Genomic DNA, 53,245 nt, shown 5'->3' on the forward strand with positions numbered 1-53,245 from the left:
CGGGTTGGCGCCCCGCGGCCCGCGGGGGGGGCCGCCGGGGGCCCCCCGGGGCGGCCGCCCCCCCCCCCCGCCCGCCGCCCCCCCCCCCCCCGGGGGGGGGGGGGGGGCCCCCCCCGGCCGGAGCCGGACGCGGTCAGGAGCCGCTGAGCGTTTGGATGGTGCCGGCCGTGCGCAGGGACTCGTACCGGCTGCCGCCGGGGCGATGGGTGGCGGTGACCGTGCCGCTCACGTCGTCCGCGGCCCAAACGGTTGCGAACTCCTGGAGGACGGCGACGTTTGCGGCCTGGGGAGCGCCGTTGGGCAGGCTGCAGAGCGTGTCGGTGCTGGCGCCCTCGGCGTCGCAGTGCGAGCCGGTGCTGAGCCGGATGCCGAGGAAGTCCCGGTGGACGTCGGTGGTCAGCTCCTTGGTGCCGGAGGCCTGGCCGTTGGCGAGGTAGGGAGGCGAGGAGATGGCGTGCATGGGCAGGTTCGTGGTGTTCAGTCCGTTGAGGGCGTTGGCCATGTTGAGGCCGGTGAAGGAGTTGACGGGGTCGAGGAGGACGAGCCCGGACAGGCGGGCGAAGGCCGCCGGGTACTGGGTGCGCAGCCGGTTGGCGACGTAGCTGACGGCCTCTCCGCCGGCGGAGTGGCCGGAGAAGACGAACTTGGCGGGCAGCTGGAGGCCGGGCCGGCCGGCCTTGGCCGCGGCGTCGGCGAAGCTGCGACCCAGCTTGTCGTTCGGGTCGGCGGCCTTGCCGAACAGGTCGGCCACGTTGTTGAGGAAGGCCGTGTTGTTGCCGAGGTTCGAGACCGTGCAGCCGAACATGTCGGAGGACGGCAGGGTGGGGGCGAAGACGACGAAGCCGGCGGCGGCGTAGCGGCGGGCGATGTCCTCCAGGTGGTCGTTGGCCCGGCTGAAGCCGTGCTGGAGCCAGACGGTGCCCTTGGGGGCGCCGGCCGGGAAGTACCAGTCGCCGGCGCGCTTGTAGACCAGGAAGGCGCAGCGGACGTCGACCGTGTTGGATACCTTCACCACGTCGGCGGGGGCCTGCTCCGCGGCCGTGGCGGGCGAGAGGGCGGTGAGCATCGCGACGGCGGCCAGGGCCGTGGCGAAGAGGGTGCGCGGGAGGGGGGTTCGTCTGTGCGAGGTGGCGCGCATGGGGACTCCCAAGGGGGAATGGCCGCGTGGCGTCGCGGCGTCGCCTGACCTGCCCGAAGAGGGCGGGCGTTTCCACTGTCGTAACGTTGTTTCTCCAGCGATCCCATTGGGCCCGAGCGGGGTCACGGCGTCAAGCAGTGCGGCGCTGATTGTTTCGGCGCGCTCCGCATGGGCTCAGGGCATGGCGAAAGCCCCGGCGCGCGTGACGCGGTGACGGGGTGACAGGGCGGATCCGCGCTGATCAGCCGGGTGCGTTTGCGGGCCGGAAGCCGGCGAGGACGGGGCGCACGAGCCGCCCGATCGCGGTGATGCGGGCGGCCCGGTCGCCCCGCGGCAGGGCGACGGGGCCGGCGACGGCGGGGAAGAAGGGAGCGAGGGCGGTGTGGGGCAGCAGCAGGAGCAGGAGGGAGAGCAGCGCGTCGACGTCGGCGTCGGCGCGCAACTCGCCCGCGGCGAGCGCCTTCTCGACGAGCGGGCGCAGCCCCGCGAGGTAGAGGTGCAGGACGGGTTCGAGGACGGCCTGGCGGACGACGGGGTCGATCTCCATGTTGGTGGCCGCGGTCACGCCCCGCTCCAGGGGGTGCGTCTCGAAGTAGGAGACCCAGGCGTCGATGGCGTCGACCAGGTACGCGGGGAAGTCCTGGGCGGCGGCGGCCCCGTCGGCGCGCGGTCCGCCGCCGGGGTAGCCGTCGAGCCAGGGGCTCATGGCCTCGAAGATGCGCAGGGAGGTCTGCTCGGCGACGTAGGTGAACAGGTCCAGCTTCCCCGCGAAGTACTGGAAGAGGGATCCCTTGGCGACGCCGGCCTGCCGGGCGATGACGTTGAGGCTGCCGGTGGAGTAGCCGTGGGTGCCGAACTCGTCCATCGCGGCGACCAGGATCCGCTCGCGCCGGTCGGGCGGCAGGTGGATCCAGGTGGTGGTGGGCATGTGCGCTCCCCGACAGCGTGACCGGGCGGCCTGGTGACCGCCCGGTCATGGTCGGGGGCGCACGGCCGCCCTGTCAACGCGAGCGGGCCGCCGAGCGCTGCCCGTTCAGCGGGCCAGGTAGCGACCCGCGGGGGCGGCGGTGACGGCCCCGTCCCGGTAGGCGACGCGACCGCCGACGACGGTGACCGTGGGCCAACCGCGCAGCTCCTGGCCCTCGAAGGGGCAGTGGTCCTGCCCGGACAGCAGCAGCTCGGCGGTGACCGTGCGCACGGCGTCCAGGTCGGCTATGACCAGGTCGGCGTCGGCTCCCACCATCAGCGAGCCCTTGCCGGCGAGGCCGTACGCGGCGGCCGGATTGGCGGAGAGCAGCTCCGCGACGCGGCGCAGCGGCAGGCCGCGCTTGTGGTGGCCTTCGGAGAGGAGGATCGGGTAGAGCAGGGCGGTGCCGCCGAAGCCGGGCAGGGCGGGCCACAGGGCGTCGCCCTTCGACTCCTCCATGCAGCAGGCGTGATCGGAGGCGATCCAGTCCACCGTCCCGTCGAGCACGCCTTCCCACAGTGCGTCGTTGTCCGCGCGGGTACGGATCGGCGGGTTGACCTTGGCGCCGAGGCCGCGGCCGGCGGCGTCCAGGCTCTCGTGGTCCAGGCACAGGTGATGCAGGGTCACCTCGGTCCGCAGGTCCAGGCCGGGCGAGGCGGCACGCGCCGCCCGGGCGCCGGCGAGGGCGGCGGCGCTGGAGAGGTGCAGCAGGTTGACCGGGCAGCCGGTGGCCCGGGCCAGGGTGGCCGCTTCCCCGATGGCGACCTCTTCGGTCAGCGGCGGGCGGCCGTCGTGGTAGGCGCGCAGGGTCTGGGGGTCGCCCGCGCGGCGCACCCGGTCGATGAACAGCCGCATCAGCTCGGACTGTTCGCAGTGCAGGGACAGCGAGACGCGGCTGGCGGGGCGGGCGGCTCCGGCGGCGGCGACCGCCTCCATCAGCTGGTAGAGGTGGCCGAGGTCGTACTCCTCGCCGTCCGCGGCCATGCGGAAGCCCTTGGCGTCCCGGGAGTCCGCAGCGAGGTTGAACCCCTTGTAGAACATGTAGTACTTGAAGGAGCTGACCCCGTGTTTCGCGACGAGGTCGGGTATCTCGCGCACCTGGGCGGTGTCCATCGGGGCGAGGTGGAAGCCGTAGTCGGTGTGGCTGCGGCCGTCGACCGCCGCGAGGACCTCCGGGAAGATGTCGCCGTAGGCGCCGGTCCGGTTGAGGTAGTGCTCACCCGTACGGAAGTAGGACAGCACGCTCGTCGCGCCGCCGACCAGGGAGGAGCGGGTCTCCTCCGCCGCGTCCTGCTCCAGGGAGCGGTAGATGCCGAGGTGGAAGTGGGCGTCGACCGCGCCGGGGAGGACCACCCGCCCCGCGGCGTCGATGACCTCGGCCGCCTCGGCGGCGTCGATGCGGTCGGCCAGGGCCGCCACCTTGCCGTCGCGCACGGCGAGGTCCGCGGTGATCTCGCCGAGGTGGGGCTGGACGAGCGTGCCGTTCTTGATGAGCAGGTCGTAACGAGACATGACAGGCCGGGCAGGCCGCCCTCAGGCGCCGCCGCCCGTACCTCCCTTCCGCTTCCATGGGCTCAGGGGAAACACCGTTTCTCTTCTGCGTGACGGAGAGTCATGCTAGCTTTTCGAAACAGCGTTCCACAAGGAGAAACAGCGAGGCGTACAGCGCGACCCCCTGCATCCGTGCATCCCCGAAGGTGTGTGAGCCCCGATGGAGACCCCCCTTCCCCCCGCAGCCCCGCCCGCCGCCGCAGCGCCGCTGTGCGGCGTCACCGTGCTGGACTGCGCCACCCTGTTCGCAGGGCCGCTCGCCGCGACGGTCCTCGGCGACTTCGGCGCCGACGTAGTCAAGGTGGAGCACCCCACCCGCCCCGACCCGGCCCGCACCCACGGCCCGTCCAAGGACGGCGAGGGGCTGTGGTGGAAGATGCTGGGCCGCAACAAGCACACCGTCACCCTGGACCTGAGCCGTCCCGCCGGCGCCGAACTGCTGCTGCGGCTCGCCGGGCAGGCGGACGTACTGATCGAGAACTTCCGGCCGGGGACCCTGGAGCGCTGGGGGCTGGGCCCTGAGGAGCTGCACCGCGCCAACCCCCGGCTGGTGATAGCCCGGGTGACCGGCTTCGGCCAGTACGGCCCCTACGCCCGCAGGCCGGGCTTCGGTACGCTCGCCGAGTCCATGAGCGGCTTCGCGGCGCTGACCGGCGAGCCGGACGGCCCGCCGACGCTGCCGCCCTTCGGGCTGGCCGACGGGGTGGCCGCGCTGGTCGCCGCCTCGGCCGTGCAGACCGCCCTCTACCACCGCGACGTGCACGGCGGGCCGGGCCAGGTGGTCGACCTCGCGATCATCGAGCCGCTGCTGACGCTGCTGGGCCCGCAGCCCACCGCCTACGACCAGCTCGGCACCGTGCCGCCGCGCACGGGCAACCGGTCGGTGAACAACGCCCCTCGCAACATCTACCCCACACGGGACGGAGCCTGGGTGGCCGTCAGCACCTCGGCGCAGTCCGTCGCCGAGCGGGTCATGAAGCTGGTCGGGCACCCGGAGGTGACCGCCGAGCCCTGGTTCGCCGGGGGCGCCGGCCGCGCCGCGCACGCGGACCTGCTCGACGCCCACGTCGGGTCGTGGATCGCGGCCCGTGACCGGGACGCGGTGATCGCCGCCTTCGAGGAGGCCGAAGCCGCCGTCTCCCCGGTGTACGGCATCGCGGACATCTTCGAGGACCCGCAATACCGGGCCCTGGACTCGCTGACGACGGTGGAGGATCCGGTGCTGGGTCCGCTCCGGATGCAGAACGTCCTGTTCCGACTGTCCGCCACGCCCGGAGCCATCCGCTGGACCGGCCGTGCGCACGGCCACGACACGCGCGCCGTCCTCGCCGAGCGGCTCAGCCTGTCGCCGCGCGAGCTGGACGGACTCGCCGCGGACCGCACCATCTGACCGTCCGACCGCACCGTCCCTTCCGGCCGCGTGGCCGCCTTCCTCCTGGAGGTTCCATGAACAGCGTCCACGGGTACCGCGGCGGCCTGGTGCCCCTGGCCGGCGCTCCGGTGCTCGACCTCGCCCAGCCGATGCGCCGGGGCATGCCGCAGTCGCCCAACCACCCGCCCTTCCGGATGCTGCTGGAGCGCCGCCACGGCGACCACGTACGCGCCGACGGCGGATCCGCGGCCAACGAACTCATCGTCACCGGGGGCCACGTCGGAACCCACGTCGACGCCCTCGCCCACGTCTCGCAGGACGGGCTGCTGCACGGGGACGTCCCGGCCGGCTCGGTCCAGAGCCACGAGGGCTTCTCCCGGCTCGGCATCGAGGAGTTCCCCCCGTACGTGGGCCGGGCGGTCCTGCTGGACGTCGCCGCCGCCCACGGCGTCCCGGTCCTGCCCGCCGGGTACGAGATCACCGTCGCCGACCTGGAGAAGGCCCGGGACGCGGCCGGCGTGGACGTCGGGCCGGGCGAGGCGCTGCTGCTGGGGACGGGCTGGTCCCGGCACTGGGCGGACCCGGGGGTCTTCACCGGCCAGGAGGGTGGGGCGCCGGGCCCCGGGCCCGCCGCCGGGGCCTGGATCGCGGAGCGGGGGGTGCGGGTGACCGGCGGCGAGACCATCGCCTACGAGCACATCCCGGCGGGGCGCGGACACGCCGAACTTCCCGTGCACCGGCAGCTGCTGGTCGAGGCGGGCATCCACATCGTCGAAACGATGCGGCTCACCGGGCTCGCCGAGGCCGCCGCGCACCGGCGGCGGGCGGACTTCCTGCTGGTGCTGGCGCCGCTGCCGGTGGTCGGCGCCACCGGCTCCCCCGTCCGGCCGCTCGCCGTCCTGCTCGACCACGCCGGGGAGGGCCGGGCATGAGCGGGGAGGGCGAAAGGTACGCGGCGCGGCTGGCGGCCTTCGCGGCGGCCTGCCGGGACGGCGGGATACCGCGGGAGATCACGGCGGACGCGGCCGCGCGGACGCTGGACTGCCTCGGCAACAGCCTGGGGGCGCTCGGCCCGCACACCGGGGAGGCCGCGGGCGCCTCACCCCAGGCGGCGGCGCTGGCCATGGCGCGCGCCTCCGGCGGGGCCGGGGAGGCCACCGCCGTGGGCAGCGGTGTGCGGTTGCCGGCCGATCGGGCCGCCCTGGTCAACGGCACCCTCGCACACGCGCTCGACTTCGACGACACCCACCTGCCGTCCGTCCTGCACCCCACCGCCGCAGTGCTGCCCGCGGCGCTCGCCGCCGCCGAGGCCACCGGGGCCACCGGCGCGGCGCTGCTGGCGGCGCTCGCAGCGGGCGGTGAGGTGTGCTGCCGCCTCGGGATGGCCTCGTACGACCCGCAGCTGCGCAACTCGGTGTTCTTCGAGAAGGGCCTGCACGCCACCTCGATCTGCGGGACCGTGGGCGCCGCCGTCGCCGCGGGACTGCTGTACGGGCTGACCGCGGCCGAGCTGGCGCACGCCATCGGCATCGCCTGCTCGATGGGCGCCGGGGTGATCGAGGCGAACCGGACCGGCGGCAGCGTCAAGCGCCTGCACTGCGGATGGGCCGCCCACTCCGGGGTGTGCGCCGCCCAGTTCGCGGCGGGCGGAGTAACCGGGCCGCCCACCGTGCTCGAAGGCCGCTTCGGCTTCCTGACGGCGTTCCTGGACGAGCGGTGGACGGCCGGGCCGCTGCTGGCCGGCCTGGAGGAGATGGGCGCGGCCGGGAACTGGCAGTACGCGCGGACCGTGTTCAAGCCGTACCCCTCCAACCACTTCACCCACCCCGGGATCGACTGCGCACTGGCCCTGCGCCGGGCGGGGCTGCGGGCCGAGGACGTGCTGAGCGCGCAGCTCGGGGTGGCCGCCGCGCCCCGGCGCACGATCGGCGAGCCGCACGCCGACAAGGTGCGCCCCCGTACGCCGTACCACGCCAAGTTCTCCGGCCCGTACACGGTCGCAGCGGCGCTGCTGTCGGAGGCCGGCGACGCCGCCGGGCCGGGTCTGGGGCACGCGGACTTCTCGCCGGCGGCGTTCACCGAGCCGCGCCGGCTCGCGCTGGCGCAGCGGGTGGAGGTCGTGGCGGACGCGCAGTGCGACGCGGAGTTCCCGCACGCCTTCAGCGCGGTGCTGCAGGTGCGCACGCGCGGCGGGCAGGTGCTGCAGGAGCGGGTCGACGGCTCGCTGGGCGGGCCCGGTGCGCCGCTGTCGCGGGAGCAGCTGGCGGGGAAGTTCCGGCTGAACGCGGAGCCCGTGCTGGGGCCGCCCCGGGCGGCCGAGGTGGTGGCGGCGGTACGGGCACTGGAGACGGCGCCGCGTGGCGCGGTCGGGGCGCTGCTGGCGCTGACGCGGATCGGGTGACGGATCGGGGGCCGGGCCGGGCGGCGGGTCGGGCGGCTTCGGGGCGCGGCCGGCCCGGCCGGTCAGCGGCGGGTGGCGAGCACCCGGCGGGCGGCCCGTACGACGGCCTCGTCCACCATGCGGCCGTCGGGTCCGGTGATGACGCCGGAGCCGTCCCGCGCCGCCTCCGCGAAGCGGTCCAACAGGGCCCGGGCGGCGGCGACCTCCTCCGGGCCGGGGGTGAATGCGGCGTGCACGGTGGCCAGTTGGCGGGGGTGGACACAGGCCCGGGAGCGGTAGCCGAGCCCGCGCAGGGCCCGGGTGCTGCGGGCGAGCGCGTCGAGGTCGGTGAAGTCGGTGCTGACCGGTCCGACCGGCGGCAGCAGTCCGGCGGCGGCGGAGGCGAGGAGGACCTGGGTGCGGATGGCGGTGAGGGCCGCGCCGCCCGGCCCATCGGGTGCGTCGGGTGCGGCCGGTGCGTCCGGTGCGGTGATGCCCAGCTCGGCGCACAGGTCGGCCTCGCCGAGGTGCAGATGGCGTACCCGGGGGGCCTGCGCGATCGGCCGTACGTCGAGCACGGCCGAGGCGGTCTCCAGCAGCGGCGCGAGGGCGATGGCGCCCGGGGCGAGCCCGTGGCGTTCCTCGGCGGCGGTCAGGATAGCGTCCTGGGCGGCGATCCCGTCGGCGCCGGAGCACTTGGCGAGGCAGAAACCGGTCACCGCGGGCCCGGCGAGCACGGCGCTCTCCATGCACCCCTGCTCCCCCGGGTTGACGCGGATCCAGACCTCCGGCGGCGTGCGGCCCGGGGCGGCCGCCTCGGCCAGCCAGGCGCGGACGAGTGCCAGGGCCCGGTCCTTGCACGAGGCGGGCACGGCGTCCTCCAGGTCGACGATCAGGGCGTCGGCGCCCCGGGCGGCGGCCTTGGCCAGCGTCTCGGGGCGGTCGCCCGGGACATAGAGGTAGGAGCGAGGCACGGGGGCGGTCCGGTCGGCGGTCATGGCGCGGCGCTCCGATTCGCTGGGGGACACGGCACCGGCCGCAGGGACCGCCCGCAGACGGTAAGCGCGTGCCGGGAAGGGGAGTTGGGCGGCCGCCCCACCCTAGGAGCGCGGACGGCCCCGGTCAATGGACGCGTTTCCCTGAGGGATCCGCCGTTTCGCACCGGACGTACGTCTCGGAAACGCAGCTTTTACCCGAGCGGGCGTCCGGACCCTTGACACGCCGAGCGCACGGCGGGCTGTATGGGAACCAAAGCGAAACAAAGTTCCGTACAGGGAAACTCATGGCTCCCTCCGAGAGGAACCCACGGCTCATGCACCCACGACCCACCAGATCCGCCCGGACCCGGGGCGGTGCCTCGCTCGCCGCCCTGGTGGTGACGGCGGCCGGCTCGCTGGTCCTCGCCGGATCGCCCGCCCACGCCGGCAGCGCCTCCGTGACCTACGACTGCGTCTTCAGCTCCTCCCACTCGCTCTTCACCGCCACCGCCACCCTCACCGCCCCGGCCACCGCGGCCGCCGGCGAGAGCGTGGACGTCAAGCTCAGCCTCGCCAACAAGGGCCCGGCCAACGGCCCCGTCGCGCTGCCCGCGGCCAGCGTCGTCCCCTCGGCGAAGATCCTCGTCTCCGGGCAGGCGCCGCTCACGCTCACCGCCCCGGCCTCGAACCCGCCAGTACCAGCAAAGGGCGAGATCCCGATTCCCGACCTGACCGGCAAGCTCACCGTGGCGCAGCCCGGCACGGTGACGCTGACCCCGGACCAGCTGACCCTGGACATCCCGAGCTACGGACTGTCCCTCGGCTGCACCCTCCAGGGCGCGCCTCCCGTCCTGCACACCCTGACCGTCACCCCGGCGGCCGGCAGCACCACCGCGGCCGTCACCGGCATCTCGGGCCGCCCGGCCTCGAACACCACCGGGGCCCGCCCCGGGGACGTCCTGACCCTGGCCGGGATGGGCTGGCAGGCCGGCGCCCCGGTCGGCGCGGTCGAGCTGTGCTCGCTGGCCGGAACGGGCTGTTCGGGCGCCGACCTCATACCCGACCTGCGGGTCGGCGCCGACGGGAAGCTGGCCGGTACGGTGACCGTCGGCGCGGGCGCCGCCCCCGGGCCGCACCGCCTGAAGATCACCCAGGGTTCCGCCTCCGTCTCCCTGGTCCTCGGCGTCCTGGGCACCCGTACGCTCCAGGTCGCGCCCGGCGGCGGCGGACCGGGTACGAGCGCCACCGTCAGCGGCGCCAGTTTCGACCCCGGCGACGAGGTCACCGTCACCACCCTCGACAAGGACGGCAAGCCGGTCGGCGGGATGGGCCTCACCGCGCCCGTCGACGCCCGGGGCAACTTCACCGCGACGCTCGTCCCGGCCGTGGGGGCCGTGAAGATCGCGGCGAAGGAGAAGGACGGCGGGGACACCGCCGAGACCCCGTGGTCCGGCAGCGCCAACGGCGGCGGCTCCGACCAGACGCTGAAGGTGGTCGTCAGTGGCGGCGCGCTCACCATGTCGGCCGAGCCGGGCGAAGTGGTCCTCTCCCCCGTCACTGTGGACGGCACCGCGCACGACTCCACCGGCAGCCTGCGCGCCCTGGAGGTCAAGGACTTCCGTGGCACCACGGAGGGCTGGTCGCTGGTCGGCACGGTCACCGACTTCCGCAACGCCGCCGGGGCCTCGATCCCCGCGAACCGGCTGTCCTGGACCCCGCAGTGCGCGGTGCACCCGGGGTCGGCCGCGGCCTCCGCCGTCGTCCCGGGCAGCGCCGGGCCGCTCAGCCCGACCACCGCGGCCGCGCTGTGCACCCAGGCGGCGAGCGCCGACCCGGCCTCCGTCACGGGTGGCCACTTCGACGCGGGCGCGGCCCTGAACCTGCGCGTCCCGGAGATCGTGCAGAGCGGCGAGTACGCGGCCGTCCTGCGGCTGACCCTGTCCTGACCCCTCCCCACGGCAGCGTGCCGGCGGCGGGCCCCCCGGTCAGCCGCCCGGCCCGCCGCCGGGCACCGGCAAGAGCGGAACCATGAAACCTGTGCGCAGTGACCGCCCGCCCGGACGGGCCCCGGGAACAGCCCGCGCCGTAGCGGCCGCGCTGCTCGCCGTCGTGATGACCGCCCTGCTCGCGGGCGCACCGCCCGCCGCCGGGGCGGCGCGGACCGCCGTCGGCGCCGACGGCGGCAGTTCCTGGTCGGTACGGCCGGCCGGGACCGCCGACCGGGCCGCCTTCGTCATGGACTCCGCGCCCGGCACGGTCGTCAAGGACGCGGTCCGGATCAGCAACCTGTCCGACGCCCCGCTCTCCTTCCAGGTCTACGGCTCGGACGCCTACAACACCCCGCGTGACGGGGCCCTCGCCTACCGGCAGGCCGGCGAGGCGCAGAGCGGGCTGGGCGGTTGGCTCTCCCTCGACACGAACGCCCTGGTCATCCCGCCCGGCCGGGCCGCCGACATCCCCTTCACGCTGAACGTGCCCGCCGACGCCACCCCGGGCAGCCACGTCGGCGGGATCGTCGCCCTCAACAACGCCGTCGAGCAGGCGGGCGAAGCCGCCGGGGTCGACGTGGGCATCCAGCGGGCCATCGCGGTCCGGATCCAGCTCACCGTGGAGGGGCCGCTGACCCCCGGGCTCGCCGTCCGCTCGGTGCGCGTGCACCACCTCCCGGCGGGCGCGCCCTTCGCCGGGGCCCGCGCCACCCTCACGTACACGGTCGTCAACACGGGCAACGCCGCCCTGCGGCCCACCGTCTCGCCGCGCGTCAGCGGGCTGTTCGGGCTGCGGCACAGCGCCTTCGCCGACCGCACGCTCCCGCTGCTGCTGCCCGGGCAGAGCGCCGACCTCAGCGCCGACTGGCCGGACGCCCCCGGCGTGGACTACCTCACCGCCACCGTGCGCGTCACCGCGCCCGGCCTGCCCGCGACCACCGCGCAGAGCAGCCGGGTCGCCGTGTCCTGGCCCACCCTCGGCGCCGTGGCCGGGCTGCTCGCCGTCCTCGCGGTCGCGCTGGGCCGGCTCCGCCGCGACCGGTCCGGCGCTACCTCCCGTACCGGGGCGGTCTCATGACGCTCCGCCGGGCGCTCGCCGCCCTCCTGCTTCCCGCCCTCCTGCCGCCGGCCGCGGCGGCCCTGTCCCTCACCGGCGCCGGCCCGGCCCTCGCCGCGGCCGGGCCGGACGTCAGCGTGGACGACGCCCGGGCCACCCCCGGCCGGCCGGTCAAGGCCGCCGGTGCGGGCTGGCAGCCGGGCGCGACCGTCCAGGTCGAGATCTGCGGGGGCGGGGCACTGCGCGGCAGCGCGGACTGCGACACGCTGCGCGGCGCGGTCGCACTGGTCGCCGCGGACGGCACCTTCCGCCTGACGCTCATCGCGGGTGCGCCGTCCGCCGCCTGTCCCTGCGTCCTGCGGGCGGTGGCCGCGCAGGGCGGGGCCCGGGCCCAGACCCCCCTGTCCGTCGCCGGCGCGGCCGACGCGCCGACGGCGGCCGCCCCGGCGCCGGCCGTACGGGTCGACGTGGCCGCGGCCACCCTGTCCGGCGGGCCGCGGTTCGCCGAGCTGTTCGGCGCCCCCGCGCACCGGACCCTGACGGTGACCCTGCGCAACCCCGGTGACCGACCGCTGGGGCGGGCGCCGCTGATCGTGGCCTGGGGGCCGGGGGGGAGCGCCGACCTTCCCGTGGGCAACCCGGTGACGGCGGAGCTGCCCGCGCGGGCGGAGCGGACGTACCGGATCCCCGTGCGACTGCCGGCCGCCGCGTTCGGCCGCTACTCGGTGGGCGGGCGCTACGCCTCGGCCGAGTTCGCCGTCACCACCGACCTCTACCCGTGGGGGCTGCTGGGGCTCTCCTTCGTCGCCGTCCTGCTGACCCTCTTCACGGCCTCGGTCGCCGTGCGCCGGGGCGCCGAGCGGCGCCGGGCGGGGCCAGCGATGCGGTCGGGGCGGGCGGCAGCGACGGCCGTGGCGGAGCTGCCCGCCTTCGTCGCGGCGGACCGGCTGGCCGGCGTCCTCGCCGCCGGGGCGGCGGACGGGGCGCGGCCCGGACTGGTCAGTACCCGTGCGGTGGTCCGCGCGCTGGCGGGCGAGGCCCCGCTCGTGGACGCGGGCGGGCTGCGGGCACTGACCGACGCCTTGCGGACGGCACCTCTGGAGAAGGAGCGGTGATGGCCTCCCTCACCTCCGTACTGACCCGTCCGCGCTCCGACCTGGCCGCGGGCGCGGCCGCCGGGCTGGCTGGCGGGGTGTACCTCACCTCGGCCCCGCTGCTGGGCGGGCCCGTCGGGATGCCCGGCGAGGCCGTCCGCTACCTGCTGCTGACGGGCCTGCTGCTCGCCGGGGCGGTCGGAGCGGTGCTGCGGCGGCGGAGCCGGGACCGCACCCCGGCCGGGGTGGCGGCGGCCGCCCGGCGGGCGGTGGCGGTGTGCGTGCTGGCCGGCGCCGCACCGCTGCTCGCGCCGCTGTTCGGTTCGCCGATGGTGTTCGCGGTCCTGCTGGTCGCGACCGCGGCCCTCGCGGGCGGCTCGCTCGGCCTCTACCGGCCGGAGCACTCCTGGCACGCGGCCTGCCTCGCGGGGGCGGCCGCGGCGGGGGGCACGACGGTGCTGCTCGCGCAGCGGCCGCAGGTCGCGTGCGCGCTCGCGTGCGGGCTCGCCGCGCTGTTGCTGCTGCCGGCCTGCCTACGGGCCGACCCGGACTGCGGGCGCGGAGGGCACGCGGCCTGGTCCCGGTGGACGGCGGCCGCGGTGGGGGCGGCGGTGTTCGGCGCGGTGTTCGCCGGGCAGAGCCTGGCCGTCTTCCGCTGGGAGCTGCTCGGCGGCGCGGGCGCCCGGCCCTTCGCCTACGCGGCCCTGCTGGCCGCGGCGCTGACGGGCGGGCTCGGCGTGGCCGCCCGGCGCCGGTCGGGGGCGGACGCCGGTCCGCGCGGGGCGCTGTTCGCGGCCGGGCTCACGGCAGCGGTGGCGGCGTGCGCGAGCGCCGCCCGGCCCTGGCAGCTCACCCTGGCCCTGGCGGCCGCCCTCACCTGCGGGGCCGCGGCGGCGGCGCGCCCCGAGTCGCCCGGACCGCGGGACTCCGGCCACGCGGTGGCCGGACTCCTGGGCGGGGCGGCCGCCATGACCGCGGTGGCCCTGTCGGGCCACCTGCTGGGCGGCCCGGACACCCTGACCGCGCTGGGCCTGGCCCCCACGCTGGCGGCCTCCGCCACCCTGGCCCGGCGCAGCCACGCCCGGGCCCCGGACCCCCACCCCACCGCCGCCGACGCCGTGGGCTCCGCCGGTGCGGCCGGTGGTGCCGGCGGCCCCGGCGGCGGGACCGCTCCGCTGTCCGTGCGGGGGCTCGGGGTACGGGAGGGCGGGGGGCCGGCCGTGCGGCGGTTCGCGGTGACGGTCGAGGCCGGGGAGATCGCGTACCTGACCGACACGCTGCCCGGCCGCCGGGCCGGAGCCGTCCTCGCCGTCCTCGGCGGGCTGCGCCGGGCCGACGCCGGGACCTGGTGGCTGCGCGGCCACGACGTGTCGCGTGTCGGTGAGCAGGGCCGGTGGGACCTGCGGATGTCGGCCCTGGTCGACCCCGCGGACGCGGCCCGGGCGGGCGCCCTGTACCGGGGTCATCCGGCGGTGTCGGTGGCGGACGCGGTCGCGTCCGCCACCGCGCACCTGGGCCCCGGGCGGGCGGCCGAGCTGACGGCGGGCACCCTCGCGGCCTTCCCGTTCCTCGGGGCCAAGGGCGCGGACGCCTGCGCCCGGCTCGGCCCCGACGAGCGGTGCGTCCTCGGGCTGGCCCAGACGCTCGTCGCGCAGCCGGCGCTGCTGCTGCTGGACCTGACCGGGCCCGGCTGCGGACCGCTCGCGGCCGATCCCGCCGTCACGGCCGTCCTGCGCCACATCGCCGACCGGGGGACGGCCGTGCTCGTGGCCGCCCCCGCGGGGCAGGCCGTACCCGGGCCGCTCCCGATCGTGCTTCCCGCGCCCGGCGGCTCCCGGGCAGCCCTCCTGCGACGGAACGGAAAGGCCATGCCGTGAGGACCTCCAGGAAGAACCGGACCGGCCGGGGGGCCCTCGCGGCGGCCGCGGTGCTCGCCTTCACCGGGGCGGGCCCGGCCGCGGACGAGGCGACCGTCCGGGTGTCGGCCGCGACCGGCCTGACGGAGGGCCAGGAGATCACCGTCGACGGCGCGGGCTTCCGCGCCGGCCTGACCTCCGTCGCGGTCGGCCTGTGCAAGAAGGGCTACACCGGCAACAAGGACTGCGACCTGGGCGGCGGCGCCCGCCTCGTCACCATCGGCCCCGACGGGGTGCTCCCCCGGGTCACCCTCACCGTGCACGCACGCGTCGCGGACGTCGACTGCCGTACGACGCCGTGCGTGATCGGTGTCGCGCCCCTGCCCACCGGAACCCCGCCTTCGCTGATCGCCGCCAACAGCGTGCAGGTCGCCGTCGGGTTCGAGGGCGGCACGGTCCCCGGCGAGGCGTCCGGCACCGGCCGGGCCGCTCCGGCCGGCGCCGCCGCCCCGGGCGCCGTACGCGGCGACGACTGGAGCGGGCCGTCCACCCCGATGTGGGCGCTGTCCCTCGGCGTGGCCGGCGCCGGTCTCCTGCTCGGCGCCCGCGCGCTCGTCCGGGGCCGCCCGGAGGCGGCGCCCGTGAGGCCCCCGCTGTCCCCTTCTGACTCTGGAGGAAACCCATGACATCGCTTCGTAGAAGCCGCTGCGCGGGCGTGCTCGCCGCGGCATCGGTCCTGGCGGCGGTGGCGGCCGGGCCGGCCGCCGCCGCCGGGACACTGACGGTCAGCAAATCGACCGGACTCGCGGTCGGGGACAAGGTGACGGTGTCCGCGAAGGGACTGAGCCCCAATCAGGGCTTCGTACCGATCGGACTGTGCAAGCCCAAACCGGCCGGTCCGGCGGACTGCGAGACCTCGCCCGACGCCGCGGTCATCGGCAAGACCGACGCCTCCGGGGTGTGGCACTCCGCGGCGAACGGCGCGACCAGCGCCCAGATCACCGTCAAGGCCAAGGCGGGCGGGGCGGACTGCGCGGCCAAGGCGGGGAACTGCGTCATCGCCGTGTCGATCTCCGCGACGAAGGAACTGGTGGAGGTGGCGCTGGCGGTGGGGGCGGGCGGCCCCGGCGCGAGCAGCCCACCGCCCTCGGGCACGGCCACGACCCCGGCTCCGGCCACCGGCGGCGGAGGCACGGCCGCGGCCGGCGGCGGGAGCAGTGCGGGGTCGCTGCCGCAGACCGGTACCACCGACGGCCTGCCGGTGGCCGCCCTGCTGGGCGGCACGCTGTTCCTGCTCGGCGGCTGCACGCTGGTGCTGCTGCGGCGCGGCCGTCGGACCTGAGCGGCGGCGGCGCGGCGCGGCCGACCCGGCATGTCCCGACGCGCAACGGACCGGCCCGCTAGGGCCCGGCCCGGCGCCGGGTCAGGTCCGGGCGAACCGGTCCGTGTGGTCGGCGAACTGCGCCGCCATCGCCTGGTCACCGTGGGACGGGTGACGCTGACCGCCCGCAGGTAGTCGTCCGTACGCGGGTGGCAGCGGCGTCCCGCGGAGCAGCGGCGGAGGCGGCCGTCAGGCCCGCTCGGGGCGGGGGTGCTGCGGCTCTCCGAGGCGGCGGCAGGCGGCGGCGAGGCCGACGACGTCGGCGTACTTGGAGTCGAGGTCGAAGAGGTTGCCCTCGTGGGGGCCGGCGTCCCGGTCGGCGACGGCGTCGCGGACGACAATGGGGCGCAGCCCGTACTGGAGCGCGTCCAGGGTGGTGGCCCGGACGCAGCCGCTGGTGGAGAAGCCGCCGATGACGACGGTGTCCACGCCGAGGACGGTCAGGACGTCGCGCAGCCGCGTCTTGAAGAAGGCGCTCGGGTAGTGCTTGTGGATGACGATCTCGCCCGGTTCCGGAGCGCAGAGCGGGGTGAAGGCGGCGTGCGGGTTGCCCGCACGGAAGGCGTCGAGGCCGGGCACCTTGCGGGCGAAGTGGGGTGCGTCGGCGCTCGGTTCGGCGTCGTAGTGGACGGCGGTGAACAGGACGGGGAACTGGGAGCGCCGGGCGGCGCGGGCCAGGCGGGCCATGGCCTGCAGGGCGGCTTCGGCGGTGGCGAGGTGGAGGCGGCTGTCGGGTGCGGCATAGGCCAGGACGGGGTCGACGAGCAGGACAGCGGGGTGTTCGCCCCAGCCGATGCGGCGGCCGAATCCGGCCGCCTCGTAGTCATCGGCCAGGGGCGTGCCGGTCATGTCAGATCACTCCGTCCGCGGTGAGTTTCTCTCGCTCTTCCCGGGTGAGGCCGAGGAGGTCGCCGTAGATGTCGTCGTTGTGCGCGCCGAGTTCGGGGCCGGCCCAGCGGACGGCGCCGGGGGTGGCGGAGAGCTTGGGGACGACGTTCTGCATGGGGATCTCGCCGAAGTCGGGGTGCGGGAGGCGGACGATCGCGTCGCGGGCGGCGAAGTGCGGGTCGGTGAGCATGTCGGCGGCGGTGAAGGTCTTGCCGGCCGGGACTCCGGCGGCGTGCAGGGCGCCGAGCAGGGTGTGCGCGTCGTGGCCGGCGGTCCAGGTGGTGATGAGGTCGTCGAGTTCGCCCTGGTGGGCGCCGCGCGCGGTGTGCGTGGCGTACTTGGGGTCCTCGGCGAGGTCGGTGCGGTCCATGACCTCGGTGAGGCGGCGGAAGACGGTGTCCTGGTTGGCGGCGATGAGCACGACGGCGCCGTCGGCGGTCGGGTAGACGTTGCTGGGGGCGACGTTGGGCAGCACGGGGCCGGTGCGTTCGCGCTGGTAGCCGCCCACTTCCCACTCGGGCAGCAGCGATTCCATGTACGCGAGGACGGCTTCGTAGAGGGCGGAGTCGACGATCTGGCCGGCGCCGGTACGGGTCCGCGCGTGCAGGGCCATGACGGCGCCGTAGGCGGCCATGGTGCCGGCGAGGGCGTCGCCCAGGGAGATGCCGGTCCGGGACGGGGGCCGGTCGGGCTCGCCGGTGATGTGGCGGATGCCGCCCATGGCCTCGCCGATGGAGCCGAAGCCGGCGCGGGGCGCGTAGGGGCCGTTCTGCCCGTAGCCGGTGACGCGGACCATGACGAGCCCGGGGTTGACGGCGCGCAGCTCCTCGTAGCCGAGGCCCCAGCGCTCCAGGGTGCCGGGGCGGAAGTTCTCGACGAGGACGTCGGCGCGGGCGACGAGGCGGCGGACCAGCTCCTGGCCCTCCGCGTGGCGCAGGTTGCAGGTGACGGACTTCTTGTTGCGGGCGACGACGGGCCACCACAGGGACTTCCCGTAGGGGCGCTCGCGTCCCCACTGGCGCATGGGGTCGCCGCGTCCGGGGTCTTCGAGCTTGATGACCTCGGCGCCGTGGTCGCCGAGGAGCTGGCCGCAGAAGGGACCGGCAAGCAGGGTGCCGGTCTCGATGACACGGATGTCGGAGAGGGGTCCACTCATGCCGCGAGTGTAAGTTCGGGAAACACCGTTTCGCTAGAGGAATCGACGCGGCAGAATGTGGCGCATGGACGATTCCCTGGACGACTCCCTGGACGGTTCCCCGGCGGCCGGGCCGCCCACCGGCCCCGGCGTGGTGGAAGTGGCCCCGCGCGACGGGCTGCAGAACGAGGCACGCGCCCTGTCGCCGGCGCAGCGCGCGGACCTGATCGAGCGGGCCGTGGCCGCCGGCGCGCGGCGGGTGGAGGCGGTGGCGTTCGTCCACCCCGGCCGGGTGCCGCAGATGGCGGGGGCGGAGGAGGTGATGGGACTGGTCAAGCGCGGGGGCGGCGTGCGCTACAGCGGCCTGGTGCTCAACGCCCGCGGTATGGAGCGGGCGAGCGCGAGCGGCGTGGACGAGGTCAACTACGTGGTGGTGGCGAGCGATTCGTTCTCACGCCGCAACCAGGGCGTGGGCACGCGCGAGGCGCTGGCCGCCTGGGAGGCGATCGCCGCCCGGGCCCGCGCGGAGGGGACCGGGCGCTCGCTGACCATCGCGGCGGCGTTCGGCTGCCCCTTCGAGGGGGAGACCCCGGAGGCGACGGTGGCCGAACTGGCTCGGATCGGAGCGGAGTCGGGTGCCGAGGAGATCGTGCTGGCCGACACCATCGGCGTGGCCACGCCCGACGCGGTCACCCGGCTCCTCGGGGCGGTACGGGAGCAGGCGCCCGAGGTGGTCCTGCGCTGCCACTTCCACAACACGCGCAACACCGGCTACGCGAACGCGGTCGCGGCGGCAGCGGCGGGCGCGGCGTGGCTGGACTCCTCCCTCGGCGGCATCGGCGGCTGCCCCTTCGCCCCGGCCGCCACCGGCAACATCGCCACCGAGGACCTGGTCTACCTGCTGCGCCGGATGGGCCTGGAGCCGGGCATCGACCTGGAGTCGGCGGCCGCGGCCGGGACGTGGCTGGGCACCGTGCTCGGCATCGAGGTGCCGGCCCTGCTGGGCCGGGCGGGCCCCTTCCCCGGGGCCGGGGCGCCTGCTGCGCGGCGGGAGGAGGGATAACCATGGGAGCGCATCCGCACGGCGCGTGGATCCTGCTCCACCTGCTGCTGTTCGTCTTCTGGCTGGGCGGCGACCTGGGCGTCTACGTCTCCAGCCGGTACGTCCTGAAACCGGACCTGCCCTTCGCCGCCCGCTCGACGGCCCTGTCGATCATGAGCGTGCTGGACCTCGGGCCGAAGATCTGCCTGGTGCTGATCCTGCCGAGCGGCATCACGCTCATGGCGCTGGAGCCGCACGGGGCGGAGCACCTGCTGAACGGCTGGTCCGCCGGGGCGACCTGGCTGTTCGCGGCGTTCTGGCTGTGGCTGACCGTGCGGGAGCACCACCACCCGGGCCGCCACCCCTGGATACGCCGGGCGGACTGGACGCTGCGGGTGGCGGTGACGGCCGCGCTGTGGGGCGTCGGGCTCTACACCCTGCTGGCCGCGGAGCCGTTCGGGGTGGACACCGATCCGCGCTGGCTGGGCGGCAAGGTGCTGCTGTACGCGACGGCGATCGCCTGCGGGCTGGGGATCCGGCTGACGCTGCGGCCGTTCGGGGCCGCGTTCGTTACGCTGGCGGGCTCGGGGAGCAGCCCGGGCGTCGAGCGGGCGCTGCGGCGGGCGGTCGACGGCTGCGTCCCGTACGTGCTGGGGATCTGGACGTGCGTCCTGGCCGCGGCGGCGCTCGGGGTGTTCAAGCCCGGCGCCGACCTCTGAGCCGGGGCCCGCCTTTGAGCCCGAGCCGGCCTTTGAGCCCGGGACGGCTTTTCAGCCCGGGACGGCCGGCCTCCGGGCCCGGGTCAGCCGGCGCCGGGCCGGTATCCGAACTCCGCCGAGAGCCGTTCCGTACTGGCCATCAGCAGCGGGGCGCACTCGGCCAGGCGCGGCTTGAAGCGGGTCTGGGGGCCGGCCAGGCTCACCACGGCGATGACGTGCCCGTCGTACCCGAAGACCGGCGCGGCGAGGGAGGCCGAGCCGCTCTGGCGCTCCCCGACCGACATGGCGTAGCCGCGCCGCCTGACGGCCGCCAGCTCCTTGCGCATGCGCTCGGGGTCGGTGATGGTCCGGTCGGTGATCGCGTCGAGCCCGTGACGTTCGAGATAGGTGTCAACCTCGGCGTCGGGCAGGAAGGCGAGGAACGCCTTGGAGGAGCTGCCCGCGTGCAGGGGCAGCGGGATCCCGAGGGCCACCTCCATGCGCAGTTCCTGCTCGGGGACGACCTGGTCCACGTAGAGCCGGGTGTCGCCGCGGCGGATGGAGAGGGTGGCGGTCTCGCCGCACTGGGCGGCGAGCCGGCGCAGTTCGGGGGCGGCGAGCACCCGCAGGTCGGTGCGGGCCAGGTAGGCGCGGCCGAGCGAGATGGCGGCGGGGCCGAGGGCGTAGCGGCGGGTCACGGAGTCCGCGATGATCAGGTCGCGGTTGCGCAGGGCCGTCAGGATGCGGTGCACGGCGGCCTTGGTGATGCCCAGTTCCTGGGCGATCTCGGTGACGCCGAGATCGGGGCGGCCGCTGCGGCCGAACATCAACAGTACGTCCATGGCCCGCTCGACGGCTGCGACGGACCGGCTACTGCTCGTCTCCTCGGTCACGGCTGTCCTTCTGCACGATGGTCTCGGGGGTGCGGCGGCAGCCGTCCTCCCCGACGTGCCGACAGCATAACGTCGATTTCCCCATGGGAAACAGCGGGGTTCGCGGGCGTCCGTTTCGTTGACACCACAACGGGCCCGTCGTTACGCTGGGGGATACAGCGTTTCACTAGAGGAAACAACGACCAGCGGGGGTGCGATGACCACCGTCATCGACGAAACGACCTTCCGTCAGGTGCTGTCCCGGTGGCCCAGCGGCGTGGGGATCGTCACCACGGCCGGGGCGGACGGGTGGCACGGAATGACGGCGAGTTCGTTCAGCAGCGTGAGCCTGGAACCACCTCTCGTCCTGGTCTGCCTGGACCGGGCGATCCGCTCCCACGATCTGCTCATACGCAACGGCGTCTTCGCCGTCAACGTCCTGGGCCGCGACCACCTCGCCCTGGGGCGCCGGTTCGCGGGCATGGAGGCCGGCGTCACCGACCGCTTCGCGGCGGGCGACTGGCTGCCCGGCGCCACGGGCAGCCCCGTCCTGACGGACTCGGCCGCCTGGGTGGACTGCCGGGTCCTGCACCGGTATCCCGGCGGGGACCACACCATCTTCCTGGGAGAGGTGGTCGCCGCGGGAGTACCGCGCATCACCTCCCCGCTGCTCTTCCACTCCCGCTCCTGGGGGCAGTTGGCCGATCCGCTCCCCGACTGGGTGGACCTGGCCGACACCGGCCTGTCCGGCGCGGCCGCGGCCGCGCCGCACACCGCGCGGCTGGCCCGCGCCCTGCGGCTGGCCGGCGTGCGCGTGCGCACGGCGACTCCCTCAGGCACGGCCGGTGGCGCGGACGGGGCCGGGCCCGACGGCCTGGGCTGCTCCTCGGTCCACGTCGTCGACAGCGCGGCCGCCGTCGCCGCGGCCGCGGCCGGCTCCGCCGCCGTCGAGTTCACCGTCGCGCCGGACGGCGACGGCGCGCGGGCCGCGGCGACGGTCCGGGCGGTGCGCGGCGCCGGACACCCGGACACGCTCGTGGTGGCCCGGATACGCGACGCGCTGCGCCCGGGGCTGGCCCGGGCCTGCCTGCTGACCGTGCAGCGGCTGACCGCCGCAGGCTGCGGGGAGATCGTGCTGGAGGAGCCCGCGGAAGGACTCGACGACGCGGACGGCGCCTCGCCGCTGGCGCTGCGCCGGCTGCTCCAGGACGCGGTCCCCGAGGCCGGGGCCGTGCCGCTGCGCCTCGCCCTGCGCGACCACCACGGCCTCGGCCTGGTCAACGCCCTGACCGGCATGAAGAGCGGGGTCCGCTGCTTCGAGACCGCCCTCGGCGGCCACGGCGGCGCGCTGGCCACCGAGCGGCTCGTCCTGCTCTGCTCCCGCATGGGCGTCGCCGCCCCCCTGGACGGCGCCGCGCTGCGGGCCCTGCGCGCCGAGGCACGTGTCCTGCGCCCGCAGCCGCCCGCCGCACCCGCACCCTGCTCCCCCACGCCGGCCGCTGCCTCCCGCGCCCCGGAGCCCCAGTAACCAGGAATCCCAGTAAGGAGACACCGCTGATGACCACGCTCCAGCTCACGGGCGCGCACCTGCTCGACCGCATGACGCCGACCGAGCGGGCCCGCGCCGAGCGCGTCGAATCCGTCCTGCCCGCCCTGCGGGAGGCGGCCGCCGACGCCGACGCGCAGGCCGCCTTCCCGGCGGGCCACACCGGGCTGCTGCGGGAGGCGGGGCTGCTCGGACTCGTCGTGCCCGAGGAGTACGGAGGCCTGGGCGGCGGTCTGCGCGACCTCGCGGCCGCCACCTACGCCATGGGCACGGCCTGCCCCTCCACGGCGCTCGCCTTCTTCTTCCACAACACCAGCGCCTCGCGCGGTCTGCTGCCCCTGGAGGCCATCCGCGCGGGCCTGTTCACGCCGGAGGAGATCCCGGTGGTCACCGCCTTCGCCGAGCGGGTGCTGACCACGATGGCGGCCGGCTCGTGGCTCGCCAACTTCGCCAGCGAGTCGGCCAAGAGCTCCGCCGCGAACATCTCCATCGCCACCACCGCCTCGCGCGCCGAGGGCGGCTGGGTCATCTCCGGGGAGAAGTCCTTCGGCTGTGCGACCGGGGTCGCCGACGTCTACCTCGTCACCGCCCGGCTGGAGAAGACCGACTCCGCCGAGGGCCTGGCCATGTTCCTCGTACCGCGCGACGCCGCCGGAGTGTCCTCCCGCCCGCCCTGGAACGGGCTCGGGATGCGCGGCAGCGCCAACCACGGCATCCGGCTCGCCGAGGTCTTCGTCGCCGACCGGGACGCGCTCGCCGTGCCCGGCGCCTTCACCCGCATGCTCCAGGTCAGCCGCGGCAGCTTCGTCGGCAACCAGCTCGCCATCGCCGCCGTCTACACGGGCGCCGCGCAGGCCGCGTACGACTACACGCTGGAGCTGCTGACCCGCAAGACCTTCGCCGACACCGGACGGCCGATCGCCTCCTCCCCCATGCACCAGGTCCTCATCGGGGACATGACGCAGAACCTGGAGACCGCCTACCAGTGGCTGCGGCGCCAGCTCGAACTGGAGACCTCCGAGCCGCCGATCAGGCCCAAGCCGGAGGTGTTCAGCCAGTGGCGGCTGGGCAAGGGCGCGGTCACCGAGGCCTGCTTCGCCGTCGCCCTGGGCGCCCTCAAGGCGTCCGGGACGTCCGAGGCGCGGCTGGACGGCGTGATCGGCCGCACTCTGCGCGACCTGGCGATGGGGCTGGTGATGACGTTCCCCGCCGAGCGGGGCCGCCTGGAGGCCGCGAAGATCGCCACCGAGGCGCAGGAGAACGCACTGTTCGCGACGCTGGGGGAAAGCCGGTGACCCCGCCGCCGCCCGAAGCCGGCGCGGCCGTCTCCCCCGGTCCGCCCGCCGCCCCACTTACCGGGCTGCCCGGTACGGCCGACCTCGTCGGCGGTGCGTGGGAGCCCTGCACGGTACCCCTCGGGTTCGACCTGGAGGATCCGGACACCGGCGAGCCCGTCCGCCCGGCCCTCAGCAGCTCCGCCGAGCGGGTCGAGGCGGCGCTGGCGGCGGCCGCCGCGCTGCACGCCTCGGGGGCCTGGTCCGGCCTGCCGGACGAGGACCGCGCCCGCGCCCTTGAGAGCGCGGCCGCGGCGGCCGAAGCGGCCGCGGAGCACATCGTGGCGGCGGAGGCCTTCGCCACCGGGGTGCCGCTCGGCCAGACCGCCGCCCTCGGCGTCATCCTCTCCGGCGCATTCCACATCGCGGCGGCCCAGTTGCGCTCCGGACTGCTGCGGCGCACGGTCACCGGCCACGGCGGCCACCCGGTGCTGGTGCGGCGCGCGCCGCTCGGGCCCGCCCTGTGCGTGGTGCCGTACAACGCCCCGGCGCCGATGGCCGCCCACAAGGCGGCCAGTGCGCTGGCCGCGGGCTGCCCGGTCATCGTCAAGGCACCGGAACTGGTCCCGTATGGAACCCAGTTGCTGGTGGAGGGCGCCGCCCGGGGGCTGGCGGCGGCGGGGGCGCCGCCGACCGTGCTGCAACTGGTGCACGGGGACGCCGCGACCGGGGCCCTGCTGGTGGCCGACGAGCGGACCCGCGTGGTCTCCTTCACCGGCGGCACGGAGGCGGGCCGCCGGATCGGCGCCGTGTGCGGCCTGGCCCTCAAGCCGGTCCAGCTCGAACTGGGCGGCAACAACCCGCTGCTCGTGCTGCCGGGCGCCGACCCGGAGGCCGCCGGCCGGATGGCGGCCGGGCTGCTGACGACGCTGAACGGCCAGTGGTGCCGGGCCCTGGGCCGGCTGATCGTGCCCGCCGCCCTGGCGCCGGAGGTCCTGGAGGCCGCCGGCCGCGCACTGGCCGCGCTGCGGGCGGGCGCCCCGCTGGCCCCCGGCACCGGCTTCGGCCCACTCGCGCACTCCCGCCACCACACCGCCCTGACGGCGGCCGTGCGCGAGCTGACCTCGGCCGGGGCCGAGGCCCACACATGGACCGAGATACCGGCGCGCGGCAACCACTTCGCCCCGCACCTGATCACCGGGGCTCCCGAGGAGGGCACCCGCCGGGAGCTGTTCGGCCCGGTGGCCGCCGTCCACACGTACGAGCGGGAGGAGGAGGCCCTGTACCTGGCCAACTCCACCGGCTACGGCCTGGAGGGGTACGTGTGCGCCGCGGACCCCGAGCACGGGCTGCGCGTGGCCGCCCGCATCGCCGCCGGGGAGGTCAAGGTGAACGGCTCCTCGGTGATGAGCCTCCACCTCGACACCCCCCGCCCGGCCTGGGGGGCCTCCGGCCTGGTCGACGAGGGCAGCGCCGAGACGCTGCTGCACTTCACCGGCGCCCGGGTCACGGGCGTGGAGGCGGCCCGGTGAGCGCGGCCGAGCCGGTCCTGGTGGCCGGGGCGGGGCCGGTGGGCCTGACCGCCGCACTGGTCCTGGCCCGCCGGGGCGTGCCCGTGACCGTCCTGGAGGCCGGCGAGGAGCTGGCGGCGGAGTCCCGCGCCTCCACCTTCCACCCGCCCACCCTGGAGATGCTGGCCGCACTGGGCGTCGTGGACGCGCTGCTGGCGCGGGGCCTGGTCGCGGACGCCTTCCAGTTCCGCGACCGGCGCACCGGGCCCGTCGCCACCCTGGACCTGTCGCTGCTGGCCGGGGACACCCCGTACCCGTACCGGCTCCAGTGCGAGCAGAACAAGCTGACGCCGCTGCTCCTGGAGGCCCTCGGCCGCCTGCCGCGCACCGAGGTGCGCTTCGGGACGCCCGTGGCCGGGGTGGAGCGGACCTCGCGGGGCGTCCACGCGGTCCTGGCCGACGGCAGCCGGGTGCCCGGCGCCTGGCTGGTCGGCGCGGACGGGGCGCATTCGGCCGTGCGGCGCGCGGTGGGGGCCGAGTTCCACGGGATGACCTATCCGGAGCGGTTCTTGGTCGCCTCGCTCGACGAGGATCCCCGGGCCGTCCTGCCGGACCTGGCGCCCATCGCCTACGTCCTGGACCCTGACGAGTGGATGGTGCTGCTGCGGACCCCCGACCACTGGCGGGTGCTGCTGCCCACCCCGGACGGCACCTGCGACCGGAGCGAGCTGGCCCGGCTGCCCGGCCGGCTGCGGGAGGTCACGGCGCGTGCGGACGGGCCGGCCCTGGCCCACGCCAGCCTGTACCGGGTCCACCAGCGGGTGGCCGGCACCTTCCGCAGCGGCCGGGTGCTGCTGTGCGGGGACGCCGCGCACGTGAACAACCCTCTGGGCGGCATGGGCATGAACAGCGGCATCCACGACGCCGTGCTGATCGGCGGCGCGCTGGCGGACCTCCTCACCGGGGAGGGGACCGAGGAGGACCTGACGGACCGCACCGAGGAGCGCCGCGCCTGCGCGCTGCACTACGTAGGGGCCGACACGCACGCCAACTGGGAGCGGCTGCGCGCCCGGGACCCGGCACAGCAGGCCGCGCTGGTTGCGGAGTTGCGGGCGACCGCCGCGGATCCGGTGGCGGCGCGGCGCTCCCTGCTGCGCAGCTCGATGATCGACTCGCTGCGCGGGGTCGGGTGGTCGCGGTGACGCCGACGCCGCGGGAGGCCGCCACGATCACGGTGGAGAATCCGGCCCGCACGGACCGGCCGGTGGGGAGCGTACGGGCGCACACCGGCGCGGAGGTGGACGCCGCGGCGGTGGCCGCAGCCGCCGCGGCGCCCGGCTGGGCCCGCACTCCGGAGGCGGACCGGGCGGCGGCGCTGCTGCGGATCGCCGCCGGGCTGGAGGCGGCCGCGGAGGACCTCGCGGTGCTGCTGGCCCGGGAGTCGGGCAAGCCGCTCGGCGACTGCCGGGGCGAGGTGGGCTACGCCTGCGCGGTACTGCGCTGGTATGCCGAGCAGGCCCCGGCGCTGCTGTCGCGGCGCACGATCGACGACGCGGGGGGCCGGCTGGAGCGGCGGCTGCGGCCGTACGGGGTGGTCGCCGCGCTGACCCCGTGGAACGCACCGGTGATCCTGACCGCCGTCAAGCTGGCCCCCGCGCTGGCCGCGGGCAACGCGGTGGTCGTCAAGCCGTCGCCGCTGGCGCCGCTGGCCGTCTCGGCGTTCCTGGCGGGGGCGGCGCGTGAACTCCCGCCGGACGTGGTGCGGGTGTGCCACGGGCACGCGCCGACCGCGCTGCGTCTGGCGGGCCATCCGGGGGTGGGGAAGCTGTCCTTCACCGGCGGGGCGGTGGCGGGCCGGGCGCTCGGCGCGGCCGCCGCGGCGGCGCTGACGCCGACCACGATGGAACTGGGCGGCAACGACGCGGCCGTGCTGCTGGACGACGCCGCGCTGACGGAGGCGGACCTGGACCGGCTGGTCCTGGCGAGCTTCGCGACGGCCGGGCAGGTGTGCATGGCCGCCAAGCGGCTCTACGTGCCGCAGGCCCGGCTGGAGTCCTTCGCCGAGCGGTACGCGGCGGCGGCCGCGCGGGTGCTGCGGCTCGGGGACCCGCTGGACCCGGGGACCACCGTGGGGCCGGTGATCTCGGCGGAGGCCACGGACCGGATCCGCGCGCTGGTCGCCGACGCCCGGTCGCGCGGCGCCACCGCCGTCGAGCTGGGCACCGTACGGCCCGGGACGGACCTGGACGCCGGGCACTTCGTGCGGCCCGCGCTGGTGCTGGGGCTGCGGGAGGACGCGCCGCTGGTGTGCGAGGAGCAGTTCGGGCCGGCGCTGCCCGTGCTGGGCTACGCGGACGAGGACGACCTCGTGGAGCGGGTCAACGCCGGGCCCTACGGTCTGGCGGCGTCGGTGTGGAGCGCCGACGAGCAGCGGGCCTTCGCCCTGGCGGCCCGGCTGGACGCGGGCTTCCGCTTCGTCAACACCCACAACCGGACGGGAATGGCGCTGCGGGCCGCCTTCGGCGGGGTCAAGCGCAGCGGGCACGGCCGGGAGTACGGGGCCGAGGGGCTGCTGGAGTACGTCCAGCCGGTGCTCACGCACGCGCCCGGCGCCTTCCGGGCGGGGGGCGGGGGCATGGCGCCGGGGGCCTACCCGGTGGGCGGCCCGGCGCGCGCCTCTGCGAGCTACTCCGCAAACGGCCCCGCAGGCGCTCCCGCCGGCGGTCCCGCGGCCTGAGGGCGTCAGGGCTCCAGGTGGTCGACGACGGCGCGGTGGGCGAGCCGGGGGCCCAGCCAGGCGGCCAGCGCCAGGTGGTCGGGGTGGCGCTGGTAGGCGGTGAGTTCGCCGGGGTCCGTGTGGCGGGTGGTGAGGGCGAGGTCGTAGGAGTGCTCGGAGCCGGTGACGTCGAGGCCGACGTCCAGGGACGTGATCTGCGGGACGGAGCCGGCCAGCCGCCGCAGCCGCTCGGCGGCTTCGGGGGCGTCGGCGGGATCGGTGAACCGCATCAGAACGACGTGCACCAACACGGTAGTTGCTCCTTCGCTCGATGGCGCCTCCCCCTGTCGCGGGAGGGCGCAGCGAGTGTATGTTCGGGAAACACTGTTCCGCTAGAGGAACCAACGGAGTTCACCATGGACGAAGCGCGCACGTTCCGCGTCGCGGCCGCCCAGTTCGCCGTGAGCCGGGACCGGAAGGCCAATCTGGCCGCGTGCCTGCGGATGATCGGCGCCGCGGCGGAGCAGGGCGCGATTCTCGTGGTCCTGCCGGAGTTCTGCAATCACCTGTCCTGGTACGACGACCGGGAACAGGCGCTGGCCGCCGCCTGCCGGCCCGGGGACGACTTCCTGCGGCCGGTCGCCGAACACGCCGCCCGGCACGGCCTGTACGTCAAGATCCACGTCACCCTGGCCCGATCCGGCGGCCCGGCCGGGCCGGAGCGCATCACGGCCGCGAGCCTGCTCTACGGGCCGGACGGGGCCCTGGCCGGAGCGGCGGACAAGCAGGTCCTGATGGGCAGTGAGAACGACCACCTGGACCCGGCCACCGAGCCCGGCCCGGTCGTCGACACCGCCCTGGGGCCCGTCGGCCTGTACTCCTGCATGGAGGGGGTCCTCCCCGAGGTGTGCCGGGGCCTGGCCCTGCGCGGCGCCCACCTGCTGCTCAACAGCCTCAACTCCTTCGCCCTGGACGAGGCCGCGTTGCACATCCCGGTGCGCGCCGCCGAGAACCGGGTGTGGGTCATCGCGGCCAACAAGGTCGGGCCGCTGCTCCCGGCGGACCGGATCGGCGCGATCAGCACCGCCATGGGGGTGCCGGCCGAGGCCCTGGACGGGGCGGGCGAGAGCCAGATCGTCGCCCCGGACGGCACGGTCGTCGCCAGGGCCCCCCGGTTCGGGGAGGCCGTCGTCACGGCCGACATCCGGCCGGCGGCCGCCGCCGACAAGCGCCGGGCGGACGGCACCGACGCCTTCGCGGCGCGCCGACCCGCCCTCTACCGGCCGATCGCCTCCCCGCCCGCCCCCGCACCCGCCTTCGCGGGGAGCCGCGCCGGGGAGGTCGCGGCCGCCGTCGTCCGCCCGGCCGGTAGCGGCCCGGCGGCCGTCGAGGACGCCGCCCGGCTGGTACGGGAAGCCGTCGGGCGGGGCGCCGCCCTGATCGTGCTGCCCGAGCTGTTCTGGTACCCGGGCGGCGTCCTGCCCGGCCCGGGGCGACCGGACACCGAGGAGGCCCAGGCCGTGCTGCGGACCCTGCGCGGCGCGCTGGCGGGCGGCGCGGCGTACCTCGCCTGCACGCTCCCGCTGCCCACCGGCCACGCCGGTGTGCTGCTCGACCGGGACGGACCGGTCCTGACCCAGCACCAGCTGCACGACGGCGCCCGCCACCGCGGCTGGGCCCGCGCGGGCGAGGCGCCGGCCCTGCTGACCCACGACACGCCGTGGGGCCGGGTCGCGGTCGTCCTGGCCGACGACGCCGTCCAGCCGGAGACGCTGCGCCTGGCCGCGCTGGCGGGCGTCGACACGGCCGCGGTCTGCCTCGGCGGCGCGGCCGAGCCCTGGGAGTACGCCCTCGGCCTGCCCGAGCGGGCGGCGGAGAACCGGATCAACCTCGTGGCGGCCGGCCACGGCGCCGGCGCCGTCCACGCGCTGCCGGTGGAGTTCGGGCTGTGGCGCTCCCGGGACGCGCCCTTCGACGGCACCATCAGCACGCCCGACAACACGGCGGCCGGACCCGGCCTGACCCTCGCTTCCGTCCGGCCCGACCAGGCCGGGCGGCGGCTGGTCTCGCGCGGGACGGACCTGGTCGACGGACGCCCCTGGCGGCTGGCGGGCGCCCTGGTGGCGCCCCGGCCCGCCGGCGCCGGGCCCGGTACGGACCGCGCCGCCCCCCACCCCCACGCCACCGGAGGAGCACTGTGAGCGACGTGTCGGAGCCACTCAAGGCCGTCCAGGACATGGCGGACGAGGCCCCGGTCACCGATGTGACCGAGACCTTCGTGCAGTGGCAGGATCTGCTGGCCGAACTCAAGGAGAAGATCGCGGCCCGCTTCGAGCTGCACCGGGACCCCTCCACCGAGGAGCTGGAGGCCTTCGGTGCCGAGGCCGACGGCCCGCGCGGCTCGCTGGCCGGCTACACCGGCCCCGAGATCGACTGGATGATCCACTCCTGGGTCGGCGACCCGGAGCACGGCTTCGTCAACCTCCACCTCACCGTCTGGCTGGGCCCGCACGTGCGCGTCCCGCACCTGGGGCTCGCCCTGCTGTGCTGGCCCGGCGGCTGGTTCTACCTCGACTCGGTGCCCCGTACAAGCCTGGTGGCCGACGGCGACTACTACGACCGCTACTACACCCCCGCCGAGGAGGAGTGGCTCGCGGTGCGCGAGGAGTACAAGGACCTCACCTGGTTCACCAGCCGCACCGGTTTCATCCGGGGCAGCCTCTCCCCCACCGCCTACTGCTACTCCATGCCTCGCGACGAGCGGCACGTCGCGCTGGTGCGCCGCCTGATGCACGAGCAGGTCGACCGCTGGCTGGGCTGGGTGGCGGAGGCCGATCCGGTGCCGGCCGCCGAGCGCGGGGCGCTGGCCGCCGCCGACCTGGCGATCCGCCGCAACATCGTGGAGCGCGACCCGGCGAACGTGATGGGCGTACGGTACTTCGGCGAAGAGGTCACCGACCGGCTGGTGCGGGCGCTGTGGGGCGGCGACCGGGCCCTGCCGCGGCCGTCGTGAACCGGGTCCGGTCCGAGTGGCGGGCCTGCCGGGTGCCCGGCCTCAAGGAGCCCTACGACACCGCGCACCTGCGCCTCTTCTACCCCGCCCGCGCCACCGGGTCCGACACCGAGCGGCTGACCGGGGTGATCCCGGCCGACGCCGGGCGCGCCCCCTTCCCGGTGGTGCTCCTGCTGCCCGGCATCAACGTGCCGGCCGACTCCTACCGGTGGCTGGCGGTGCTGCTGGCCGGCCGGGGGTTCGTCGCGGTGACGGCGGAGCTGGTCGGGGAGCTGTTCGGCGGGAGTCGCGGGGTGACTCCGGGCATCGACCTGGAGGCGTGCGTCCCGGGCTCGTACGGGACCAGGGCGACGACGCCGCTGATCGGGGCGGTGCTCGGGGCCCTGGCCGAGCCGGCCCCCGCCTCGCCGCTGGACGGGCTGCTGGACCTGGAGCGGGTGGTGCTGGGCGGTCATTCGGCGGGCGGCACGGTGGCGCTGCAGTCGGCCGCCCATGTGCCGGGGCTGCGCGGGGTGTTCACGTACGGTGCACACACGCTGGTGGCGGGGGCGCTCGGCCATCCGCCGGGCACCGTGCTGCCGGTCGGCGCGCGGGTGCCCGTCCTGCTGATGTCGGGCGAGCACGACGGGGTGATCGCCGCGAGCACGGACCGGTACGGGGCCGCCCCGGCCGCGGACGCCGACCCGGACCCCGACCCCGTCGCCCGCACCTTCGACGAGGCACTGGCCGACGCCGGCGGTGCGCACGCCTGGGTGCGGGTCGCCGGGGCGGGCCACTTCGCCCTCTGCGAGCCGGTCGACGCGACCAGCGCCCGCGGCTTCCTGGAGGCGGCCCCGGAGGCGGGCGGGGACGACGCCGGGAGCCGTGCGCGCCCCCTGATCGGCCGCCTGGTGGCGGCGTTCTGCACAGCGGCACTGCCGCAACCGGGCCCCGCGGACCCCATGGGCCCCCCGGCCCCCGGGGACCTCACCGAGTACGGCGCCCTGCTGGCGCCCCCGCATCCGGGACTGCTCCGCGTGCGGCGCCGCTGATGTCCGCCCCATTCCCCCACCGATGCCGAACCGCCCGAAAGCACGAGGTGCTCCGCTGATGCTGAAGAACTTCTGGTACGCGGTCGAGTTCTCCGACCGCGTCCTGCGCAAGCCGCTGAAGGCCGTCTGCCTCGGCCAGTCCCTCGTGCTCTACCGCACCGCGGCCGGGAAGGCGGTAGCCCTGTCGGACCTGTGCGCGCACCGGGGGGCCGCCCTGTCCGCGGGCACCCTCAAGGACGACTGCGTCGTCTGTCCCTACCACGGCTGGCGCTTCGACCCCGAGGGCGCCTGCACCACGATCCCGGCCAACCAGCCGGGCCGCGGCATCCCGAAGAAGGCGCGGGTCGACTCCTACCCGGTGCGGGAGCGGTACGGCTTCGTCTGGGTGTTCCTGGGCGATCTCCCCGAGGAGGAGCGGCCGCCGATCCCGCACTGGCCGGAGTTCGACGAACTCGTCCAGGACGGGGGCCGGTTCAAGGCGGTCACCGGGGAGTTCCTGTGGCACTCCAACTACGAGCGGATCCTGGAGAACGGCTGCGACATCGCGCACACCCCCTTCGTGCATGCGGGCGCCTTCGGCAATCCGGACCGGCCGGAGGTGGAGGAGTACACGGTCGAGCAGCCCGACGAGTGGTCGGCCTTCGCGACCGTGGCCCTGAACCCGCCCGCCGCCAAGGGGCTGTGGGCCAGGCTGTACACGGACCGCAGGTCCCAGGGCAAGGACCGGCCGCCGGTGGTGACCACGGCGGGCTGGATGCTGCCCAACCTGATCAAGCTGCACGTGCGGCTGCCGCTCGGCAACATGATCATCTACGACACCAACATCCCCGTCGACGAGACCACCACCCTGGTGAAGTGGGTGGCGCTGCGCGACTTCTTCACCGGGGACTGGGCCGACAAGAACGCCCGCAAGCGGGTGCTCTGCATCTTCGACCAGGACGCCCCGGTCGTCGACGGGACCCGTCCCGAGCTGCTGCCGGCCGACCTCGGCGCCGAACTGCACCTGCGCTCCGACATGATCTCCGTCGCCTACCGCAGACGCCGCCAGGAACTCGCCGCCAAGGGCTGGGCGGTGAGCGACGCCGACCGGATCGTCGGCGACGTCCCGGCCCGCAACGCCACCGTCATCGCATCGCCCGGCCGGCGCGCCGTCCCGGAGCTCGCCCGTGCCTGGGAGCAGAAGGCCCAGGGATTCCACCCGACGGTCGAGGGGGCCCAGTCCCCGGCACCGGCCAGTGAGAAGGAGTAGCCCCATGACCTCCCCCGCATCCGTACCGCCGCCCGGCCCGGCCCCGGACGCCCCCGGCGCCCCCGCGGACGGCGCGACCCCGGCGGCCCGGCTCTCCCGGACCGTGCTGGACGCCCTGCTGGCCGGGACGGCGCTCCAGGAGCGGCCGACGCCCTGGACCGTGCTGACCAGCCCGGCGGCCCCCCATCCGGTGGGCTCCGTACGGTACTTCCGCGGCGACGGGCAGGGCGCCGTCGACGCGGTCGTCACCGTCTCCCTGGTGGTGCCCGCCTTCGGCCTCGACAGCCACATGGTGTTCGCCTTCGGCGCCGCGGACGGCCCGCTGCCGCACTTCACCCTGGACTCCGTGCAGGCGGGCGGCGGGTACGCCTTCCACCTGGACCTGGTGCAGCGCGTCGACCTCGCCGTCAGCCCCGCCTACGCGGACCTGCTGTACGGGCCGCTGACCGCACCGTTCGCCCGGGCCTCGGAGATCTCGGGCCTGACCCCGGCGGCGATCAGCCCGCGCCAGCGCTCCCTGATGTCCCCGTGGATGCTGGTGCACCGCGCCGACGAGACGGCGCTGCGGGCCATCACCCCCATCGCCGAGGAGTACCTGGCGCACTGGCTGGAGCTGGCCCGGGCGTTCCCGGCCGACGCCGCCGCCGAGGCCAAGGAGGGCGACGCGGCGCTGCGCGACCGGCGGCTGCGCCAGGCCCTGTTCAGCCGGGAGATCGACCCGGTGTGGGCGCAGGTCGACCGGCTGCTGGGCCCGGCGGCGACCGACGGCCTGCGCGGGCTGCTGGCCACCGGCAGGCTGGCGGACGAAGAGGCCGGGGCATGAGCGGGACCTCAGGGCCCGGACCGAGCGAGTGGCAGCAGCGCATCGCCGGGGAGTGGCACGGCCGGCCCTCGCTGTTCGACGCGCAGGGGACCTGGTGCGGGTACGAGGACATCCGCCGCTCCTCCGAGTTCACCGACGGGGAGACTCTCTACCGGATGGACGGGGGCCTGCGGCAGGGCGGCCCGCTCGCCGGCCGGTTCCAGCTGGCCGCGCCGTTCGCCTTCGGGGTGAGCGACGCCGACGACAACCGCCTCTACACCGGCCCGGACTTCCACGGCAGCGGGCAGCCGTACGGCTCCTTCGTCGACGCCCACTACTACGGGCCGGGCTGGCAGGTGGCGCTGAACACCTGGAACCACGTCCTGCCGGACGGGGCGACGCAGGTCTACTCCTCGGTGCTGTACCAGGGGTGGACCGTGATCGGCTGCTTCAACGGCGTGTACGTGCGCACCACCGACCACGGCACCAGCGAGGCGACCCGCGAACACGTCGCCCGCCACCTGGCGGCCGAGACGGACGCCGGCCCGGTGCCGTGGATCCTGCCCACGAAGCAGTCCGGCGCCTTCACCGGCCGGTGCGAGCTGTGGAGCGCGGAGCAGAAGCACCTCGGGGACGTGGAGGTGGAGGTCGCGGTGCGGGCGGTGGACCTGCTGCGCGCCCGGCACCACGTCACCTGGCGGGGGGCCGGCCTGGACCGGTCCTTCACGGTGGAGCGGCGCCGCGACGGGGCCCGCGAGTTCTGGGAGGGCCCGGACGCCTGGGGCAACGCGCAGGCCTTCGGCCGGGCCAACTTCCCGCTGTGGCACTTCACGGGCGGGGACGTGCACAGGGTGCGCGGGCGGGAGTTCGCCCTGGACGCGCGCCCCGCGATGGCGGCGGGCGGCCGGCTGGCCGTCACCTACGAGCTGTTCGGCGGGAACGCGCTGGCGGCCGTGCTGCACGGCGTACTGGACTGGGAGGCCGCGTCATGACCTCGACGGTGGTGATCACGGGCGGCACCCGCGGCATCGGGCACGGGCTGGCCCGCGCGTTCCTCGACCGCGGCTGCAAGGTCGCCGTCTGCGGGCGGGACGCGGCGGGCGTGGAGGCCGCCCTCAAGAGCCTGGGGGGCGGCGCGCACGCGGTCGGCCACGCCGCGGACGTGACCGACCGGGAGCAGGTCGCCGGGCTGTGGGCGGCCGCCGAGGAGGCCTTCGGCCCGGTCCACGTCTGGATCAACAACGCGGGGGCGACCACGGCCCGCAAACCGCTGTGGGAGCTGGGCCCGCAGGCGGCCGACGCCGTGACGGCGGTCAACCTGCGCGGCGTCGTCAACGGCAGCGCGGTGGCCGCGGAGCACTTCCTGCGCCGGGGCCGCGGCCGGATCTGGAACATGGAGGGCTTCGGCTCCGACGGCCGGACCATGCCCGGCCTCAGCGTGTACGGGGCGAGCAAGCGCGCGGTCACCTACCTCACCGGCGCCCTGGCGGCCGACCTGAAGCGTGAGCGGGAGGCGCGTGTCCACGACGTACGGGCGCTGCTGCTGTCGCCCGGGATCGTGGTCACCGACCTGCTGCTGCACGACTACACGCCGCAGGAGTACGCGAAGGCGCGGCCGGTGCTGAACATCCTGGCCGACCGGGTCGAGACGGTCACCCCCTGGCTGGCGGACCGGGTGCTGGCCGACCGCACGGCAAACGGCGGCCGGGTGGCGTGGCTGACGCGCCGCAAGGCGGCCGGGCGGTTCGCGACGGCCGCGCTGCGCAAGCGGTCGGTGTTGCCGGAGCAGCTGTCGTCGACCGCGGACCGGGAGGGGGACTCGTGAGCGGAGCCCTGGACTATCCGCTGTCCCTCGCGGTCGAGGACTTCGTCCCGGTCGTCCTGACGGGCGTCGGAGCCGTACTGCTGACGGGGCCGCTGCGCGGCCACAGCGCGCGCACCGGGCGTGCGGCCGTCGCAGGCACCGTACTGGTGTTCCTCGGCGGCCTCTCCAAGGCCACCTGGAAGCTGGTGGTGGCCCTGGACGGCCCCGACATCCAGGCCCTGAACAAGGCGCTGTTCCCGTGCCTGTCGGCCGGTTTCCTCCTGCTGGCCCACGCGCTGCTCACGCTGCCCGCCGACGGGAGCGATCCGGCTTCCGTACGCAGGCCCCCGCCGCTGTGGGGGTTCGCCGCGGTCTGGGCGGCCACCGGGGCCGCGGGGCTGCTGCTGGCCTCGACGGCGCCGCACATGGTGCTGACGATCGTGGCCGTCACCGTCTGCGCGGTCCGGCTGATCCTGCTGGCCCGTTCGCACGGGGACGGCGTGGCGGCGGCCGCGGGCGGGCTGTGGCTGACCGGCATGTACGCCTTGGGCCCGTTGGCGGCCCGACCCGACCAGAGCGTGGCGCTCCAGTGGGTGGAGCAGTCGGCGAACACCCTCACCCAGGGGGCGTTCGTCCTGCTCGCGTGGCGGCTGACGAAGCACCGGCGCGCCGCCCGCACCCCCTCCCCGCTCTCGTCCTCCTCCCTCCCCTCCGGCCGATCGGCGGCGTGAATGACGGACAGTCTCGGCTGGCGGCGCAAGTTCGGCGTCATCGCCCCCAGCACCAACACCATCGTCCAACCCGACTTCGCCCACATGTCCGTACCAGGTGTGACCTCGCACTTCTCCCGCATCCACATCCGCAACCAGAACATGGACCAGGACGCGGGCATGGAGCGGCTGCTGGAGCAGATCCGCGACGAGATCGGCGGGGCGTGCGAGCGGGTGCTGACCTGCGAGCCGGACTACATGGTCATGGGCATGAGCGCGGAGACGTTCTGGGGCGGCGTCGAGGGCAACCGGGCCTTCGTGCAGCAGATCCACGACATCACCGGGCTCCAGGTGGCGACCGGCGCCGAGGCCTGCGAGCGCGCGCTGCGCCTGTTCGGGGCGCGGCGGATCGCCGTGGTGACCCCCTACCAGCCGGTCGGCGACGCCAACGTCGACCGGTTCTTCACCGAGCTGGGCTTCGAGGTGGCCGGAATCAAGGGCCTGCGCTGCCCGACGGCCGTGTCCATCGCCCATGTGACGGAGGCCGAACTCCGCGCTGCCCTCATCGAGTTGGCAGCGCTGCCGGGCGTGGAGGCGATCGTGCAGTGCGGGACCAACCTGTCGATGGTCTCGCTCGCGGACGAGGCGGAGCGCTGGCTCGGGCTGCCCGTGATCGCGATCAACGCCGCTACGTGGTGGATGGCGCTGCGGGACAACGGCTGCAACGACGTCCTGCACGGCTGCGGCACCCTGCTGCGTGAGCACTGACCCGCCTGCGACACGGCAGGGCCGGGGACGGCCCCGCACCCGGGCCCCGCCGTGCGACCTCCCCCCACATGACCTGCCCACCCACGATGAGGTACTCCGTGCCCGCACTGATCCGCACGGCCATGGCCGTGCTCGTCGCGCAGTCGCCCTGGATCCCTTTCCCCAACGAACCGGCCCTGTCGGACGTCGACGGCGACGGGGACCGCGACGGGCGGCGAGACCTGGTGACGGTCGGCGAGTCCGCCCGGCCCGTCACCCGGATCGAGGGCCGGCCGCCGGCCAACGCCCGGATCCAGGTCTTCCGGGGTATCGGCGGGCCCGAGCGCTTCAGCAGCGAGCCGATCGACGTCGCGGCCGGCGGCGGCGCGCTGCTCCCCGTCGTGGAGGACATCGACTCCGACGGCGATCTGGACCTCGTGTCCCCGCAGTACTTCGAGCCCAAAGCCGCGTACGTCTGGCTGGAGCGCACCGCCGCACCCAGCCCGGACCACCCGATGGGCACCTTCGCACGGCACGTCATCGACACCACCCAGGGCAGGGCCATCGCGCTGCGGCCGGTACGCAACCTCTACGGCGACGGCCGGACGACGTGGGTGGGCGCCAACCACACCAACACGGCGTTCCCCGCCGGGCTCGGGCGAACCGGCCTCGCAGGTGGTCGGGTTCTCCGTACCGGCGGATCCGCGCTCCGCGTGGACGCCGACCGCCGTCTCGAACGGCATCACCGCACGGGGGCGAGCCGGCCAGGCCGCGCCCGGTGTGTTCGGCAGCGGGGACATGGACGGGGATCGCGACATCGACCTCCCGGTGTCCGGCGACGGTGACGACCGGCTGTTCTGGCTGGAGCAGCAGGCCGACCACACCTTCGCCACCCACGTCCTCGCGACCGGCGCCGGCCACGGCGGCCGGCGCCCGGGGTTCCCCGTGCCCGCCGCCCAGCCAGCCAGCCAGCCGACAAGGGAGTTGACACCAGCATGACCGCACCGGACATCGACCGCACGCTGGCCCGGTCCCGCGAGGCCGCCGCCGACTGGGGCTCGCTCACCTTCGGCGAGCGGGAGCGCCGGTTACGCCGGTGGGCCGCCGAACTGGCACGCTCCCGGGCGGCCGTCACCGCCGTGATCCGCGAGGAGACCGGCAAGCCGGCGGCCGACGCCGAACTGGAGCTGCTGGTCGGCCTGGAACACCTGGCCTGGACCGCCCGCCACGCCCGCCGGGCGCTGCGCCCGCGCCGGGTGTCGCCGGGGGCGCTCTCCGCCGAGCACCGGGCGCTGGTGGTGCGCCGGCCCCTGGGGGTGGTCGGTGTGATCGGGCCGTGGAACTACCCGGCCCTGACCCCGCTCGGCGTACTGGCCGGCGTCCTGGCAGCGGGCAACGCGGCCGTGTTCAAGCCGAGCGAGTACACGACGGAGACGGGCCGGGCGCTGGTGGACGCCTTCCACCGGGCGAACCCCGGCTCGGCGGACGCCCTGCGGCTGCTGACCGGCGGGGCCGGGGCCGGAGAGGCGCTGTGCCGGGCGGGCGTGGACAAAGTGGCCTTCACCGGTTCCACCCGGACCGGCCGGGCGGTGATGGCCGCCTGCGCCGACTCCCTCACCCCGGTGGTGCTGGAGTGCGGGGGCAACGACGCGCTGGTCGTGGCCGCGGACGCGGACGTACGGGCGGCGGCGCGGGCGGCCGCGTGGGGGGCGTTCTCGAACGCCGGGCAGACGTGCGCGGGCGTGGAGCGGATCTACGTGGACCGGGCGGTCGGCGAGGCGTTCCTCGGGGCGCTGACGGCGGAGCTGGCGCCGGTGCGCGCCGGCGATCACTACGGGCGCCTGACCACCCCGGAGCAGGAGAAGGTGGTGCGCGTCCACGTCGAGGACGCGGCGGCCCACGGCGGGTGCTTCCTCGTCGGCGGGCCCGAGTCGTTCCGGGCGCCAGGGCTGGTGGATCCGGTCGTGCTGGCCGACGTGCCCGAGGACCGGCCCGCGGTGCGGGAGGAGACCTTCGGGCCGGTGGTGGTGGTACGGCTGGTGCGGGACCTGGACGAGGGCGTCGCGCTCGCCAACGCCGTCCCGCAGGCGCTGGGCGCCGCGGTCTTCTCCCGCTCGGCGGACGCGTCGGTCGCCGGGCGGCTGCGGGCGGGCATGGTGTCGGTGAACGGCGTGCTGACCTTCGGCGGCATCCCGGGCCTGCCGTTCGGCGGCAACGGGGCGAGCGGCTTCGGGCGGGTGCACGGGCGGGAGGGGCTGATGGAGTTCACCTCCGCGCAGGCCGTGACCGTGCGCCGCGCGCAGCTGACCGGCTCAGGACTGACCCGGCTGCGCACCCCGTGGTGGAAGCCGCTCGCGCTGCGCGCGCTGATCCGGCTGCGGCACCGGCGCGGCTGACGGCGCCGGGACCAAGGTCCCGCCCGCTCGGGACCAGCCTCCCAGACGCGAGGGCTCACCCAGTCGAGCAATCCTGGGTTCCCGGTGCTATCCCTTGTCCTTCTCAGCATCCCTCCGGGAACCCTCAACCGGAACGGATGAACCCATGTCGGATCTTGACCGCAACAAGCAGGTCGTCGTCGACCACTATCAGACGGCCTTCGGCGGCGACCCGCAGAAGGTCGTCGCCGACCACTTCGGCCCGGTCTACGTGCAGCACAACCCGGACGCCCAGGACGGCCCGAGGCGTTCATCGGCTTCGTGACGTCCCCAAGTCCGCCGCCAACGGCAACGGCGTGTTCTGACACCACCTCGGCGCCGGCCGTGCGGGAGGGGGCCGGCGCCGTGCGGCGCCGGCCCTCCGCCGCGTCAGTAGGCCTGCCGGACGGTGACCGCGGGGTCCGCGGCGTCGCCCCAGTAGCGGACGTAGGAGCGGGCGAAGGCGTCGCCCAGCGCGGCCTTGAGGAAGAGCGCCGACCAGCGGGCGGACGTACGGATGCCCTCGACCTGGCCGGCGGTCTGGGCCGAGGGGTCCGGGACGGCGCCGGGCGGGTTCTGGACGCCCGTGACGCCGTAGTGGTTGACCCCGGCGACCGTGACGAGCGCCTTCGGCGTGCCCTTCAGGGCCTCGTACGTGGCCTGCGCGGCCGCGGGGGCTGCGATGCCGTCGGCGGAGCCCTGGATCAGGGCGACCGGCACGGTGTTGTTCACCGGGCTGACCGGACCGCCGCCGGGCGGGGCGTTGTTGGTGCCGAAGAAGGCGGCCGCCTTGAGTTCGGCGGGCTTGACCGCGCCCGGCGGCAGGCCGAAGCAGAACGGGGGCGCGCACTGGCCCTGGACGGTCGCGATGCCGGCTGCGCCGCCGAAGGAGTGGCCGAGGAGGGCGAAGGAGGCGGGGTCCAGCCGGCCGGCGAGGGGGCTGCCGGCCCGGGTGTTCTCGGCCTTGGACCAGGCGACGGTGGTCAGGCCCTGGTCGGCGGAGGCCCACAGGCCGGGGACGCCGAAGACGGAGCGCACGTGGTTGGGGACGACCACGACGAAGCCGAACGCCGCGACGGTGCGGGCGTATCCCTCGTAGTGGCTCTTGTCGACGTTGGCGCCCTGCTGGAGCAGGACCACGGGCAGTCGGCTGCCGGACTCCGGGTAGTAGACGTCGGCCGCGTCGGCCCCGACGGAGGCCGCGTAGGCGAGGGTGGGGACGGGGGTGGGGCTCTGCGGGGTCTCGGCGGCGGCCGGGCCCGCGGTGCCCACGGCGGTCAGCAGGGCGAATCCGAGCAGGCCTGCCGCGATGCCGCGGCCGGCGCTGCGCCGTGCGTGGGGGTGCGTGGCGTGTGCCATCAGTGATCCGATCTTGTTCGCTGTCGTCGGCGTGCGAGGGCGTTTCACATGTGCCGTTCGCGGTTTCGCTGGAAGAAACTCTGTTTCCTCATCCAGTAAACTGAGCGGTGCACGCGCACGTCAAGGAGCGTTCCGTCTCAGACCGAGCGGCTTGCCGCCGCGGCGGCGTCGGCCTCGTAAGAGCGGCGGCCGCGCAGGACCACGACGGATCCGGCGAGCAGGGGCGCCAGGACCGCCGCGAAGGCCCAGCGCAGCGATCCCGTCGCGTCGGAGGCCAGCCCGATGAGCCAGGGGCCGAGCGATCCGCCCAGGGTGACCATGAGTTGCAGGACGGCGAAGCCGAGGCCCCGGCGCTCGGCCGCGACGACATCGGCGTTCGCGGCGGTGAGGTTGGCCAGCGCCGCGGCGAAGCCGAAGTTGGCGAGGGTGAAGCACACGGCCTGCGGCGCGAGGACCGGCACCGCGACGGCGCCGGCCAGGGCGACGGTGCCGAACAGCAGGCCGGCGCCGCCGATGGCGATGCGCCGGCCCCGGCGCGGACCCCGGTCGCGGTCGCCGAGCCAGCTGCCGGTGACGATGCCCGCGACGATGCCGACCAGCCCGGCGCCGCCCGCCACGGCGGCGGCCTCCGCCTCGCCGAGGCCGAAGAACCGGCCGTAGTAGGAGGGCATCCAGTAGAAGAGGCCGCCGAGGCCGAAGAAGAGGATGCTGAGCCCGGTGACGACCGTTCGCAGGGTACGGATCCGCAACAGCTCGCGCACCTGACTGCGCAGGGGCGGCGGGGCAGCGCCGGCGGGGCGGGCCGCCGGGTCCGGCTCCGCGGCGGGCGGGCCGCCGCCCTCGCGCCGGTACCACAGGGTGAGGCGGTCGCCGGTGCCGCGGACCGGCTCGCGCAGGGTCAGGACGAGCAGGGCGACGATCAGGCCGGGCACGGCGACCAGGAAGAATCCGGTGCGCCAGCCCACGCTCTGTGCGAGGGCGCCGCCGGCGATGACGCCGATGGGCAGGCCGCCGAAGTAGGCCATCCGCTCGTACCCGAAGGCGCGGGTGCGGCCCGGGCCGGGGTAGTAGTCGGCGAGCAGGCTGGAGGCGGGCGGATTGTAGAGCTGTCCGGCGGCCCCGAGGAACATCCGGACGGCGAAGAGGGTGAGGTAGCCGCCGGCCAGCCCGGTGCCGACCGTCAGCACCGACCAGACCGCCACGACGGCGGCGACGGTCCAGGTGCGGCGGGCGGTGTCGGCGAGCCGGCCCGCCGGGAGCAGCAAGACTACGGCGGCGAGCGATCCGGCGGTTGCGATGGCCCCGCCGGCGGCGTCGCCGAAGCCGAACTCCTCCTGGATCCGGGGCAGGGCGCCGGCGAGGAGGTTGTACTCGATGCGGTCGATCGCCGCGACGAGGGCGATGCAGACCGCCGGCCACCATCCGAACGGCGCGGGCGCGCCGCGCCGGACGGTGACCGGGGGCCGCCCGGGGAAGACGGTGAACGCGCCCCGCTCCCCTTCCGGTTCGCGGTGGGGGGCGGGTGCGCTCATGCTGTTCCTCCGGGCGGGTCGGTCAGGTGCGGCGGGGTCAGGGCTTGGCGGTGTACACGACGCCGGGCAGGTTCTGTGCGGCGGCGCCCCACACCTGGTCCCGCAGGGAGGTGTCCAGGCCGAGCGTGTAGAGCAGGTAGGTGGTGGTCACCGCGCGGGTGAGGCGCTGCTGGTCGGCGCGGGCGATCGAGCCGCTGTCGCAGCCGAAGCCGCCGCTGTCGGTGAAGCCGCAGTGGAAGCCGCCGGTGATGACGCGCAGCTGGGTGGGGGCGGGCTTGGCGGCGTACATCTTGCGCTGGTGGCCCTCGACCCCGGCGACGGTGTCCTTGCTGCCGCCGACGTACTGGGCAGGGATGGTGAGGGCGGCGGAGGCGCTGACGGCCGAGGGGTTGGTCTCGGCGGCGGCGAGGGTGCTGACGGACTTGACGGCCGGGTTGCGGGAGGCGGCGAGCAGGGCCGCGCCGCCGCCCATGGAGTGGCCGGACAGGGCGTAGCGGCCGGTGTCGACGGCGCCGGCGAAGCGGGATCCGCTGGTGGAGTTCTGCGCGGTCAGCCAGGTGAGGGCGGCGTTCAGGTCGTCGGCGAAGCCGCTGTGGCTGGGTGAGATGCCGCCCTGGGACTTGGGGGTCACGGCGATGAAGCCCCAGGAGGCGTAATGGCGCAGGGTGTTCTCGTACTTGGAGATGTCCTGGAAGAAGCCGTGCCCGAAAGCGAGGCCGGGGTGGAGGCCCTGGGCCACGGGGGCGTTGACGCCGGCGCTCTTGCCCGGGTACCAGACGCGAGCGCTGTAGGAGCGGCCGGCGGCGGAGACGGTGAGGTCCGTGTAGGCGACGGGGAAGGCCCCCGGCGCGGCGGGGTCGGCCGCGACGGCGGGAGCGGGGGCGGGGGTGGCCGCCAGCGCGGTGGGGGCGGTCAGGGTGGCGGCGACGGCCAGGATGATGGCCGGGACGGCGCGCATGAGTGTGCGTAGCACGGGGGTGCCCTCCTGTGGGGGTATCGGAGAGGGAAACGTCGTACGCCATTTCAGCACATTGACGCGTACACGCCAAGAGTGCGGACGTTTCTTTCAGGGGAACGGTGTTCGCTCCTGGGCAACGGATCAGAGTCCGGTGGCGGCGGGCTCCGGCACCCGGCCGCCCCGCACCGCGGCCACCAGCCCGGCCAGCATCAGCGCCTCCCCCAGGTTCCCCAGCGGCGGCGCCGCGAAGGCCGCGGCCGACGCCGCGAACACGGCGAGGGCCCCCAAGGCGATCCAGGGCGTCCCCCGCCGGATCCAGGCGGCGACCCCGATCACCAGGAGCACGACGATCGCGAGGACGGCGGCCACCGGGAAGCCGCCCGGCTCGGCGTCCGCGTACCGCAGGGTGTCCGCCCAGGTGCGGGGGCGCAGGTGCAGCCCCGGCAGGGTGGTGGCGGCGCCGAGCACGACCAGGGCGCCGGCTGCGGCCCAGGCGGCGCCGAGGGCGGCGCGCCCGGACCGCAGCACGAGGGCGGCGCACGGCACCACCAGGGGCGTGCCCAGAGCGTGGACGACGAAGCGGCCGGCGCTCAGCGCCTCCAGCAGCCGCCCCTCGCCGAGCAGGACGCCGGCCGCCACGACGGCCGAGTCGTACGCCAGGGCGCAGCCGAGGAGCGCGGTGAGCCGGCCGGCCGGGCCGGCGCGCCGGGCGGCCGCGGCCAGCAGGAGCTGGAGGAAGGCGAGCAGCGCCAGCGCGGCCGAGATCACCGGCCCGTACCGGCCCGCCGGTACAGGGCCTCGACCTGGTCGGCGTACCGACCGGTGACGGCGGCCCGGCGGACCTTCAGCGTCACGGTCAGCTCCGCTCCGCCGGGGGCCCACTCCTCGGTGACCACCTCGTGCGCCCGGATCCGCTCCGGGCTCGACAGGCGGGTGTTGGCGTCGGCGACGGCCTCGGCGAGCGCGGCGGCCAGGTCCCCGGCGTGGGTGTCCCAGGGCGCGGCCGAGGTGACGCCCCTGCGCCGCGCCCAGGCGGTGACGGCCTCCCGGTCGGGGACGAGGAGGGCGACGTTGAAGGGCCGCCCGTCGCCGACGACGACGGCGTGGCCGATCAGCGGCGAGGCCTCCTTGAGGACGCCCTCGATGCGGGCGGGGGCCATGTTCTTGCCCCCGGTGTTGATGATGAGGTCCTTCTTGCGGTCGACGATGCGGACGTCCCCGGCGGCGTCCACGGTGGCGAGGTCGCCGGTGTGCAGCCAGCCCTCCGCGTCGACGGCCCGGGCGGTGAGTTCGGGCTCGCCGCGGTAGCCGCGCATCAGGAAGGGCGCCCGCACGAGGAGTTCGCCGTCGTCGGCGAGAGCGATCTCGGCGCCGGGCACGGGCCGGCCCACGGTGCCGACCCGCGGTCCGCCGGGCGGGGCGATGAGGGCGATGCCGCTGAGTTCGGACATGCCCCAGGCGTCGGTGAGGGGCAGGCCGAGGGCGTGGAAGAACTCCTGGAGGCCCTCGGGCGCCGGCGCGGCCCCGGTGATGCAGACCCGGGCGCGGTCGAGCCCGACGCGGCGGCGCAGTTCGGCGAGGATGCCGTCGGCCGCGTCGAGCTCCGCCCGCTCGGCCGGGGTGAGCGCGCCTTCCGCCCATCGGCGCGGGGCGAGGCGGCGGCCGGTGGCGAGGGCGTCCTCGACGAGCGTGCGCAGCCCCGGGTCGGCGTCGGCGAGCGCGCCCTCCAGGCCGGTGCGCAGGCGCTGCCAGACGGAGGGCACGGCTCCGAAGAGGGTGGGCCGCACCGAGATGAGCGCCTCGGCGAGCCGGGACAGGTCGTCCAGGCAGGTCAGCCGGGTACCGCAGAGCAGGTTGGTGTAGTGCGAGCCCCACCGGTCGGCGATGTGCGCGGCGGGCAGGAAGGAGATGTGGCTGTCCTCGCCGGTGACCTCCAGTACCTGCTGGGTGCCGGCGAGCTGGCTGATCATGGCGCGGTGGGTGATCTCGACGGCTTTGGGGCGGCCCGTGGTGCCCGAGGTGTGGATCAGGGTGATGAGGTCGTCGGGGCTGATCTCGCGGGCGGCGGCGGCGAGGTCGAGGGGGCCGGGGGCGCTCGCCTCGGCGTCCGCGAGGGAGAGCACGCCGTCTGCGGCCGGTCCCTCCGGGCCGTCGACGGCCACCAGCTGGCGGACGGCGGTGTCGGCGCGGGCCGCGCGCAGCACTGGCAGGAAGCGGCGTTCGGTGACGACGACGCGGGCGGCCGTACTGGCCAGCAGCTCGTGTATCTGGTCGGCGGGCAGGCTGTTGTAGAGGGAGAAGGGGACGGCGCCCAGGTGCAGGGCGGCGCAGTCGGCGACGTGGAACTCGGGCCGGTTGGTGAGCATCAGGGCCACCGGCTCGCCCCCGCGCACGCCGAGGTGGCGCAGCGCGCCGGCGACGGAGGCGGTCCGTTCGGCGTACTGGGCCCAGGTCAGGGCGGGGCCCTCGAGGGTGAGCAGGGCGGCTTCGTGCGGCCGGGCGGCGACGGTCCGCTGGAAGGCCTCGCAGAGGGTGGCGGGCGGAGCGGGCGTGGGCGTCATACGGACTCCTCGGGAAGGGGGGCCGCCGGGCAGGGCCCGCCGGTGTCCGCCGCGGCGGCGTCTCAGGCCGTGCGGGCGGACGGGGCCGGCGCGGGGCTGCCGAAGGTGAGGCGGAAGTCGTGCAGGGTCAGGCTGAGCAGCGGCGGGCGGCCGGCCGGGACCCGCAGGGGGCTGCCGGGCGGGATCCGCCACTGCGCCCGGGCAGGGCCGACCGCGCAGCGGCTGCGTACGGGGCTGGTCACCAGCCGTCCCTCCAACTGCTGGAGGACGCGGTACGCCACCGGCCACCGGCCGGGGAGCCGCGTACGGGCGCGGAAGGACGCGGCGGCCAGCTCCCCGGACGCGGTCCGGGCGGAGGCCCGCAGGACGCCGTCCCGGCCGGTGGCGAGGTCGAAGTCGGCCAGCTCCTTGGGGATGCCCCACAGTTCGCGGCCGCCGGCCATCGACGGCGGGCTGTCCACCCAGATGTCCGTGATGGTGACCCGTGGCCGCAGGCCGTCGCGGACCAGGACGGCGGAGAGGACCTCGTCGTAGCGCAGGACGCTGTCGCCCTCGTAGCGCACCCAGGCGGCGCCCGTCAGGGCGCGCCCGGCGACGGTGAGCGGCCGTACTCCCGCCGGCAGCGGTGGCAGGGCGCCGCGCGGTACGGCCCACAGGGAGAGGTACATCTGCCCGGCCAGGTGCCAGGGCTCAGGCGGGTACGTCGGCATCGGGGTCCTGCCCTTCGGGAGGTCGGGGTGCGGTGGCGGCGAGCCGCAGCGCGGCGGGGGCGTGCGCGGGCACGGCGGGGCGGCGCGGTGCCACGGGGTCCACCCGGCGGTAGGGGTCGCCGGGGCGGGGGCGGGGGTCGGCGGCGCCGCGGTTGGGCCACAGGGCGGCGGCGCGTTCGGCGAGGGCGGTGATGGTGAGGGAGGGGTTCACACCCAGGTTGGCGGAGATGGTGGAGCCGTCGACGACGTGCAGCCCGGGGTGTCCGTGGACGCGGTGGTAGGGGTCGACGACTCCCTGCCCGGCGTCCGCGCCGACGGTGCAGCCGCCGATGAGGTGCCCGGTGGCGGGGATGTCGAGCAGGTCTCCCCAGGTGCCGCAGGCGAGTGCGTCGTTCTGCCGGGCGGCGGTGCGCGCCAGGCGGTGGCCGGCCGGGATCCAGGTGGGGCTGGGCTCGCCCTCCCCGGGCCGGCTCGTCAAGCGCGCGCCGGCCGACCCGAAGGGGCCGCGGCGCAGGAGGGTGGTGAGGGAGTTGTCGTCGGTTTGCATGACCAGGAGCACCACTGTCTGGCGGGCCCAGCGGCGCGGGCGGTGCAGCGCCGGCAGGGTGCGGGCGTTCGCGGCCATCGCGGCGAGGCCGGCCATGATCCGCGTGCGTCCGGGGATGGGGTCGGTCAGGGTCGCGCCGAGCAGTGCGAGGAGGTTGCTGCCGGGCCCGTAGCGAACGGGTTCCACATGGGTGGCCTCGTCGAGGTGCACGGATGAGGTGATGGCCACGCCCTGTGTGAAGTCGGCGTCGCGGTCTCGGGAGCGTACGGCGAGGATGGCCTCGGAGTTGGTACGGGTGAGGTGGCCCAGGCGCGGGGAGAGGCCGGGCAGGGCGCCGGTGGCGCGCAGCCGGTGGAGCAGGCGCTGGGTGCCCAGCGCGCCGGCGGCGAAGACGACGTGCCGGGCGGTGGTGGTGCGGACGTCGGGGCGCAGGGTGCGGCCGGTGCGCCGGGAGGTGACCGTCCAGCCGGCGCCGACCGCGGGGGCCACCCCGGCCGCGCCGGCCGCGGGGTCCGGTGTGTACGGGCCGCGGCCGGCCGGGCGGACGTCGGTGACGGTGCGGTCGGCGACGACGGTCGCGCCGGCCGCTTCGGCCAGCCCCAGGTAGTTCTTGGGCAGGGTGTTCTTGGCGTTGTGGCGGCATCCCGTCATGCACGCCCCGCAGTGCAGGCAAGCGCCGCGGGCGGGCCCGGCGCCGCCGAAGTAGGGGTCCGGGACGGTCGATCCGGGGGTGGTGCCGGGTGGCCCGAAGTGCACGCCGACGGGGGTGGTGCGAAAGGTGTGCTCGCAGCCCGTCTCGCGGGCAGCCTCCTTCAGGACCCGGTCGGAGGGGGTGAAGCGGGGGTTGGCGGTGACGCCGAGCATGCGGCGGGCCTGGTCGTAGTAGGGGGCGAGTTCGGTGCGCCAGTCGGTGAGGGACGCCCAGTGGGTGCCTTCGTAGAACCTGGGCGGCGGATCGTAGAGGGTGTTGGCGTAGCCGAGGGAGCCGCCGCCGACGCCCGCGCCGGACAGGACCAGGACCCGGCCCAGCAGGGTCATCCGCAGGATGCCGCGACAGCCCAGGCGCGGGGCGAAGAGGTAGTCGCGCACCCGCCACGAGGTGCGGGGGAAGTCCGCGTCGGCGAAGCGCCGGCCGGCCTCGAGGACGGCGACGCGGTAGCCCTTCTCCGCCAGGCGCAGGGCTGTGACGCTGCCGCCGAAGCCGGAGCCGATGACGAGGACGTCGACGTCGTCGGGCACGGGGGGTTCGGCAGCGGCGGTCCCCGGTGGCGTGTTGGGCGGTGGTGAAGAGGTGGGCATCACGGCTCCCGCGCTGCGACCGACCGGCGGTCACACCGCGGCTGGGGGCATCGCTCCGCGGGACGACCGGGCGGTCATGTGACCGCCCGGTCATAGTGCGGTGCCTCCGGGGCCCTGTCAATCAATCCGACACCAACGGCACTCCGGGTCCCGCATCCCCAACTACACCCATCCACACGCTGGTTGACAACACAGGAATGCGGGATGAACCTGTGACCACCCGGTCACATGACCGCGTGGTCATACCGGAGGTCCGCATGGAACGCGTCTGTGTGATCGGAGCCGGATCGTCCGGCATCGCCGCCTGCCAGGTGCTCGCCGAGCGAGGCATTCCCTACGACTGCTACGAGAGCGGTTCCGAGGTCGGCGGCAACTGGCGCTACGAGAACGACAACGGCATGTCATCGGCCTACCGGTCCCTGCACATCAACACCTCCCGCCAGGTGATGGAGTACGCGTCCTTCCCCATGCCGGCGGACTGCCCCGTCTATCCGAGCCACTTCCGCATCGCCCGCTACTTCGACGCCTTCGTCGACCACTTCGGCCTGCGACCCTCCATCGCCTTCCGCACCGAGGTGACCGGCGTCGCGAAGACGCCCGACGGCCGATGGACCGTCACGGCCCGCCACCGCGACGACGGCGCGACGACCAGCCGCGCCTACGACGCCGTCCTCGTCGCCAACGGCCACCACTGGAAGCCCCGGATGCCGCAGCCAACGCCGCCCGGAGCCGACTCCTTCACCGGCACCCAGACGCACTCGCACCACTACCGCACCCCCGAGCCCTTCGCCGGCGCGCGGGTCCTGGTCCTCGGTATCGGCAACTCCGCCTGCGACATCGCCGTCGAGACCTCCCGCGTCTCTGCCCGCACCTTCCTGGCCATGCGCCGCGGCGCGCACATCCTGCCCAAGTACCTCTTCGGCACCCCCACCGACCACCTCACCGGGTCCTGGCTCGCGCGGGCGCCACTGTCCGTGCAGGCCGCCGGGCTGGCCCTGCTGCTGCGACTCAGCCGCGGCCGGCTGGCCGCGTACGGGCTGCCGGAACCGCGCCACGGCGTGCTCGGTGCGCACCCCACCATCTCCGACGACCTGCTCTCGCGCCTGGGCCACGGCGACATCACCGTCACCCCCATGATCACCGCGCTCGACCGGGGGAGCGCCGTCTTCGAGGACGGGCGCCGGGAGGAGATCGACGCGGTCGTCTACTGCACGGGCTACGACATCGCCTTCCCCTTCCTCGGGAAGGAGCTGATCGACCCCGCCGACAACGCGGTGAGCCTCTACCGCCGCGTCGCCTCCCCCGAGCACCGGGGCCTGTACTTCATCGGCCTGGTCCAGCCGCTCGGCGCCATCATGCCGCTGGCCGAGGCCCAGTCCCACTGGGTCGCCGATCTGCTCCAAGGGCGGTGCGAGCTGCCCTCACAGGCCGCGATGTACCGCGAGATCGCCGACTACCACGCGCGCACGGCACGGCGGTACGTCGCCTCCACCCGCCACACCATCCAGGTCGACGCCCTGCGCCACCTACGCGAACTCCGCGACGAGCGCGCGCGCAGGACGGTTCCGCGCCGGCCCTGACCGCCGACATCGGCGAGCAGTTGACGAGCCGCCCCCGCCACTCTAGCTTTGCGAAACAGGGTTTCACCCAACGAAACGTGCCCCCAGCCCGGCCCCGCCGCCAGGAGTGCCGCCTTGTCGATCCGCTGGCCTTTCCTCCGCCGGTCCGGGCAGCGCAAGCACGCGGTCCCGCAGACGCCCCACGAGCGGCGCGCGAGCGGTATCAGCCCGGTGAGCTGGGGTTACACCTGGCGCTTGGTGGCCATCACGGTGCTGCCCCTGCTGGCGTTCTCGGTCCTGGGCACGATCCGCACGCTCGACAGCGCCGGCGCGGCGGATCGGGCGGCCCATGCGGCCCGGACCGCTCACCTCTCCCGTCAGGCGGCCGCCCTGACGGCAGCCCTGCAGGACGAGGCGGGAGCTGCTGCCCTGGCAGCGGACAGCGCAGCGGGCAGGGCGGCACCGAACGGGCCGTCTTCGCAGGGCACGTCGAAATCCTCACCCGGCGGCTCGGGGCAGACCGCGAAGACGGCCGAATCGTCTCAGAGCACGCCGGACGTCCAGACGCAGTACGAGAACCTGATCGCTCCGCTGCTCGGGCTGCACAACGAGATCGTGCTGAATGCGAAGGCCGGCACCAAAGGCAAGGCCCTGTACTGCGTGTCGGTCGCGAAGTCCGCCATGTCCACCCAACGCTCACTGATCACCATGGTGCTCGCGGGGCGCCTCGACGCCACGCAGGCAGCGGAACGGGTGCAGGTCGCGGCGGGCCTTGAGCGGGCCGCGCTCGCCGAGTTCGCAGCGGGAGCCGATCCCGCCGACGCGCAGTTCTTTTCGGCGACGGTCTCGGCGGCCGGCATGGAACGGTTGGCCCAGCTCCGTACGACCGTCCTGGCCGGCGCCCCGTCCGGCGCCGGGTCGGCGACCACGCCGCAGGCGTTCCACGGGTTCGCCGACGCGCAGATGGAACAGCTCCAGAAGGTCGAGGATAAACTCGGCCAGGACCTCGTGACCGCCACGGCCGCCGCCCTCGCCGACGCTCGGGGCACGGCCATCCGGTCGGGGTGGCTGACACTCCTGGTCGTGCTCCTCTCCGTCGGGCTCGTCGGCTGGGTCTCGCGTACCGCGCTCAGGGAGATCCGAACGCTGCGCAACTCGGCTCTGTCGGTGGCTCACCAGCAACTGCCCCGCGCCATCGAGAGCCTGGTCGAGACACCGGACCGCCAAATCGACCCGCTGGCCGCCACACCCGTGCACGGCAGCGGGGATCTCGCCCAGGTGGCGCAGGCGTTCGACGCGGTGGCACGCCAAGCCGTCCGCCTGGCCTCCGAGCAGGCCCTGCTGCGACTCGACCACCTGGCCACCCGCATGCGCCGCAACGGAGAGAACCTCCTGGTCCTGACCGGGGAGGGCATCAACAGCGGCTGGGGCGAGCCGGTGCCGCTGCAGAACGTGCTGCGCGCGGCTCTGGGTGAGGTCGAGCAATACCAGCGCGTGCGCATCCTCGGTGCGCCCGACCTGCGTATCGCCGGCAACGCGGCCAACGACATCATCCACCTCCTCGCGGAGCTGTTGGACAATGCGACCTCCTTCTCCAGCCCGCAGAGCGCCGTGCTCGTCAGCGCGACCGAACTCCCACACGGCAGCACCCTGATCGAGGTCAGTGACTTGGGCTTCGGACTCACCAGCAAGGAGCTCGACCGCCACAACACGCGGCTGGCAGCGCCGCCTCCGCTGGACGGTTCGGTGGCACGCAGGATGGGGCTGTACGTGGTGGCCCGGCTGGCCGAGCACCACGCCATTCACGTCGAACTCCGCCTCATTCGCCACTCCCGCTAAACACCGGACAACGACCTGATCGGAGCATCCGACATGACCAACGTGGTGGGCGCGCGCGCCGTGTTCGGGGTCATCGTTCCAAGCACCAACACAGTCGTCGAGCACGACTACTGGGGTGCGCGCGTTCCCGGTGTCGCCTACCGGGCCGGCTCCATGCACATCGCGGACCCGGCCATGCGGAACGACCGGGACTTCGAGGCCCTGCTCGTCCAGATCAGGGCGTCCATCGACACGGCGGTCCGCGACGTCCTGACGGCTGAGCCCGATCGGATGGTGATGGGCATGTCGGCGGAGACCTTCTGGGGCGGCGTCGCTGGCAACGCCGCCTTCGAACGCCGGCTGCGCGAGCGCACCGGCCTGCCGGTGACGACCGGGGCGAGCTCCTGCCGGGCCGCTCTGCGAGCACTCGGATGCCGGCGCGTGGCGGTCTTCTCCCCGTACCAGCCGGTCGCCGACCAAGAGGTAGGCCGATTCTTCACCGAATCCGGATTCGACGTGGCCGCCATCTCGGGGTTGCGCTGCCCGACTGCGACGGACATCGCCCGGGTCGGCCCCGATCGCATCCTGGACATGGTCACCGCGCTGGACGACCCCTCCGTCGAGGCCATCGTCCAAGTGGGCACGAACCTCTCCTTCATGTCCCAGGCCGACATGCTGGAGGCCGAGCTCGGAAAGCCAGTCATCGCGATCAACGCGGCGACGCTCTGGCATGCCCTGCGCGAGCACGGCCTCACGGACCGCATTTCGGGTTCAGGGCGCCTGCTCAGGGAATTCTGAACTGCGCTGATCTGGTCGAATCCCTGAAGCGGGCAGGCTCACGTGTCGCCGCCGACAGCGCAGAGCGATGTGCGGCCAACCACGGGGCACCTACCCGCAGCAGCATGCCTGCCGCTCGGGCAGTGTGGTGCAGAAGCCGCGCGCTCCGCACTGTTCCGCAAGGTCCGCTGACTTGAGGAGTGAGCATCTCAATGACGGAGAGATCCCGCGAGGATGCACAGTATCGAACCCCTCTCGAATCTGCGTGCGAGGACCAGATTGGGATGCAGTCCTTCACCGATCTGCTTCGCGTGATGAACGCGGAGTTCAAACGGATCGCTCAGGAGTTCGCCCACGCACAGGAACTCAACGTGACCGACGTCCAGGTCCTGATCGCCATACTCGATGCCAGCCGTGATCAGGACTTCTGCCCCATGACGCCCGGGCGGCTGGCCGCGGACATGAACCTAACATCCGGTGCGATGACGGCGTGCCTGGACCGGCTGGAGGAGGCCGGCCACATCCGCAGGGTCAGAGCGCCCGACGACCGGCGTAAGGTGCACGTCCATCACGAGCAAGCCGGCCGGGAGGCTGCACGCGAGTACCTCCGGCAGCTTGCCATGTCCACCGATGCGGCACGCGCGCCCTTCAGCACCGAGGAGTTGCACATCGTCGTTAGGTTCCTGAGTGAAATGAACGAGCAGCTCGCACGCACACGCCGCCGAACACCCATGGAGCGCATGGACTATCCTTCGGGCCCCGCAGACTAACCTCGATCTTTCGTGACGGGTCGTCGGATTTTCCGGCGGCCCGTTTCGGGTTGTCGGGCGGGTGATGGGCAGGTTGGTGGCCCGGCTGTCGCGTCGGGTGGGCGCCGGGTTCCACGGCTCCGGTCAGGGGTTCTGCTCGTCG

At 75.1% G+C, this 53,245-nt stretch carries 48 protein-coding genes; 33 read left to right on the forward strand and 15 right to left on the reverse strand.

Going from position 1 to position 53,245, the window contains the following annotated elements; translation table 11 throughout:
* Positions 1-133: 133 nt before the first annotated feature.
* The 3 genes from ACFWTC_RS29395 to ACFWTC_RS29405 all read right to left on the reverse strand — a co-directional run bounded on the left by ACFWTC_RS29395 (position 134) and on the right by ACFWTC_RS29405 (position 3,617).
* On the reverse strand, positions 134-1,138 hold the full coding sequence (locus ACFWTC_RS29395) for an alpha/beta hydrolase (protein ID WP_383926973.1): 1,005 nt from the start codon (positions 1,136-1,138) through the stop codon (positions 134-136).
* A gap of 241 nt (positions 1,139-1,379) precedes the next feature.
* The gene (locus ACFWTC_RS29400; protein WP_383926976.1) at positions 1,380-2,066 is read right to left on the reverse strand and encodes a TetR/AcrR family transcriptional regulator; all 687 of its coding nucleotides are present in this window, start codon (positions 2,064-2,066) and stop codon (positions 1,380-1,382) included.
* Positions 2,067-2,171: 105 nt separating this feature from the next.
* Positions 2,172-3,617, reverse strand: a complete 1,446-nt coding sequence (locus tag ACFWTC_RS29405) for a dihydroorotase family protein (protein WP_383926979.1) — start codon at positions 3,615-3,617, stop codon at positions 2,172-2,174.
* Positions 3,618-3,816: 199 nt separating this feature from the next.
* On the opposite strand from ACFWTC_RS29405, the gene ACFWTC_RS29410 reads away from it, so the two are divergent.
* The 3 genes from ACFWTC_RS29410 to ACFWTC_RS29420 are packed head-to-tail and all read left to right on the forward strand — an operon-like array spanning position 3,817 to position 7,429.
* Positions 3,817-5,046 (forward strand): CaiB/BaiF CoA transferase family protein, encoded by a 1,230-nt coding sequence (locus tag ACFWTC_RS29410; RefSeq protein ID WP_384028802.1) that lies wholly within the window; start codon positions 3,817-3,819, stop codon positions 5,044-5,046.
* Between the two features lie 56 nt (positions 5,047-5,102).
* Positions 5,103-5,960, forward strand: coding sequence for a cyclase family protein (locus ACFWTC_RS29415; RefSeq protein WP_383926985.1), 858 nt, complete (start codon positions 5,103-5,105; stop codon positions 5,958-5,960).
* Entirely contained in the window at positions 5,957-7,429 is a 1,473-nt protein-coding gene (locus ACFWTC_RS29420; RefSeq protein WP_383926988.1) for an MmgE/PrpD family protein, read from the forward strand. The genes ACFWTC_RS29415 and ACFWTC_RS29420 overlap by 4 nt, the downstream gene beginning before the upstream one ends.
* A 62-nt stretch (positions 7,430-7,491) precedes the next feature.
* On the opposite strand, the gene ACFWTC_RS29425 is transcribed toward ACFWTC_RS29420, so the two are convergent.
* A complete protein-coding gene (locus ACFWTC_RS29425) occupies positions 7,492-8,436 on the reverse strand; it encodes an HpcH/HpaI aldolase/citrate lyase family protein (protein ID WP_384028804.1) in 945 nt (314 codons plus the stop codon).
* Positions 8,437-8,720: 284 nt separating this feature from the next.
* On the opposite strand from ACFWTC_RS29425, the gene ACFWTC_RS29430 reads away from it, so the two are divergent.
* From ACFWTC_RS29430 to ACFWTC_RS29455, 6 genes are all read left to right on the forward strand, one after another.
* Complete coding sequence (locus ACFWTC_RS29430; protein WP_384028806.1) at positions 8,721-10,331, forward strand: hypothetical protein; 1,611 nt, start codon at positions 8,721-8,723, stop codon at positions 10,329-10,331.
* Between the two features lie 91 nt (positions 10,332-10,422).
* Positions 10,423-11,451, forward strand: coding sequence for a WxL protein peptidoglycan domain-containing protein (locus tag ACFWTC_RS29435; protein WP_384028808.1), 1,029 nt, complete (start codon positions 10,423-10,425; stop codon positions 11,449-11,451).
* Positions 11,448-12,545 (forward strand): hypothetical protein, encoded by a 1,098-nt coding sequence (locus ACFWTC_RS29440; protein ID WP_384028810.1) that lies wholly within the window; start codon positions 11,448-11,450, stop codon positions 12,543-12,545. The genes ACFWTC_RS29435 and ACFWTC_RS29440 overlap by 4 nt, the downstream gene beginning before the upstream one ends.
* Positions 12,545-14,401 carry a hypothetical protein gene (locus ACFWTC_RS29445; protein WP_384028812.1) on the forward strand — a complete coding sequence of 619 codons (1,857 nt, stop codon included), beginning with the start codon at positions 12,545-12,547 and terminating at the stop codon, positions 14,399-14,401. The genes ACFWTC_RS29440 and ACFWTC_RS29445 overlap by 1 nt, the downstream gene beginning before the upstream one ends.
* Positions 14,398-15,066, forward strand: coding sequence for a neocarzinostatin apoprotein domain-containing protein (locus ACFWTC_RS29450; RefSeq protein WP_383927006.1), 669 nt, complete (start codon positions 14,398-14,400; stop codon positions 15,064-15,066). The genes ACFWTC_RS29445 and ACFWTC_RS29450 overlap by 4 nt, the downstream gene beginning before the upstream one ends.
* On the forward strand, positions 15,063-15,722 hold the full coding sequence (locus ACFWTC_RS29455) for a neocarzinostatin apoprotein domain-containing protein (protein WP_384028814.1): 660 nt from the start codon (positions 15,063-15,065) through the stop codon (positions 15,720-15,722). Before ACFWTC_RS29450 ends, ACFWTC_RS29455 begins: the two co-directional genes overlap by 4 nt.
* Before the next feature lie 228 nt (positions 15,723-15,950).
* Here the strand turns inward: ACFWTC_RS29455 and ACFWTC_RS29460 are convergent, their stop codons facing one another.
* Positions 15,951-16,610: an isochorismatase family protein gene (locus ACFWTC_RS29460; protein WP_383927012.1), complete on the reverse strand. Its 660-nt coding sequence runs from the start codon at positions 16,608-16,610 to the stop codon at positions 15,951-15,953.
* A gap of 1 nt (position 16,611) precedes the next feature.
* Entirely contained in the window at positions 16,612-17,805 is a 1,194-nt protein-coding gene (locus ACFWTC_RS29465) for a CaiB/BaiF CoA transferase family protein (RefSeq protein WP_383927015.1), read from the reverse strand.
* A 64-nt stretch (positions 17,806-17,869) separates the two neighbouring features.
* On the opposite strand from ACFWTC_RS29465, the gene ACFWTC_RS29470 reads away from it, so the two are divergent.
* Positions 17,870-18,847: a hydroxymethylglutaryl-CoA lyase gene (locus ACFWTC_RS29470; protein ID WP_383927018.1), complete on the forward strand. Its 978-nt coding sequence runs from the start codon at positions 17,870-17,872 to the stop codon at positions 18,845-18,847.
* Between the two features lie 2 nt (positions 18,848-18,849).
* Entirely contained in the window at positions 18,850-19,545 is a 696-nt protein-coding gene (locus tag ACFWTC_RS29475; protein ID WP_384028816.1) for a hypothetical protein, read from the forward strand.
* A gap of 83 nt (positions 19,546-19,628) precedes the next feature.
* Here the strand turns inward: ACFWTC_RS29475 and ACFWTC_RS29480 are convergent, their stop codons facing one another.
* A complete protein-coding gene (locus ACFWTC_RS29480) occupies positions 19,629-20,417 on the reverse strand; it encodes an IclR family transcriptional regulator (RefSeq protein ID WP_383927024.1) in 789 nt (262 codons plus the stop codon).
* A gap of 196 nt (positions 20,418-20,613) precedes the next feature.
* On the opposite strand from ACFWTC_RS29480, the gene ACFWTC_RS29485 reads away from it, so the two are divergent.
* Genes ACFWTC_RS29485 through ACFWTC_RS29505 form a run of 5 tightly spaced genes read left to right on the forward strand, consistent with a single transcriptional unit; the run spans position 20,614 to position 27,464 of the window.
* Positions 20,614-21,924 (forward strand): flavin reductase, encoded by a 1,311-nt coding sequence (locus tag ACFWTC_RS29485; RefSeq protein ID WP_384028818.1) that lies wholly within the window; start codon positions 20,614-20,616, stop codon positions 21,922-21,924.
* Positions 21,925-21,953: 29 nt separating this feature from the next.
* Positions 21,954-23,237: an acyl-CoA dehydrogenase family protein gene (locus ACFWTC_RS29490; RefSeq protein WP_384028820.1), complete on the forward strand. Its 1,284-nt coding sequence runs from the start codon at positions 21,954-21,956 to the stop codon at positions 23,235-23,237.
* Positions 23,234-24,748 (forward strand): aldehyde dehydrogenase family protein, encoded by a 1,515-nt coding sequence (locus ACFWTC_RS29495; RefSeq protein ID WP_384028822.1) that lies wholly within the window; start codon positions 23,234-23,236, stop codon positions 24,746-24,748. The genes ACFWTC_RS29490 and ACFWTC_RS29495 overlap by 4 nt, the downstream gene beginning before the upstream one ends.
* On the forward strand, positions 24,745-25,929 hold the full coding sequence (locus ACFWTC_RS29500; protein WP_384028824.1) for an FAD-dependent oxidoreductase: 1,185 nt from the start codon (positions 24,745-24,747) through the stop codon (positions 25,927-25,929). Before ACFWTC_RS29495 ends, ACFWTC_RS29500 begins: the two co-directional genes overlap by 4 nt.
* Positions 25,926-27,464, forward strand: a complete 1,539-nt coding sequence (locus tag ACFWTC_RS29505) for an aldehyde dehydrogenase family protein (protein WP_384028826.1) — start codon at positions 25,926-25,928, stop codon at positions 27,462-27,464. The genes ACFWTC_RS29500 and ACFWTC_RS29505 overlap by 4 nt, the downstream gene beginning before the upstream one ends.
* Before the next feature lie 5 nt (positions 27,465-27,469).
* Here the strand turns inward: ACFWTC_RS29505 and ACFWTC_RS29510 are convergent, their stop codons facing one another.
* Entirely contained in the window at positions 27,470-27,754 is a 285-nt protein-coding gene (locus tag ACFWTC_RS29510) for a Dabb family protein (protein WP_383927040.1), read from the reverse strand.
* Positions 27,755-27,859: 105 nt separating this feature from the next.
* On the opposite strand from ACFWTC_RS29510, the gene ACFWTC_RS29515 reads away from it, so the two are divergent.
* The 13 genes from ACFWTC_RS29515 (at position 27,860) to ACFWTC_RS29575 (ending at position 39,499) form a co-directional block, all read left to right on the forward strand.
* Complete coding sequence (locus tag ACFWTC_RS29515; protein WP_384028828.1) at positions 27,860-29,644, forward strand: nitrilase-related carbon-nitrogen hydrolase; 1,785 nt, start codon at positions 27,860-27,862, stop codon at positions 29,642-29,644.
* 5 nt (positions 29,645-29,649) lie between these two features.
* Complete coding sequence (locus ACFWTC_RS29520) at positions 29,650-30,456, forward strand: hypothetical protein (protein ID WP_384028830.1); 807 nt, start codon at positions 29,650-29,652, stop codon at positions 30,454-30,456.
* Positions 30,453-31,487: a dienelactone hydrolase family protein gene (locus ACFWTC_RS29525; RefSeq protein ID WP_384028832.1), complete on the forward strand. Its 1,035-nt coding sequence runs from the start codon at positions 30,453-30,455 to the stop codon at positions 31,485-31,487. The genes ACFWTC_RS29520 and ACFWTC_RS29525 overlap by 4 nt, the downstream gene beginning before the upstream one ends.
* 58 nt (positions 31,488-31,545) lie before the next feature.
* Positions 31,546-32,736 (forward strand): Rieske 2Fe-2S domain-containing protein, encoded by a 1,191-nt coding sequence (locus ACFWTC_RS29530; RefSeq protein ID WP_383927052.1) that lies wholly within the window; start codon positions 31,546-31,548, stop codon positions 32,734-32,736.
* A gap of 4 nt (positions 32,737-32,740) precedes the next feature.
* Positions 32,741-33,559 (forward strand): hypothetical protein, encoded by an 819-nt coding sequence (locus ACFWTC_RS29535; protein ID WP_383927055.1) that lies wholly within the window; start codon positions 32,741-32,743, stop codon positions 33,557-33,559.
* Complete coding sequence (locus ACFWTC_RS29540) at positions 33,556-34,530, forward strand: hypothetical protein (protein WP_383927058.1); 975 nt, start codon at positions 33,556-33,558, stop codon at positions 34,528-34,530. Before ACFWTC_RS29535 ends, ACFWTC_RS29540 begins: the two co-directional genes overlap by 4 nt.
* A complete protein-coding gene (locus ACFWTC_RS29545) occupies positions 34,527-35,363 on the forward strand; it encodes an SDR family oxidoreductase (protein ID WP_383927060.1) in 837 nt (278 codons plus the stop codon). Before ACFWTC_RS29540 ends, ACFWTC_RS29545 begins: the two co-directional genes overlap by 4 nt.
* Entirely contained in the window at positions 35,360-36,073 is a 714-nt protein-coding gene (locus tag ACFWTC_RS29550; protein ID WP_383927063.1) for a hypothetical protein, read from the forward strand. Before ACFWTC_RS29545 ends, ACFWTC_RS29550 begins: the two co-directional genes overlap by 4 nt.
* Positions 36,074-36,820 carry an arylmalonate decarboxylase gene (locus ACFWTC_RS29555; protein ID WP_383927066.1) on the forward strand — a complete coding sequence of 249 codons (747 nt, stop codon included), beginning with the start codon at positions 36,074-36,076 and terminating at the stop codon, positions 36,818-36,820.
* A 98-nt stretch (positions 36,821-36,918) separates the two neighbouring features.
* Positions 36,919-37,644, forward strand: coding sequence for an FG-GAP repeat domain-containing protein (locus ACFWTC_RS29560; protein ID WP_384028834.1), 726 nt, complete (start codon positions 36,919-36,921; stop codon positions 37,642-37,644).
* Complete coding sequence (locus tag ACFWTC_RS29565) at positions 37,628-37,798, forward strand: hypothetical protein (RefSeq protein ID WP_384028836.1); 171 nt, start codon at positions 37,628-37,630, stop codon at positions 37,796-37,798. Before ACFWTC_RS29560 ends, ACFWTC_RS29565 begins: the two co-directional genes overlap by 17 nt.
* Positions 37,795-39,195 (forward strand): aldehyde dehydrogenase family protein, encoded by a 1,401-nt coding sequence (locus tag ACFWTC_RS29570; RefSeq protein ID WP_384028838.1) that lies wholly within the window; start codon positions 37,795-37,797, stop codon positions 39,193-39,195. Before ACFWTC_RS29565 ends, ACFWTC_RS29570 begins: the two co-directional genes overlap by 4 nt.
* Before the next feature lie 145 nt (positions 39,196-39,340).
* Positions 39,341-39,499, forward strand: coding sequence for a hypothetical protein (locus tag ACFWTC_RS29575; protein ID WP_384028840.1), 159 nt, complete (start codon positions 39,341-39,343; stop codon positions 39,497-39,499).
* A gap of 104 nt (positions 39,500-39,603) precedes the next feature.
* Here the strand turns inward: ACFWTC_RS29575 and ACFWTC_RS29580 are convergent, their stop codons facing one another.
* From ACFWTC_RS29580 to ACFWTC_RS29610, 7 genes are all read right to left on the reverse strand, one after another.
* Positions 39,604-40,572, reverse strand: coding sequence for a hypothetical protein (locus ACFWTC_RS29580; protein ID WP_384028842.1), 969 nt, complete (start codon positions 40,570-40,572; stop codon positions 39,604-39,606).
* A gap of 137 nt (positions 40,573-40,709) precedes the next feature.
* Complete coding sequence (locus ACFWTC_RS29585; RefSeq protein WP_384028844.1) at positions 40,710-42,104, reverse strand: MFS transporter; 1,395 nt, start codon at positions 42,102-42,104, stop codon at positions 40,710-40,712.
* Between the two features lie 37 nt (positions 42,105-42,141).
* Entirely contained in the window at positions 42,142-43,077 is a 936-nt protein-coding gene (locus tag ACFWTC_RS29590) for an alpha/beta hydrolase family protein (RefSeq protein WP_384028846.1), read from the reverse strand.
* 126 nt (positions 43,078-43,203) lie between these two features.
* Positions 43,204-43,830, reverse strand: coding sequence for a hypothetical protein (locus ACFWTC_RS29595; RefSeq protein WP_383927090.1), 627 nt, complete (start codon positions 43,828-43,830; stop codon positions 43,204-43,206).
* Positions 43,827-45,623, reverse strand: coding sequence for an AMP-dependent synthetase/ligase (locus ACFWTC_RS29600; RefSeq protein WP_384028848.1), 1,797 nt, complete (start codon positions 45,621-45,623; stop codon positions 43,827-43,829). Before ACFWTC_RS29600 ends, ACFWTC_RS29595 begins: the two co-directional genes overlap by 4 nt.
* A 62-nt stretch (positions 45,624-45,685) precedes the next feature.
* Positions 45,686-46,333: an acetoacetate decarboxylase family protein gene (locus tag ACFWTC_RS29605; protein ID WP_384028850.1), complete on the reverse strand. Its 648-nt coding sequence runs from the start codon at positions 46,331-46,333 to the stop codon at positions 45,686-45,688.
* Complete coding sequence (locus tag ACFWTC_RS29610) at positions 46,314-48,179, reverse strand: FAD-dependent oxidoreductase (protein ID WP_384028852.1); 1,866 nt, start codon at positions 48,177-48,179, stop codon at positions 46,314-46,316. Before ACFWTC_RS29610 ends, ACFWTC_RS29605 begins: the two co-directional genes overlap by 20 nt.
* A gap of 257 nt (positions 48,180-48,436) precedes the next feature.
* Here ACFWTC_RS29610 and ACFWTC_RS29615 point away from each other — a divergent pair, with 257 nt between their 5' ends.
* The 4 genes from ACFWTC_RS29615 (at position 48,437) to ACFWTC_RS29630 (ending at position 53,103) form a co-directional block, all read left to right on the forward strand.
* Positions 48,437-49,759 (forward strand): NAD(P)-binding domain-containing protein, encoded by a 1,323-nt coding sequence (locus ACFWTC_RS29615; RefSeq protein WP_383925145.1) that lies wholly within the window; start codon positions 48,437-48,439, stop codon positions 49,757-49,759.
* A 114-nt stretch (positions 49,760-49,873) separates the two neighbouring features.
* The gene (locus tag ACFWTC_RS29620; RefSeq protein WP_384028854.1) at positions 49,874-51,577 is read left to right on the forward strand and encodes a nitrate- and nitrite sensing domain-containing protein; all 1,704 of its coding nucleotides are present in this window, start codon (positions 49,874-49,876) and stop codon (positions 51,575-51,577) included.
* A 33-nt stretch (positions 51,578-51,610) separates the two neighbouring features.
* Positions 51,611-52,354 carry a hypothetical protein gene (locus ACFWTC_RS29625; protein WP_383925139.1) on the forward strand — a complete coding sequence of 248 codons (744 nt, stop codon included), beginning with the start codon at positions 51,611-51,613 and terminating at the stop codon, positions 52,352-52,354.
* A 263-nt stretch (positions 52,355-52,617) separates the two neighbouring features.
* Positions 52,618-53,103 (forward strand): MarR family winged helix-turn-helix transcriptional regulator, encoded by a 486-nt coding sequence (locus ACFWTC_RS29630; protein ID WP_384028856.1) that lies wholly within the window; start codon positions 52,618-52,620, stop codon positions 53,101-53,103.
* Positions 53,104-53,245 lie beyond the last annotated feature (142 nt).

Source organism: Streptomyces sp. NPDC058619 (assembly GCF_042717785.1).
In the GTDB taxonomy this organism is placed as follows: domain Bacteria; phylum Actinomycetota; class Actinomycetes; order Streptomycetales; family Streptomycetaceae; genus Streptomyces.

Bases quoted from the DNA above. Each gene is read 5' to 3' on its own strand.
- ACFWTC_RS29395 (WP_383926973.1), bottom strand. From the start codon at position 1,138: ATGCGCGCCACCTCGCACAGACGAACCCCCCTCCCGCGCACCCTCTTC.
- ACFWTC_RS29400 (WP_383926976.1), bottom strand. From the start codon at position 2,066: ATGCCCACCACCACCTGGATCCACCTGCCGCCCGACCGGCGCGAGCGG.
- ACFWTC_RS29405 (WP_383926979.1), bottom strand. From the start codon at position 3,617: ATGTCTCGTTACGACCTGCTCATCAAGAACGGCACGCTCGTCCAGCCC.
- ACFWTC_RS29410 (WP_384028802.1), top strand. From the start codon at position 3,817: ATGGAGACCCCCCTTCCCCCCGCAGCCCCGCCCGCCGCCGCAGCGCCG.
- ACFWTC_RS29415 (WP_383926985.1), top strand. From the start codon at position 5,103: ATGAACAGCGTCCACGGGTACCGCGGCGGCCTGGTGCCCCTGGCCGGC.
- ACFWTC_RS29420 (WP_383926988.1), top strand. From the start codon at position 5,957: ATGAGCGGGGAGGGCGAAAGGTACGCGGCGCGGCTGGCGGCCTTCGCG.
- ACFWTC_RS29430 (WP_384028806.1), top strand. From the start codon at position 8,721: ATGCACCCACGACCCACCAGATCCGCCCGGACCCGGGGCGGTGCCTCG.
- ACFWTC_RS29440 (WP_384028810.1), top strand. From the start codon at position 11,448: ATGACGCTCCGCCGGGCGCTCGCCGCCCTCCTGCTTCCCGCCCTCCTG.
- ACFWTC_RS29445 (WP_384028812.1), top strand. From the start codon at position 12,545: ATGGCCTCCCTCACCTCCGTACTGACCCGTCCGCGCTCCGACCTGGCC.
- ACFWTC_RS29455 (WP_384028814.1), top strand. From the start codon at position 15,063: ATGACATCGCTTCGTAGAAGCCGCTGCGCGGGCGTGCTCGCCGCGGCA.
- ACFWTC_RS29460 (WP_383927012.1), bottom strand. From the start codon at position 16,610: ATGACCGGCACGCCCCTGGCCGATGACTACGAGGCGGCCGGATTCGGC.
- ACFWTC_RS29465 (WP_383927015.1), bottom strand. From the start codon at position 17,805: ATGAGTGGACCCCTCTCCGACATCCGTGTCATCGAGACCGGCACCCTG.
- ACFWTC_RS29470 (WP_383927018.1), top strand. From the start codon at position 17,870: ATGGACGATTCCCTGGACGACTCCCTGGACGGTTCCCCGGCGGCCGGG.
- ACFWTC_RS29475 (WP_384028816.1), top strand. From the start codon at position 18,850: ATGGGAGCGCATCCGCACGGCGCGTGGATCCTGCTCCACCTGCTGCTG.
- ACFWTC_RS29485 (WP_384028818.1), top strand. From the start codon at position 20,614: ATGACCACCGTCATCGACGAAACGACCTTCCGTCAGGTGCTGTCCCGG.
- ACFWTC_RS29490 (WP_384028820.1), top strand. From the start codon at position 21,954: ATGACCACGCTCCAGCTCACGGGCGCGCACCTGCTCGACCGCATGACG.
- ACFWTC_RS29515 (WP_384028828.1), top strand. From the start codon at position 27,860: ATGGACGAAGCGCGCACGTTCCGCGTCGCGGCCGCCCAGTTCGCCGTG.
- ACFWTC_RS29530 (WP_383927052.1), top strand. From the start codon at position 31,546: ATGCTGAAGAACTTCTGGTACGCGGTCGAGTTCTCCGACCGCGTCCTG.
- ACFWTC_RS29535 (WP_383927055.1), top strand. From the start codon at position 32,741: ATGACCTCCCCCGCATCCGTACCGCCGCCCGGCCCGGCCCCGGACGCC.
- ACFWTC_RS29540 (WP_383927058.1), top strand. From the start codon at position 33,556: ATGAGCGGGACCTCAGGGCCCGGACCGAGCGAGTGGCAGCAGCGCATC.
- ACFWTC_RS29545 (WP_383927060.1), top strand. From the start codon at position 34,527: ATGACCTCGACGGTGGTGATCACGGGCGGCACCCGCGGCATCGGGCAC.
- ACFWTC_RS29555 (WP_383927066.1), top strand. From the start codon at position 36,074: ATGACGGACAGTCTCGGCTGGCGGCGCAAGTTCGGCGTCATCGCCCCC.
- ACFWTC_RS29570 (WP_384028838.1), top strand. From the start codon at position 37,795: ATGACCGCACCGGACATCGACCGCACGCTGGCCCGGTCCCGCGAGGCC.
- ACFWTC_RS29575 (WP_384028840.1), top strand. From the start codon at position 39,341: ATGTCGGATCTTGACCGCAACAAGCAGGTCGTCGTCGACCACTATCAG.
- ACFWTC_RS29580 (WP_384028842.1), bottom strand. From the start codon at position 40,572: ATGGCACACGCCACGCACCCCCACGCACGGCGCAGCGCCGGCCGCGGC.
- ACFWTC_RS29585 (WP_384028844.1), bottom strand. From the start codon at position 42,104: ATGAGCGCACCCGCCCCCCACCGCGAACCGGAAGGGGAGCGGGGCGCG.
- ACFWTC_RS29600 (WP_384028848.1), bottom strand. From the start codon at position 45,623: ATGACGCCCACGCCCGCTCCGCCCGCCACCCTCTGCGAGGCCTTCCAG.
- ACFWTC_RS29605 (WP_384028850.1), bottom strand. From the start codon at position 46,333: ATGCCGACGTACCCGCCTGAGCCCTGGCACCTGGCCGGGCAGATGTAC.
- ACFWTC_RS29610 (WP_384028852.1), bottom strand. From the start codon at position 48,179: ATGCCCACCTCTTCACCACCGCCCAACACGCCACCGGGGACCGCCGCT.
- ACFWTC_RS29615 (WP_383925145.1), top strand. From the start codon at position 48,437: ATGGAACGCGTCTGTGTGATCGGAGCCGGATCGTCCGGCATCGCCGCC.
- ACFWTC_RS29625 (WP_383925139.1), top strand. From the start codon at position 51,611: ATGACCAACGTGGTGGGCGCGCGCGCCGTGTTCGGGGTCATCGTTCCA.
- ACFWTC_RS29630 (WP_384028856.1), top strand. From the start codon at position 52,618: ATGCAGTCCTTCACCGATCTGCTTCGCGTGATGAACGCGGAGTTCAAA.